At 64.2% G+C, this 49,667-nt stretch carries 41 protein-coding genes, 3 tRNA genes and 1 pseudogene; 21 read left to right on the top strand and 24 right to left on the bottom strand.

Translation table 11 applies throughout. The features are described 5' to 3' along the window. The 4 genes from VIM95_RS13290 to VIM95_RS13275 form a co-directional block, all read right to left on the bottom strand. Positions 1-287: phage tail protein (locus VIM95_RS13290; protein ID WP_331986397.1), on the bottom strand; the 287-nt coding region annotated here is incomplete at its 3' end. An 80-nt stretch (positions 288-367) separates the two neighbouring features. Further along, a complete protein-coding gene (locus VIM95_RS13285) occupies positions 368-1,927 on the bottom strand; it encodes a phage tail sheath family protein (protein ID WP_331986395.1) in 1,560 nt (519 codons plus the stop codon). 21 nt (positions 1,928-1,948) lie between these two features. Further along, entirely contained in the window at positions 1,949-2,752 is an 804-nt protein-coding gene (locus VIM95_RS13280) for a hypothetical protein (protein ID WP_331986393.1), read from the bottom strand. 2 nt (positions 2,753-2,754) lie between these two features. Beyond that, entirely contained in the window at positions 2,755-3,330 is a 576-nt protein-coding gene (locus VIM95_RS13275; protein WP_331986391.1) for a DUF4255 domain-containing protein, read from the bottom strand. Positions 3,331-3,765: 435 nt separating this feature from the next. Between VIM95_RS13275 and VIM95_RS13270 the strand changes: the two genes are divergently transcribed. The 3 genes from VIM95_RS13270 (at position 3,766) to VIM95_RS13260 (ending at position 6,435) form a co-directional block, all read left to right on the top strand. Beyond that, positions 3,766-4,284, top strand: a complete 519-nt coding sequence (locus VIM95_RS13270) for a hypothetical protein (RefSeq protein WP_331986389.1) — start codon at positions 3,766-3,768, stop codon at positions 4,282-4,284. A gap of 92 nt (positions 4,285-4,376) precedes the next feature. After that, on the top strand, positions 4,377-5,051 hold the full coding sequence (locus VIM95_RS13265; RefSeq protein ID WP_331986387.1) for a response regulator: 675 nt from the start codon (positions 4,377-4,379) through the stop codon (positions 5,049-5,051). Further along, positions 5,041-6,435: a sensor histidine kinase gene (locus VIM95_RS13260; RefSeq protein ID WP_331986385.1), complete on the top strand. Its 1,395-nt coding sequence runs from the start codon at positions 5,041-5,043 to the stop codon at positions 6,433-6,435. The genes VIM95_RS13265 and VIM95_RS13260 overlap by 11 nt, the downstream gene beginning before the upstream one ends. 149 nt (positions 6,436-6,584) lie before the next feature. On the opposite strand, the gene VIM95_RS13255 is transcribed toward VIM95_RS13260, so the two are convergent. The 3 genes from VIM95_RS13255 to VIM95_RS13245 are packed head-to-tail and all read right to left on the bottom strand — an operon-like array spanning position 6,585 to position 9,301. After that, positions 6,585-7,448: an ABC transporter permease gene (locus tag VIM95_RS13255; protein ID WP_331986383.1), complete on the bottom strand. Its 864-nt coding sequence runs from the start codon at positions 7,446-7,448 to the stop codon at positions 6,585-6,587. 28 nt (positions 7,449-7,476) lie between these two features. After that, positions 7,477-8,277 (bottom strand): ABC transporter ATP-binding protein, encoded by an 801-nt coding sequence (locus VIM95_RS13250; RefSeq protein ID WP_331986381.1) that lies wholly within the window; start codon positions 8,275-8,277, stop codon positions 7,477-7,479. A gap of 25 nt (positions 8,278-8,302) precedes the next feature. Then, the gene (locus VIM95_RS13245; protein ID WP_331986379.1) at positions 8,303-9,301 is read right to left on the bottom strand and encodes an ABC transporter substrate-binding protein; all 999 of its coding nucleotides are present in this window, start codon (positions 9,299-9,301) and stop codon (positions 8,303-8,305) included. Between the two features lie 245 nt (positions 9,302-9,546). Here VIM95_RS13245 and VIM95_RS13240 point away from each other — a divergent pair, with 245 nt between their 5' ends. The 3 genes from VIM95_RS13240 (at position 9,547) to VIM95_RS13230 (ending at position 14,276) form a co-directional block, all read left to right on the top strand. Further along, positions 9,547-11,451 (top strand): ATP-dependent helicase, encoded by a 1,905-nt coding sequence (locus VIM95_RS13240; RefSeq protein ID WP_331986377.1) that lies wholly within the window; start codon positions 9,547-9,549, stop codon positions 11,449-11,451. 99 nt (positions 11,452-11,550) lie between these two features. After that, the gene (locus tag VIM95_RS13235) at positions 11,551-13,734 is read left to right on the top strand and encodes a protein kinase domain-containing protein (RefSeq protein ID WP_331986375.1); all 2,184 of its coding nucleotides are present in this window, start codon (positions 11,551-11,553) and stop codon (positions 13,732-13,734) included. After that, positions 13,731-14,276 carry a hypothetical protein gene (locus VIM95_RS13230; RefSeq protein WP_331986373.1) on the top strand — a complete coding sequence of 182 codons (546 nt, stop codon included), beginning with the start codon at positions 13,731-13,733 and terminating at the stop codon, positions 14,274-14,276. Before VIM95_RS13235 ends, VIM95_RS13230 begins: the two co-directional genes overlap by 4 nt. A gap of 265 nt (positions 14,277-14,541) precedes the next feature. On the opposite strand, the gene VIM95_RS13225 is transcribed toward VIM95_RS13230, so the two are convergent. Further along, entirely contained in the window at positions 14,542-16,065 is a 1,524-nt protein-coding gene (locus VIM95_RS13225) for a sigma 54-interacting transcriptional regulator (protein WP_331986371.1), read from the bottom strand. Between the two features lie 258 nt (positions 16,066-16,323). On the opposite strand from VIM95_RS13225, the gene VIM95_RS13220 reads away from it, so the two are divergent. The 8 genes from VIM95_RS13220 (at position 16,324) to VIM95_RS13185 (ending at position 24,975) form a co-directional block, all read left to right on the top strand. Next, on the top strand, positions 16,324-17,817 hold the full coding sequence (locus VIM95_RS13220; protein WP_331986369.1) for a hypothetical protein: 1,494 nt from the start codon (positions 16,324-16,326) through the stop codon (positions 17,815-17,817). Between the two features lie 8 nt (positions 17,818-17,825). After that, positions 17,826-18,806 carry a hypothetical protein gene (locus tag VIM95_RS13215; RefSeq protein ID WP_331986367.1) on the top strand — a complete coding sequence of 327 codons (981 nt, stop codon included), beginning with the start codon at positions 17,826-17,828 and terminating at the stop codon, positions 18,804-18,806. Positions 18,807-18,885: 79 nt separating this feature from the next. Next, positions 18,886-20,262, top strand: a complete 1,377-nt coding sequence (gene hemN, locus VIM95_RS13210) for an oxygen-independent coproporphyrinogen III oxidase (RefSeq protein ID WP_331986365.1) — start codon at positions 18,886-18,888, stop codon at positions 20,260-20,262. Between the two features lie 84 nt (positions 20,263-20,346). Next, complete coding sequence (adhP, locus tag VIM95_RS13205) at positions 20,347-21,369, top strand: alcohol dehydrogenase AdhP (RefSeq protein ID WP_331986363.1); 1,023 nt, start codon at positions 20,347-20,349, stop codon at positions 21,367-21,369. Positions 21,370-21,447: 78 nt separating this feature from the next. Beyond that, positions 21,448-22,737, top strand: coding sequence for a PAS domain-containing sensor histidine kinase (locus VIM95_RS13200; RefSeq protein ID WP_331986361.1), 1,290 nt, complete (start codon positions 21,448-21,450; stop codon positions 22,735-22,737). Then, the gene (locus VIM95_RS13195; protein ID WP_331986359.1) at positions 22,734-23,366 is read left to right on the top strand and encodes a response regulator transcription factor; all 633 of its coding nucleotides are present in this window, start codon (positions 22,734-22,736) and stop codon (positions 23,364-23,366) included. Before VIM95_RS13200 ends, VIM95_RS13195 begins: the two co-directional genes overlap by 4 nt. 383 nt (positions 23,367-23,749) lie before the next feature. Further along, positions 23,750-24,145: a response regulator transcription factor gene (locus tag VIM95_RS13190; RefSeq protein ID WP_331986357.1), complete on the top strand. Its 396-nt coding sequence runs from the start codon at positions 23,750-23,752 to the stop codon at positions 24,143-24,145. Positions 24,146-24,174: 29 nt separating this feature from the next. Then, complete coding sequence (locus VIM95_RS13185; protein WP_331986355.1) at positions 24,175-24,975, top strand: helix-turn-helix domain-containing protein; 801 nt, start codon at positions 24,175-24,177, stop codon at positions 24,973-24,975. A gap of 60 nt (positions 24,976-25,035) precedes the next feature. Here the strand turns inward: VIM95_RS13185 and VIM95_RS13180 are convergent, their stop codons facing one another. Next, positions 25,036-25,443 (bottom strand): cupin domain-containing protein, encoded by a 408-nt coding sequence (locus VIM95_RS13180; protein WP_331986353.1) that lies wholly within the window; start codon positions 25,441-25,443, stop codon positions 25,036-25,038. Between the two features lie 16 nt (positions 25,444-25,459). Then, on the bottom strand, positions 25,460-25,900 hold the full coding sequence (locus tag VIM95_RS13175; protein ID WP_331986351.1) for a carboxymuconolactone decarboxylase family protein: 441 nt from the start codon (positions 25,898-25,900) through the stop codon (positions 25,460-25,462). A gap of 139 nt (positions 25,901-26,039) precedes the next feature. On the opposite strand from VIM95_RS13175, the gene VIM95_RS13170 reads away from it, so the two are divergent. Then, positions 26,040-27,473, top strand: a complete 1,434-nt coding sequence (locus tag VIM95_RS13170; RefSeq protein ID WP_331986349.1) for a PLP-dependent aminotransferase family protein — start codon at positions 26,040-26,042, stop codon at positions 27,471-27,473. A gap of 31 nt (positions 27,474-27,504) precedes the next feature. On the opposite strand, the gene VIM95_RS13165 is transcribed toward VIM95_RS13170, so the two are convergent. Beyond that, positions 27,505-29,244 carry an ABC-F family ATP-binding cassette domain-containing protein gene (locus VIM95_RS13165; protein ID WP_331986347.1) on the bottom strand — a complete coding sequence of 580 codons (1,740 nt, stop codon included), beginning with the start codon at positions 29,242-29,244 and terminating at the stop codon, positions 27,505-27,507. Between the two features lie 464 nt (positions 29,245-29,708). On the opposite strand from VIM95_RS13165, the gene VIM95_RS13160 reads away from it, so the two are divergent. Next, complete coding sequence (locus tag VIM95_RS13160) at positions 29,709-30,104, top strand: hypothetical protein (RefSeq protein ID WP_331986345.1); 396 nt, start codon at positions 29,709-29,711, stop codon at positions 30,102-30,104. An 8-nt stretch (positions 30,105-30,112) separates the two neighbouring features. Here the strand turns inward: VIM95_RS13160 and fliD are convergent, their stop codons facing one another. Further along, positions 30,113-31,111, bottom strand: coding sequence for a flagellar filament capping protein FliD (fliD, locus tag VIM95_RS13155; protein WP_331986343.1), 999 nt, complete (start codon positions 31,109-31,111; stop codon positions 30,113-30,115). A gap of 264 nt (positions 31,112-31,375) precedes the next feature. Here fliD and VIM95_RS13150 point away from each other — a divergent pair, with 264 nt between their 5' ends. After that, positions 31,376-32,257, top strand: coding sequence for a CheR family methyltransferase (locus tag VIM95_RS13150; protein WP_331986341.1), 882 nt, complete (start codon positions 31,376-31,378; stop codon positions 32,255-32,257). A gap of 63 nt (positions 32,258-32,320) precedes the next feature. Here the strand turns inward: VIM95_RS13150 and VIM95_RS13145 are convergent, their stop codons facing one another. The 9 genes from VIM95_RS13145 to VIM95_RS13105 all read right to left on the bottom strand — a co-directional run bounded on the left by VIM95_RS13145 (position 32,321) and on the right by VIM95_RS13105 (position 41,478). Continuing rightward, positions 32,321-34,120 carry a peptidylprolyl isomerase gene (locus tag VIM95_RS13145; RefSeq protein WP_331986339.1) on the bottom strand — a complete coding sequence of 600 codons (1,800 nt, stop codon included), beginning with the start codon at positions 34,118-34,120 and terminating at the stop codon, positions 32,321-32,323. A gap of 94 nt (positions 34,121-34,214) precedes the next feature. Further along, a tRNA-Asp gene (locus tag VIM95_RS13140) sits at positions 34,215-34,291 on the bottom strand. A gap of 55 nt (positions 34,292-34,346) precedes the next feature. Next, a tRNA-Val gene (locus tag VIM95_RS13135) sits at positions 34,347-34,422 on the bottom strand. Positions 34,423-34,482: 60 nt separating this feature from the next. Then, positions 34,483-34,755: an HU family DNA-binding protein gene (locus VIM95_RS13130; RefSeq protein ID WP_331986337.1), complete on the bottom strand. Its 273-nt coding sequence runs from the start codon at positions 34,753-34,755 to the stop codon at positions 34,483-34,485. Between the two features lie 312 nt (positions 34,756-35,067). Beyond that, positions 35,068-37,491, bottom strand: a complete 2,424-nt coding sequence (lon, locus tag VIM95_RS13125; protein ID WP_331986335.1) for an endopeptidase La — start codon at positions 37,489-37,491, stop codon at positions 35,068-35,070. Between the two features lie 373 nt (positions 37,492-37,864). Then, positions 37,865-39,136: an ATP-dependent Clp protease ATP-binding subunit ClpX gene (clpX, locus tag VIM95_RS13120; protein ID WP_331986333.1), complete on the bottom strand. Its 1,272-nt coding sequence runs from the start codon at positions 39,134-39,136 to the stop codon at positions 37,865-37,867. A gap of 103 nt (positions 39,137-39,239) precedes the next feature. Continuing rightward, positions 39,240-39,884, bottom strand: coding sequence for an ATP-dependent Clp endopeptidase proteolytic subunit ClpP (clpP, locus tag VIM95_RS13115; protein WP_331986331.1), 645 nt, complete (start codon positions 39,882-39,884; stop codon positions 39,240-39,242). 131 nt (positions 39,885-40,015) lie between these two features. Further along, positions 40,016-41,317: a trigger factor gene (tig, locus tag VIM95_RS13110; protein WP_331986329.1), complete on the bottom strand. Its 1,302-nt coding sequence runs from the start codon at positions 41,315-41,317 to the stop codon at positions 40,016-40,018. A gap of 76 nt (positions 41,318-41,393) precedes the next feature. Next, positions 41,394-41,478: transfer RNA gene (locus VIM95_RS13105), tRNA-Leu, on the bottom strand. A 278-nt stretch (positions 41,479-41,756) separates the two neighbouring features. Between VIM95_RS13105 and gspL the strand changes: the two genes are divergently transcribed. From gspL to gltX, 4 genes are all read left to right on the top strand, one after another. After that, complete coding sequence (gene gspL / locus VIM95_RS13100; protein WP_331986327.1) at positions 41,757-42,929, top strand: type II secretion system protein GspL; 1,173 nt, start codon at positions 41,757-41,759, stop codon at positions 42,927-42,929. Next, on the top strand, positions 42,926-43,390 hold the full coding sequence (gspM, locus tag VIM95_RS13095) for a type II secretion system protein GspM (protein ID WP_331986325.1): 465 nt from the start codon (positions 42,926-42,928) through the stop codon (positions 43,388-43,390). The genes gspL and gspM overlap by 4 nt, the downstream gene beginning before the upstream one ends. Then, a complete protein-coding gene (locus VIM95_RS13090; RefSeq protein WP_331986324.1) occupies positions 43,387-44,127 on the top strand; it encodes a type II secretion system protein N in 741 nt (246 codons plus the stop codon). Before gspM ends, VIM95_RS13090 begins: the two co-directional genes overlap by 4 nt. A gap of 227 nt (positions 44,128-44,354) precedes the next feature. After that, on the top strand, positions 44,355-45,746 hold the full coding sequence (gene gltX / locus VIM95_RS13085; protein WP_331986322.1) for a glutamate--tRNA ligase: 1,392 nt from the start codon (positions 44,355-44,357) through the stop codon (positions 45,744-45,746). Between the two features lie 63 nt (positions 45,747-45,809). Here the strand turns inward: gltX and VIM95_RS13080 are convergent, their stop codons facing one another. The 3 genes and pseudogenes from VIM95_RS13080 to VIM95_RS13070 all read right to left on the bottom strand — a co-directional run. Further along, positions 45,810-47,537 carry a diguanylate cyclase gene (locus VIM95_RS13080; protein ID WP_331986320.1) on the bottom strand — a complete coding sequence of 576 codons (1,728 nt, stop codon included), beginning with the start codon at positions 47,535-47,537 and terminating at the stop codon, positions 45,810-45,812. A gap of 68 nt (positions 47,538-47,605) precedes the next feature. Then, positions 47,606-49,291, bottom strand: coding sequence for a sensor histidine kinase (locus VIM95_RS13075; protein WP_331986318.1), 1,686 nt, complete (start codon positions 49,289-49,291; stop codon positions 47,606-47,608). A 67-nt stretch (positions 49,292-49,358) separates the two neighbouring features. Next, a pseudogene (locus VIM95_RS13070) lies at positions 49,359-49,667 on the bottom strand (hypothetical protein); the annotation flags it as partial.

Raw genomic sequence — 49,667 nt, 5'->3', positions numbered from 1 at the left:
ACACGCTTGATGGTGTTCATCTTGATCTGGTTGAACCAGTCCCAGAACTTGTTATCCGCCTTGAAGACACCCTTCTTCATGGTCACGTTGCCGAACTTCTTCAGCCCCGGCATCTTGACCGTGGAGAACTGCGGGCTATCGCCCTGCCGGTATTCGATCAGCTGCGCTTCCACATCCAGACCGGATACCTCCTCAAAGGACATCACCGTACTATCCCACTTCACCTGGAAGTGGAACTTGGGCAAGGGCCATACATTTGAGGATTGCGCCGAACCATCGTCTGCCATGAGATTTCTCCATCTATGCTTGTGCTAACCAATGGCACCGGTCCGTGACTGCCTGACCGGCACCCGCCAGTTTTTCTGCCTCAGGACTTCTGCATCTGCTGCTGGAAGGTGATCTCGATAAATTCGGCCGGCCTGACCATGGCCACCAGCACGGTGACGCGCAATATCCCTTCGAGTATGTCCTCGGGCGTCATCGTTTCCCCAAGGCCCACATGGACGCTGAAGGCATCCTCCGGCACTGCGCCGGCAAGACCGCCGCGCTTCCAGATATTGGTCAGGAAGTTCTGGATCATGCTGCGGATGGTGACCCAGGTATTGGCGACATTGGGCTCAAACACCAGCGTCTTGGCAGCCAGACGGCAGGACTCCTCCAGCATGATCATGGTCCGCCGCACATTGATGTAGCGCCAATCCAGGCTGTTGCCATCCAGCGTGCGCGCCCCCCATACCAGCACCCCCTCACCAATGAAGCTGCGGATGGCATTGATGGACTTGCCCTGCGCCGTAACGTTGAGGTCCTCCTGGTCCACCGCCGAGATACTGACGGTTGGCGACACCACGCCCGCCAGGCTGACATTGGCCGGCGCCTTCCAGACGCCGCGGCTGTTGTCGACCATGGTGTAGATACCCGCCATGGCAGCGCCGGGTGGCAGCAGGTTCAGTTGCTGGCGAGCTTCGCCGAGTATGGTGTTGAAGAGGCCGCTGACCGAGGTCAGGGTCTTGTTGAGCAGCGCCTTGTTGTTCTCCACATCCAGGTCGCTCAGCGTCGAATCGGCCGCCTTCCAATCCTTGGTGATATCGTCGATCGCCGTCAGATAGCTCTTCTCCTTGGGCGTGGCCGTGGCGGCATCCGCGGGCAGTTGCAGATCCTGTCGCAGCAGCTGCTTGAGCAGCTCGGCCGAATCGGTCGCGATATTCTCGTAGGTCAGGTCCTTCTCGCCGATGACGGTACTGTTGAGCCAGGGGTAGTAGGCTGCGGCGAAGTCGAGATAGTTGATACCCAGCTTGTCGCGGAAGTTGGCCACCGGGTCACCGCTGGGGTCGTTACGCGGCTTGTAGCCTTCCCAGATATCCAGGATCGCGATCCGGTTGCGCATGGTGCCGCCGCAGTGTGCCAACATGGCTTTCTGCAGATCGATGCAACCATCGAGCGACAGCCGTACAGCCTCGGGGATCAACAGCATGGTCGGCTCTTGCTCCTTGAGCAGCTCCGCGATGCCGGCCTCGAATTTTTCGCGATCCAGGTCCTGGGTGTAATCACCGACCGAAACGATGTAGCAGGGTCCGCCACCGTTCTGGAAGAAATGCCGTAGCGCGTAGTAGAGCCCGTAGCTGCCACCATCCTTGCCGGCGGGCTGCTCCAGCACATAGCCCTTGTCACCCACGCTGAAGGCCGGCAAACGGCTTGCGTCGGTATTCTCGGCGATGTTGAAACGCGGATTGGGACCGAAGCCGAAGTACTGGTGATACTCGGTCATGGAGCTGATCCGCCAGGGCTTCAGCGTCAGCGGCTTGTTACGGTTGTCGGCCTTCTGGGTGTGCCCGATAAAGGCGGGCACGGCCGTTGCCACTTCCACCACGGAGTTGGGGAAGGCATTCTTTTCGACGATATAGACGCCAGGCGTCTTCATAGCACCCATCTCAAACTCCTGTAGCGAAAATCAACGGTTGATGAAAATCTCCGACACGGCGGTCGGTACGTCGCGGACGGATTCGTAACGCAGCCCCGAAGGGGCCGCCACCGGCAGGCGCTGTACCAGCACCCGCTCAGCCAGCTCGCTGCCGGTACGCAGCTGAAAGCGCTGCCGGCCTTGCTCCTGCAGACGTATGGCGGAGAGTGAGCGTATCGCCCAGGCTGCGGCGCCATCGGGCAGCAACTCCTGTTCCGGCTCGCCAAACTGCACCTCGCCCTGCAGGTCTACCAGGCGTATGGCCGGCGCCGGCCAGTCACCAAGCAGCAGGTACTTCCATACCGTACGGCGTGCCGGCAGACTCACCCGATAGGTACGCTCAGGTACCTGTGCCCACTGCGCTGGATCGGCGATATCCGCCGTGACCAGTGGCAGATCGATCTCCACCAACAGACCCGGATCGCGCCGCAAGGAAACCACGGCCGCAAGGCTGGCCACCGGCACCAGACTGCCTGCACTTGCACCATCTGGCGCCAACCGCTGGGGCAGCGCCGCGGTATCGGTACACAACAGCAGCTCGGGCAAGGCGGCCCGCAGCCGAAAGCGCAGCTGGCGCGGGTGCGTCCCTTGCAGGCGCTCCTGCCACAAACCCGCCAGGGCGCCCTCCTCGATCACCAGCGCCAAACGGTCGCCAAGCGGCTTTACGATCACGCCATGCCGGTCCAGAAAAGCGGCAGTCTCGTCACTGGGCATAAGTTGCAGGCCACGCGGCCTGCCGGCCTCGTAATATTCATGGCTCAGCTCGATCGAGAGCAGCAGGCGGTAGCGCCGCATACTCAGCTCCCCACCTTTTCGTCGGTCGCCTGGATGTACGGCTCACGGCGCAGCACGCCATCTCCATCAAGGCTGACCATGCGTACCCGGTACAGGACCGATGGCATATAACGGCCACCGTGTATGGTCCACAGGCTGTGCATCTCGCTGCTGCTCAGGTTCTCGATATTCAAGAGCAGGCGTTCCAGCCGCCCATCCAGCTCAGGAGTGTTCTGGTGGTCGAATACCGACTTGCTCTGGAAGAAGGCAATGGCACTGGAGAGGAACTTCAAGGCTTCGGGGTAGCTGTTGCCGCTGAAGTTGGCGGCAACCATCAGCAGCAGATTGACGAATACCGGCTCCGACCCGACCAGGCTACCCAGCCTGGACAAGCTGCCTCCACCTTGTCCTCGGTGTGCTGCCGTCTCCCGCTCCAGGCCGTTGAGGAAGAGCACCAATTTATTGCTCGCCAGGTGCACCGGCGTACCATCCGGCTCCTGCAGATTGGAGACGGCAACAATGTCCTCGGTCAGCACAAAGCATCGCCGCAGGTGCTGGTTGAGCTGACTGGCAAGCAGGCCAATGGCGGCGTCTATCACACTACGATCCCGACTATGGACGATGGGCAAAGTCGCAGCGGTTCCGGGCCCGCCACGACGGTTGCTTGCCATCATTGGCCTAGGCTTGGAATAGGGATATCGGCACAAAACTGATTTTGGCTTCGGCCAAGCTGACGCTCTGCTGAGCTCACCTAGGCAAAATGTGGGCAGGGCGACAGCCCCCAATTCACCCCCTGGGTGCTGGGCACGAGGCGACAACCCCGGATTCCGGACAGGATGGCCCGCAGGGCCACTACTCAGCATTTTCCCTACCTCGCCCGAGGGAGGCCCTCCCCAACCCACCGTCCGGCGGCCACCGGCCTAAGGTGATGAACCCGTCGCCCACAATGCGGGTCAGAGCGGCAAACAGGTAAAGATCGCACATAGTGGCGAAACGGCGATGCCCTCCGGGCCAGCCGACCAGGAGGTCACTCCATGCAACTTCCACTCTCCCCACCGGGCAGGCTGTTCCGAGCCTCGAATCTCACCACAGGCCGACGTGCCAGCGGTCGATATCCCCTTGCCCTGGCCTGTGCATTGGCGGGTCTCTTGCTGGCGCTGCTTATCGGCCCACTGCCGGGCCAGGCCGGCGCCGGCTGGTCTTACGGCCTGGCAGCGGCAGGTCTGTTGCTTGGCGCCGCTTTGGGTCGTAGGCTGGAGCAAGCCACACCCCCCAGGTTGGGCGATGAAGACGCCCATTGGCGACGCCACCATACGCAGCAGGCCTTTGCCAGCGAGGGCGACTATGCCAGCTTCGCCACGGCCTACCAGGTCGGTCACCTGGGCCGACTGGTCTACCCCCACCTCGACTTCGCCGCTGCCGAGCCACGCCTCGAGGCGGAGTATCGTCGCCGACATGGCAGTCTGCCGTGGCCACTGGCACGCCAAGCGGCACAGGCCGCCTGGGAGCAGGCCTGGCACCCAGGCAAGACCGGCGCTGCACCGCCGGACTGAAGCTCAACGGAGCTTGCCGGTACCCAGCAGGCTGCCGTCGGCGCGCATCCAGGCGCATAATCGGCGGGTATTCGTTCCCCCTATTCCTGACCATGCGCCTGCTCCTCGTTGAAGACAATCCCGGCCTGGCCGAATGGCTATCCAAGGCATTGCGCGACGAGGGTTATACGGTGGATTGCCTGCACGATGGCGAGCACGCCGATCAGGTGCTGCACACCGAGCCCTACGACCTTGTCATCCTCGACCTGGGCCTGCCCCGGCTCGACGGCCACGGCGTGCTGCGGCGCCTACGCAGCCGCGGCAGCAAGGTGCCCGTGTTGGTACTGACCGCCAATACCCAGCTGCAAGCCCGGGTGGGCAGCCTGGACCTGGGGGCAGACGACTATCTGGCCAAGCCTTTCGAGCTGGCCGAGCTGGAAGCGCGGGTACGTGCCCTGCTGCGCCGTGCGCAGGGCCATGCCATGCCGGTGATCTATTGCGGCGACCTGGCTTATGACACCGTGGGCCGCCGCTTCAGCGTAGCGGGCGACGATCTGGTACTGACCCCGCGCGAGCACACCCTGCTCGAAGCCCTCATGCTCAAGCAGGGCCGTACCCTCAGCAAGGAGAGCCTGGCCGCCTCCTTGTTCGCACTGGAGATGGATGTTTCCAGCGACGCCATCGAGGTCTATGTGCACCGGGTCCGCAAGAAGCTGGAGGCCAGCAGCGCCGCCATCGTCACCTTGCGTGGCCTGGGCTACCTCCTGAAGCCGCGCGATGCCATTTAACAGCCTGCGTACCAAGCTCCTGGCCTGGACCATGCTGCCGCTGAGCCTGTTGGCGGTACTGGACGTGGCGGTGGGCTATCTGCGCGCCGACCATATCGCCCGCCTGGTGCAGGAGAACCAGCTGCTGGGCTCTGCCCGGGTAATCGCCGAGCAGGTGCGCTTTGTCGACGGCAACTACAGCCTCAGCCTGCCGCCGGCAGCGCTGGAGCTGTTCGATTCCGCCGCCGACGGCAGCCGGCCCGACCAGGTCTACTACCGGGTGACCACGCCCGAGGGCAACCTGCTCTCCGGCTACTACGAGATGGCCCAATCGACCGTCGCGCTGAAGTCCGAACAATATCTGTTCTTCCCTAGCGTGATGCGTGATGAACCGGTGCACGTGGTGGCTTTTGCCCAGCCGGTCTTCGCCGCGGGTGGCGAGGCCCTGGTCAGGGTCGAAGTCGGCCAGACCCTGCACTCGCGCAAGGCCCTGGCCAGTGATCTCTGGCGCCGCTCTGCCGGTGACCACCTCATGATCCTGGGTGCGACGGCCGTCTTGATCCTGCTGGCGCTGCAGTTTGCCCTGGCGCCGCTATTGACCTTGCGGCGGCGGATGGCCGAGCGCCAGCCCGGCGTGCTGACCCCGCTCGATGCCGGCCCCATGCCCAGTGAGCTACAACCCTTGGTCGCCGCCATGAATGACTATATCGCACGGCTGGGCGAGCAGATGGCCGAACACGATCGTTTTATCGGCGAAGCCTCGCACCAGTTGCGCACCCCGCTGACTGTCTTCAACACCCAGGTCAGCTATGCCCTGCGCCAGCAAACCATCGAGGAAAAAGACGCCGCCCTGCGCGCCTTGCGACAGGGGCTGCGCAGCAATATCCGGCTGGTGGCGCAGCTTCTGGCCTATACCGAGGCCGACGCCAAACTCTTGCGCCCCGGAACCGTGAAGCAACTCGATTTGCTGCCGGTAATCCGCCAGGTACTGGAGGAGCTGGCACTGGTGGCACAGGAAAAACAGATCGACCTGGGCTACGAGGGTGAGGAAGGCAGCCTGCCGGTGCGCGGTACCCGCCATCAGCTCGCCGTACTGCTGAGCAATCTGGTGGACAACGCCATCCGCTATACGCCCAGTGGCGGCATCGTCACCGTGCGTACGTGCAAGGACGAAACAGGCGGCTTGATCGTGACGGTGGAGGACAACGGTCCTGGCATCCCCGAGGATCAGCGCGAACACGTATTCGAGCGCTTCTACCGCCTGCATGGCGAAGACTTGCCGGGTAGCGGCCTGGGCTTAGCCATCGTGCGCGAGATCGCGCGCAGCTTCGGCATCGCCCTTGAGCTATCGGCACCACCCGAGGGTAGCGGCACCGTGGTCAGACTGACTTTCCCACCGCCGTAGGTCCCGGCTGCAACGGCGGGAAAGCCACCCTTTCCCCTACGAGGAAAAGTGCAACAGCCACCCAAGGGTGGCTGTCTGCTTCAGCGCCCCCGCACAGGGGCACCGGGCGAAGATCTGCGCACACAGACCATCGCCACAGCTGCACTTTTCTAAGCAGACTGATCGCTGAATTGCGGCGGGCGCCACTTCAGCAATTTGTCTTCCAGCCGGGTCAGCAGGAACTCGGCCAGCAGGGCCACCACCGCCAACACGATCATGGCGGCGAACACGCCGGCGGCATTGAATGCCCCCTGTGCCGTGGCGATCAAGAGGCCAATGCCCTGGCGCGAACCAAGGAACTCGCCGACCACGGCACCGACCAGCGAGAAGCCGAAGCTCACGTGCAGGCTGGCAAGGATCCAGGTCATGGCCGAGGGCAGCACTACCGACATGGTCACCTGGCGGTGCGAAGCGCCCAGGATACGGGCATTGGCCAGCAGGTTACGGTCGGCTTCACGCACGCCCTGGAAGGCATTGGCGAACACCACGAAGAACACCATCACCACCGCCAGCGCCACCTTGGAAGCCATGCCCAGGCCCAGCGCGATGATGAACACCGAGCCCAGCACCACGCGCGGGATGGAGTTGGCCACCTTGATATAGACACTGAACACATCCGCCAGCAGACGGTTACGGCCCAGCGCCACGCCGCAGATCACACCCATCACCGAGCCGATCAAAAAGCCCAGCGTGGTCTCCTCCAGGGTCACCAGCACCTGCACCCACAGCGGGCCTTGCGAGGTTCCCTCGGTGCACCAGACCCAGATCTGCTTGGCGATGTCGGAGGGCATGGAATAGAAGAAGGGGTCGATCCACTTCATGCGCCCAGCCAGCTCCCAGCCACCCAGGGTGACCACCAGCACGGCGATGCGCAGGAAATAGACCCACTGCCAGCGACGGTGGATGGCGGCCTTGGCGGCCTGCTCCATGGTCGCGATCTCTTGTTGCAGACTGCTTGTTGCTTCGGCATTCATATTCGTCTTCCCTTTAGTCAGCGGGCGATCAGATCGTCACTTCGCTCTGCAGGTCGCGCCAGATGCTGCGCGAGAGCTCGATAAAGCGCGGTGAGTAACGTGCCTCGGACAGATCACGCGGGCGCGGCAGATCGATGTCGTAGACCGCCTTGACCGTGGCCGGGCCACGGGTCAGCACGAACACCCGGTCGGCCAAGGCGATGGCTTCCTCGATGTCGTGGGTCACGAACACCACCGAGGCCTTGTTACCGGCCCAGAGCTGCAGCAGCTCCTCCTGCATCAGCGCCCGGGTCTGTACATCCAGGGCCGAGAAGGGTTCGTCCATGAGCAGGACTTCCGGCTCATTGATAAAGGTCTGCGCCAGCGCCACCCGCTTGCGCATGCCACCGCTCAGTTGGTGCGGGTAGTGCGCCTCAAAGCCTGCCAGGCCCACCCGGCGCACCCAGTCGCGCGCCTTTTCCATTGCCACTTCCTTGGCCATGCCACGGAAGATGGGCCCAGCCGCCACGTTCTGCAGCACGCTATGCCAGGGGAAGACGGCGTCGGCCTGGAAGACGAAGCCGATGCGCGGGTCGATGTCCGCTACCGGCTGGCCATACAGCCGCACCGTGCCAGCGCTGGGCTTGGCCAGGCCGGTGATCAGGCCCAGGGTGGTGGACTTGCCACAGCCGGTGGGGCCGACCACCGCGACGAACTCGCCCCGGCGGACCTGCAAGGAAAAATTCTGCAGGGCCGGAATGACCTTACCCTCGGGGCTGACAAACCGGCGGGTGACGTTGTTCAGCTCGATGGCGACCTCGTCCTGCACCGTAGAAGCAGCATGCGTCATGTTCTCTCTCCTTCTCGGGCAGGGCTTAGCGGACAGCGGACACGAACTCGGCCGTGTAGGTCTTGGTCAGGTCTATGGTCTTGCCCTGCACTTCCTTGTCGAAGGCCTGCAACACCTTGAGCACGGTGGGCGGACCGCTGACCGGCATGCGGCCGTCGGCGGTGAACATGGTCTTGCTGCCGGCCAGTGCGGCGATATACCCGGCCTTGTCGCCGGCGTAGAAGTCGGCCGGCATCTTGGCGGCAACATCCGCTGCGCTATGGGTATTGATGAACTTCAGCGTCTTGACGAAGGCATTGGCCAGCTTCTGCACCTGGGTGCGGTGGGTATTGACCCAGGCGGTGGGCATATAGAGGCAGGCGGCCGGGTAGAGCCCACCCAGTGCCTTCTGCGTGCCCTCGGGCGTACGCAGGTCGACCAGGATCTTGGCTTCGCCTTCCTTCAAGAGGTGCGAGATGGTCGGCTCGGTGGTCATGCCGGCATCGATGCGGCCCTGCTTCATGGCGGCGATAAAGGTATTGCCGGCACCGACCGGGACAGGGGTGATTTCGCTGGGCTTCACACCGTGGGCGGCGGCCAGGTATTGGGTCAGGAAGTTGGTGGAGGAACCAAGCCCGGTGACCCCGAGACTGCGGCCCTTGAAGTCGGCCGGCGACTTGATCACGTTGGCCAGCTTGGCCGAGACCAGCTCCACCTCGCCGGGCGCCTGGCTGAACTGCACCACCGAGATGGCGGCCTTGCCCTTGGCCTGCAGGTCGATGGTGTGGTCATAGAAACCCACCACACCCTGCACCGCACCAGCCAGCATCTGGTTCTCGGCGTTCACGCCAGCGGGCTCGCTCTGCAGCTCCACATCCAGGCCCTGCTCCTTGAAGTAGCCAAGCTCCTCAGTCAGGCGGGCCGGCAGGTAGATCTGCTTTTCGATGCCACCGACCATGATGATGATCTTGTCGTCGGCAAAGGCGCTGCCGGCAGCGGTCAGCGCGCCCAGCAGGAAGGCGGTACGCAAGGCTAGGGTCTTCATGTCGTCTCTCTTGGTATGTAGTCTGGCCAGCATGCCGCCGGCCGTATCTGGCGATGGGCACCGCACCCGGGCAGGTGGCCCACTGTCTCCATGGTCCGATTGGAGTACGGACTCTATGTGGCAGCCAAAGTAGCAGCCCAAGCTTTCAGATCGCTTTCAATCGCCTTGCAGGAGACCTGCGTGGCTAGGCGGGCGCCTATCATGCACAATGGCCGCCCCCTGCCGTACCCCTGAAAGCTGCCCCCATGCCCGCGCCCGAGCTGATCCTGACTGACGAGCTGAACCAGATCCTGGCTTGGCCAGCTTCGGCCGTGCGTGGCGAGCATCTCTTGATCGAGGCCACCGCCGGCACCGGCAAGACCACCGCCCTGGCCCTGCTCTACGACCGGTTGCAACGGCAGGGCCAACAAGCCCTGGTGTTGACCTTCTCGACCCGTGGCGAGCAGCGCTTTCGCGAGCAGTACCAGGCCTGCTGCCGGCCCGAGCTCAGTGGCGCGGCGCTCAAGTCGGTTGCCGCCACCTTCGACGCCTTCGCCCTGCGCTGCCTGCGCGACCATTCCACGCTCAAATACTGGCGGTCCGGCGCTACCGGGCACGCCTTGCAAGGCGACGATCGTGCCTACGCCGCCATGCTGGACGCCATCCACCTGCTCAATGCCCAGCGGGATGACGACGATGAAGCCACCATAGGCAGCAGCCACGACGACGTGGCCTACTGCCTGGACCTGGTCGACAACCTCAAGATCAGCCGCACCTTCTTCCAGTCGCCGTTCTGCAATATCGACCTGGACGAGGCCGACAGCTTCGATCAGGAGACCATCGCCTACGCCCTGCAGGGCCTGGGACTACCACCCTGGGCGCACCGGCTGTACCGCGAATACGAAAAGCAGCGCGAGCGACTGGACTTCCTGCGTCATGGCGATGCCGCCCATGACCTCGCCGCAGAGCCCGAAGCCATCACCGCCTTTTTGCGCGCCAAGCCGGTCAGCCACGTGCTGGTGGACGAGTTCCACGACACCAAGGCGGTTCACTTCGAGATCCTGCTGGCCTTGGCCCGCGCCGGCTGCCGGCTCGTGGTGGTGGGTGATCGGGGCCAGGACATCTTCGAATGGCGGGGCCTTGCGCCCTTCTCGGCCTTCGAGCAGTTCACCGACCATCTGCCCCTCAACCAAACGCTGCCACTCTCGATCACCTACCGCTTTGGCACGCCGCTCGCCAAATCCGCCGGCAATCTGCTCAAGCGCATCCATGCCGACACAGCCGGTATCAAGGCCCGTCCCAAGGCCAGCACCCCGGTCAAGACCCTGTCGGCGGGCGAGGACTGGACGGCCGCCACGGCCAAGTTGATCAACCGCCTGCGCGAGGACGGTGTGGCCGGCCAGGACATTGCCGTCATCGTGCCGCAGCCACAGCTGGCCTACCCGCTCTGCAGCACCCTGCACGCACAGAACCTGCCCTACCGCTGCGAGGGTATTGCTCCCTACCACCTCGCCCGCGAGGCGCTGATCTTGCGGGCCGGCCTGCTGCTGGCCGGCTGGTACCAGCCCAAGGACTACGGCTACCTCGATTGCCGGGCGCTGACCCTGCTGGCCAGCATACCGCGCATGCCGGCCGACAAGGCCGCCACCCTGCAGGACATGCTGCGCCATTACAACTATGAATCCGGTCAGTTCGACTACCGCACCGACCAATGCAGCGACGCCCTGGCGCTACTGCGACTACAGCTGGGCCAACCTACCGGCGCCTGTACCGGTGCAACCCTGACCGGCTGGCTGGACCAGATGGGCGTGTGGAAGTGGTTCTACGCCCTCGCCCCCACCCCGGCTGCGCTGAAGGCCACCCGCAGCGCCCTCAACCAGCAGGCCGGTCGCATCGTACGGCAAGGCGCCACCGCCTACGCTCAGGAACTGGATACCCTGGCCGAGCGTTACTTCCACAACCGCCAGCGCCTGGCGGACAAGGTGGTACTGACCTCGGTACTGCAGTGCAAGGGCAATGAGTGGCCTTACGTGATCCTGCCGGCAGCAGGCGAACAGGACTGGGCCCCCCACTTCGAAGTGGGCGCCAGCCTGCAGCAGTCACGTGAACTTTACGTTGCCACGACCCGCGCCATGGATGGACTGTTCCTGATCCGCAGCCAGGGCAGCTAGCCGGCTTGCTGCGTAATGCCCCACAGGCGCCCCCTTGCGCTTTGATGGCGCCGCGGATTCCATGCACAATCGCTCATCCGCAGCACCAGAACGCCCTGCATGGACGCCAATACCGCCAACCCGCCCGACAATACCGAGCCGGCCGACGAGACACTGGGTCACTACGCCCTCAGGCGGCGCTTGGGTGAGGGCGGCTTCGGCGAAGTATTCGAAGCCTGGGACACCCGGCTGCGCCGTAGCGTGGCGGTCAAGCGGCTCAAGCTGGTGACCGAGGGGCTGCGCCCCGACCAGTTGTTGACCGAAGCCCGCCTCGCCGCCTCGCTCAACCACGATGCCTTTGTCGATATCTTCGCCATCGACGGCCAGGACGACAGCCAGTTCATCGTCATGGAAATGGTGCCAGGCAGCACCTTGCAGTCGTTTATTCGCGAGCAGCAACCCGACGAGCACCGGGCACTCGAGATCATCGAGCAGATTGCCGCTGCCATGGCCCAGGCACACGGTTCGCAACTGGTGCACGGCGACCTGAAGCCTTCCAACCTGATGGTCGAGCCCACCGGCCGCATCCGCATCCTCGACTTTGGCCTGGCCCGCCAGATCGACCCGCTGGCCACCGGCTCGGGTTCACAGACCGGCCAGGAGGGCACCATCGCCTATATGGCGCCGGAACGGCTATTGGGCCGCCAACCCGATACCGCCAGCGATATCTACGCCCTGGGTGTCATCCTCTACGAACTCCTGGCGGGCGAACGCCCCTTCGCCGGCCTGCACGGCTTGGCGCTGGCCGCTGCCCATATGCAGTCACGCCCCGAGGCGTGGCCCTTGCCCGAGGGCGTCAGCCCCGCTTGCGCCGCGCTGGTCCGGCAGATGACCGCGCGTGAGCCGGCTTTGCGCCCCACCTCCATGCAGGCGGTATGCGAAGCGGCCCGGCAAGTACGCGAAGGCCGTGCGCCTGCCTTGCGCCGGCAGGGCCGGGTACTCGACGGCACCCTGGTGCCACGTTTTGGCCGCAAGGCCCTGCTGCTGAGCCTCTTGGGCGTGGCCCTGCTGGTGGGTGGCGCCATCGCCTACCGCCAGCTGGATGTGCAGCACGCCTTCGCCCCCCGCCCCTCCGAGGCCAGCCTGATGAATGCCGGCATGGCGGCGCTGCATAACTTCGATCGCGACGACGAGCTGCAGGCAGCAACCGATCGCTTCAAGGAGATCCTGCAGTACAACCCCCAACATGCCGCCGCCGCCGCCGGCCTCGCCATCGCCTACAGCCTGCGCTACGCCGGCGACGGCAAGGACGAGACCTGGCTGCAGCGGGCCGACGCCAGCGCCAAGCTGGCGCTGCAGCTGGACGACCAACTGGCCTTGGCCCATGCCGCCATGGGCTGGGTACAGGAGCACCAGGGCAAGCTGGAGGAGGCCCTGGCCAGCGAGACGCGGGCGCTGGCGCTGGACCCGCGCAACTTCTACGCCCTCAATGGCAAGGCGCAGCTGATGTTGCGGCAGGGCAAGCGGGCCGAGGCAGAGGAGGTGATCCGGCTGGCCATGGGCCACTATCCGCGCGAGCGCCTGTTCACCGACCTGCTGGGTACCCTGCGCTACCAGCAGGGCGACTACCGGGCCGCCGAGGCCGCTTTCCGCGACAGCATCGCACTGCAGCCGGATGCCGTTTACGCCTATGCCAACCTCAACGCCGCGCTGGTGCGGCAGAACCGCTTGGACGAAGCACTGCAGGTACTGCAGCAAGGCCTGCAGATCCGCCCCAGCGGACCGCTCTACAGCAATCTCGGTACCGCCCTGTACGCCCGCGGCGACTACCTGGGCGCCGCCCAGGCCTTCGAGCGGGCCGCCTCGGGTGCCAAGGGCAGTCCCAATGACTACCTCAAGTGGGCCAACCTGGGTGATGCCCTGCGCTGGGTGCCGGGCCGCGAACAGGAGGCCGGCCAGGCCTACAAGCGAGCGGTCCAGCTGCTCGAACCCCTGCTGTCACGACGCCCAGGCGACGCCACCTTGTTGACACGCGGCGCGCTCTACCATGCCCGCGTCGGCAACGGCGCGGTCACACGTGAATGGCTGCAGCGCGGCCTTGCCAGCGCGCCGGACAACCCCGATGCCCACTTCCGCGCCGTGCTGGCCTACGAGTTGCTTGGGGATCGGGCCCAGGCGCTGAGCGAAACCGAAACTGCCATATCGCTCGGCTACCCTGTCTCGCTGTTCGAGTCTGAACCGGACTTGATCAAACTAAGGCGTGAACCCCGCTACCAACAACTACTGCTAGGGAGAAATACATGACGACATCGCTCATCAAACCCCGCATCGACGTCAGCTTCGATATCGCCCAGGTCAGCAACCAGCTCGTCTGGTCGGTTGACGACACCAACGCCCATCCCAAGAGCGGCCGTTACGCCGGCGGTGTCCGCTTCTTCAAGGGCGAGACGCTGGATTTCAACCTGACGGCCACCGGCAACGCCCTGCTCTACCCGGAATTCCAGGTACAGATCCTCGAGTGCACCATCCTGACCCGGCCTCAGATCATCGCCATGGACGAGCTGCTGGACGTGGCGACCTACGCCCGCCCCTCGCTGTTCGTCGGTCCGGACCTCGCCGCACGTCTGATCACCGATATCAACCCCAAGGGCCATCCGCATGTGATCGATGGCTTCCGCCACCTGCACTTCCAGCGCCAGAACGCCCTCACCGTGGGCCAGCACAACGGTCGCTGGGAGCTGTCGCTGTACGTGACCGTGCTGATCACCAACGGCCCGGGTGGCCAGCCCTTCCTGCGGGTCTATACCTTTGATCCGGAGAGTGAAGTGGGCAACGGTACCCGCTAGGGCCTATTGCTTATTGACCACTTCCAGACGATAGGTTGCATTTGAGGCGCCCGGGAAACCCGGGCGTTTTTCGTTTGCGAGGACTGAGATGGCCTGGCCCTACCTCTTTATCTAGCCCCCACACACCCCGCCCGCCAGCGGGGAACCTCGCTGACGCTCGTCGGCACCTCCGATTTGCCACAGCGATCGCTGACACCGACGGCCTAAATTTGCGCGCCTTGAACCCGAAGTATTCGTAGAGACCTCGAAGAAAGTTGTTGGTCGCTTAGGCTACGCAACCCAGCGCGCGCAGGCGGCGGCGGAGGGCTTCGCTGGGGGTGCGCAGGCGAGAAGCGCAGGCAGTCAGCTCGCCGCCCGAGGCATCCCAGGCGGCCAGGAGTTCGGCTTCGTCGATGGCGTCGGCGCTGCGGATGTCAGGGTGGGCTTCCAGCAGTTTGTAGAGCGAGGGCCGGGAGATGCCCAGCACGGCGGCGGCACCCTTGATCTGCCAGGCCTGCTGTTCCAAAGCATCGATCAGCTGCGCCGAACTCAACTCGGCGAGCCGGATCCGCCGCACCGGCGTAACCTCGTTAGCGTCGTTGCCGGCGACTTCCAGACCGGCCGAAAGCGGCGCCACCCCAACCACCACACCCAAGAGCTCGCTCAGGCTGGGGCTATCGTCGACCTGGCGGGCCAGGGCCGCGCGGCGGACCACATTGGCCAACTGGCGTACATTGCCCGGCCAGTCGTAGCAGCACAGCTCGCGCACGAAGCCAGGTTCAAAACTCACCGCCACGCCAGTTTGTGCCTGCCATTGCGCGAGCAGGTGCACGATCAGGAGACCGATATCCTCGCGCCGTTCGCGCAAGGCTGGCAGCCGGATCACAAAGGCTTCGAGCCGCCGCAGCAGGGGCTGGTTGAACTCGCCGGCATCCAGCCGTTGGTCGGTGGCGGCCACCAACCGAGCTTGCGACAGCTCGTTGCGCGGTGCACCCAGCGGCCGGTATTCACCCGTCTCCAGCACCCTCAGCAACATGGGCTGCACCGCCTCAGGGGTATTGCCGATCTCATCCAGGAACAGCGTGCCACCGCCCGCCTCGGCAAAATAACCCTGCCGCGCACCTTGGGAACCGGTATAGGCCCCCTTGCTGGCGCCGAACAGATCCGCCGCAGCCAACGATTCGCTGAGCGTCGCCATATTGACGCTGACCCAGGGCAGCGCCTTGCGCCGGCTGGCGGCATGGATGGCACGAGCCGCCAGCTCCTTGCCGGTGCCGGTCTCGCCCAGCAGCAATACGGCCAGATCGGTATCGGCCACCTGGCGGATCTGTTCCCGCACCCGCACCATGGCACTGCTGACGCCGATCAGGCCGGCCGTATCGCCCAGCCGCGGCAGGGTCTGTACCCAATGCAGGCACAGCAGCACCGCACCGCCCAACCCCAGCACCGCACCTTGGGCCAGCTGAGCCCGGCTCAGCAAATGCTCGCCCTCCAACAGCTGGCCGTTCAGGTCCACCTGCATGCGGCCAGGGGGTATGCGTAGCAGCACGTCCTCGCCCTGCCGCTCGAGCACGATGGGTTCACGACCTATGCAGCGCTCCCCCAGCGGCAGCCCCTCGGCCGCACCGGGTGCACGGAACAAGGGCAGAAAGCGGTTGAGCTGCCAGGAGAGCCCTTGATCAGAAAGGACCGCCTGCTCACCCACCCGTTCAGGGTGTGGATGCCAAAGCACGGTCAGGCCCAGCAGGGCTTGGCTGGTGGGCGCCAGCTGGGTACCGGGGCTGGGCAGGGTCAGGTCACTATCGATCATGGGCGGGTAGGTATTGTTTTGCGCTCAGTGTAGCGGCCTCTGCCGCCACCTGTGCCCTAGTGTAAATCAGCGCGCCCTCCGGGCGTGTCAACTGCAGCGGGTTTACACGTCAATTGACACGCCAATCCCACCAACCGGTGGCCAATAGCGCCTGTAAAGCCCTATTCAGGCATGGCATGGAACTTGAGTAGTGCTCTTCAAAACGCAGCACGCGTCAGAAGAACAACCCGGGCCCAGCCCGGGAATGGGAGCACGACCATGCACAGCAACCACCCGGAACACCACCTCGCGCCCAGCCAGCAGGTACTGGCGCAGTTGCATCAAGGGCACGGCAACGCCACCAGCCTGCGCCTGCAGCTCAAGCCGCTACTGGCCCAGGCCGCCGGCCGGCATGAGCTGCTGCTGGCCCTCGCCCCCCACCTATACCTGCCCATGTGGCGCCTGCTGGCGCCGCAGCAGGCGCATTGGCTATGCCGCCTCTTGCTGGCGCTGCAAAAGGCGGTCGAACTGGCCCGGCTGCGCGGCGCCATCGGCAGCGAGCTCGGTCAATTACTGCATGACGCCGCGCTGGCCCGTTGGGCCGAACTACCACAGGATGCCCAGCTCGACGAGGCCAGCCTGCTGCGCATTGCCCTGCAGCACCTGGCGATCTACGCCAACCTGCCCGAGCGTGCCCTGCTGCAGCGGCTCTATCTGGCGCTGTCCCCCAGGCAGCGCCAGCACTCTCGCTTGGCCGCCTGCCTGCTGGCACAGGCCGAGGAAGCCATCGCCGCCCTGCCCTACGCCCCACAGGCTCGCCCAAGTACTGGACCGTCTGAGCAGGATCTGCTGGCACAACTGGCCGGCTGGCTCAGCCAGGCCCCCGCCAGCCCCCAGGTCGAGAGTGCCTTGCGCCGCCGCTGGGTCGCCATCCTGTTGCAGACCGCGCCGGATGCCCTGGTCGGCATGCTGCGTGACCTGGCCGGCGTGCACTGGCAGGCGGCCCTGGTCGCCTGCCTGGACGAAGCACAGCTGATCCGCCTGCTGACCCTGCTGCTGCCGCCTACCGGTCGAGCCTACCTGCATCCACCGGCAGCTCAGTTGCCGCAAATTGAGCGGCAACTGAGTTGGTGCCGGTTGCTCAGACGCGCCCTGCAGGCCGATGGCGAACAGATGCTGCCGCGCGACCGCTCGGCCAGCTTCCAATTGCGCATGCTACTGCGCTACGGCGCCTGGCCGGCCTGCTTGTCCCGTGGTGCCGGGCTCAACCTGTCCGCCTGGCTTGCCGGCCTGCCGGATAGCCTGGTGCTCCACGAGCTGGCCTTGCTGGGGCCCACCGCCGCCCGCCAGCTGGCGCGCCTGCCCGACGCGGCTTTCCAGCATCGTGTAACGGCACTGCTATTGGGTAGCCAGCACGCTAGCTATCAGCGGGTACTGGACATGCTGCCGGGCATGCTTATGCAAGCTGGTCTGGCTGGCGAGGCACTGCAACGTGCCGAGCGGCAGGCCACAACCCTCTGGCTGGCCGGCCTTTTGGTCCGGGGCCAGGCAAGACCCAGCCCCATTGCGCTGGAGCAAGCCTTGCTCACCGCCTTGATCCTGCGCTACAGCCTGCCCGGCAGCGTGCTGTGGCCTTTGCCGAAGCACCAGGACCCGATCGTGGTCCCACACGCCAGTCCCGAACGTCCCGATCCGGCAGTGCTGGCCGGCTGGCGCGGCCATCTTCCAGGCGAGGCATTGACCCGCCACCACAACCTGCGTATCCATTGCTGAGGTTCGCCATGTCCGCGCCCGATCACAGCTTGCAGCTATTCGGCATACAGTGCCGGCATGGCTACTTCGCCCACGGCATCTGCATGCCCCTGGCGTTGCACCCCACCCATGGTTGCCAGCAACTGCTGTCCCGGCACCAACTGGTGTTTCGTAGCGAGCCTGGCGGAGGCAGCGTGTATGCCCTGGCCGGCAGGCATGGCGACTGGACCGCACTCGCGGCTGAGCCCGACCCGCTGACCTTCGTGCTCCAGTGTCACGATCCAGCCCTGGACAACTACACCCACCTCCCCTTGCCGACGGATGGTGAGACCAGCGAGCAGCTGTTCTATTTCGACAACCTCAGCGCGCCACCCGGCTCGACACAAACCATTCCGCTGCTGGCCGCAGATGGCTGCCTGTCGCAGCACCGCCTGCCCTACCCAGCTGCCGACGCCGGCGCAAACACCTCCTGGCTGCCCCCCGACCATGTGGTCCACCCGATCGAACGCAGCGAGATCGCCCGCGCGGTGGCAGCACAACGCGATGCCAGGCTGCGGCCCTGGCTCCCCAAGGAAGGTAGCCGTGGACTATGGGGCGTGATCAGCCTGCACCCGGCCCAATTACGCCTGCCAAGCAACTCGGCGCCATTTCAGGCACCGTGCTATCGCCTCGATTTGAACGCCCGTCAGACCCGCTGGCGCTATTACATCGTCCAGCCACCCCGGCAGCACAAACCGTTACCGCTGGAGATCGTCGCCCAATGGCAGGATCAGGACGGTGAACCGCTGGTCTTCCAGCGTCAACCCGGCCAGGCACTGCTGGGTGGACGCACCGCACAGATCTTTGTCGCCCCCCAACCCCTGCCGCTGCAGCAGGCCCCCGGTGACAACATAAGGGTGGAGCTGCGCACCTCGACCGGCCGACCGCAAGCCTTGCCCCATCCCCAGGCCCATAGACTGAACCGGGGTATGGACGGCATGGTCTACTCCGAGGTGTTCGTGCAGCTTTGAGTCGTGCTTGATCCGGATCAAGATAGCGTGAACGCGGCCGGGCTAGGCTGCGGCAGTATCCTTAGCCCGAGCCCTCGCCATGTCTGCCATCCCCACCGCCCGCTTCGACGCCGCCCTGGTCCAGCGCTACGACCGGCCGGGGCCGCGCTATACCTCCTACCCCACGGCGGACCGCTTCGATGCCAGCTACGATGGCAATGGTTACCGCCAGGCACTGGCCCGCGCCGAGCGGCCGCTTTCGCTCTATGTGCACGTCCCCTTCTGCGACACGGTCTGCTACTACTGCGCCTGCAACAAGGTCACCACCAAGGACCGCGGCCTGGCCGACCGCTACCTGGACTACCTGGAACGCGAGGTCGCATTGCGCCGCACCCAGCTACCCGCGGGCACCACGCTCCGCCAGTTGCACCTGGGTGGTGGCACCCCCACATTCCTGACAGACGCCCAGCTCGACCGGCTGATGGACATGCTCAAGGCCAGCTTCCCGCTTGAGGCGGACGCCGAATGCGCCATCGAGATCGACCCCCGTCGGCTGGGCGAGCAGACGCTGGAACGGCTGGCCGGCCATGGCTTCAACCGCATGAGCCTGGGTGTGCAGGACGTGGACCTGGACGTACAGGTGGCCATCAACCGCGTCCAGCCGCAAGCCTGGGTCAGCTCGGCCATGCAACGCGGGCGAGCGTTGGGCTTTCGCTCCATCAATCTCGACCTGATCTACGGCCTGCCACGGCAAAACAGCCGTAGCATGGCGCGCACCCTCGAAACAGTAATCGGCTGGCGGCCAGAGCGCATTGCGCTCTATAGCTATGCCCACCTGCCCGAACGCTTTATGCCGCAGCGGCGTATCGCCAATGCCGATCTGCCCACGCCCGAGGGCAAGCTGGCGCTCCTTGAGCAGGCGGTGAACGGTCTGATGGACGCAGGTTATGTCTATATCGGCATGGACCACTTCGCCCTGCCGCACGACAGCCTGGCAGTGGCCCTCAAGGAGGGTCGCCTGCAGCGTAATTTTCAGGGCTATGCCAGCGACGCCGACTGCAATCTGATCGGCCTGGGTGTATCGGCCATCGGCAAGGCGGGCGAGCACTATGTGCAGAACCACCGCGAGCTGGCCGACTACTACGCCGCGCTCGATCACGGCTATCTGCCCGAGGCACGCGGCTACGTGCTGGAGCAGGACGACGCCCTGCGCCGCGAGGTGATCCAGGCCTTGCTGTGCCAGTCCGAACTGGACTTCGCTGCCTTTGACGCACGCTGGGGCATAGACTTCCAGCGCTATTTTGCGCTGGAACTGGCCGAGCTCAAGACACTGGAAATGGATGGCCTCTTGGAAGTCCGTCCGCAAGGCCTCCATATCACCCCGCGCGGCCGCTTCCTGGCCCGCGCCAGCGCCATGGTGTTCGACCGCTATCTGCGCGAGGGCCGCAAGGCGGGAACCTACTCCAAGGTTATCTGAGCGGCAGCGAGTTTGATGTAGATCAGCATCGCCCATACCGGACAGTGGCAAGGTAAGCCTATCCAACCGCCACCGGAGCCCGCCATGAGCACCTTGATGAAAGCCGCCGTCGTCCATGCCTTTGACCAGCCGCTGGTCATCGAGGAGGTGCCTATCCCCGAGGTACCGCCCGGCCAGGTACTGGTCAAGGTAGAGGCCTCCGGGGTCTGCCATACTGACCTGCACGCCGCGCGCGGTGACTGGCCGGTCAAGCCCTCCCTGCCCTTCATCCCCGGCCACGAGGGCGTGGGTTATGTCGCCAAGGTGGGAGCCGGTGTGCGTGGCATCCGCGAAGGCGACCGGGTGGGCGTACCCTGGCTGCACACTGCCTGCGGCTGCTGTGAGCACTGCCTGACCGGTTGGGAGACACTCTGCGATAGCCAGCAGATGACTGGCTACACCGTGAACGGTGGCTATGCCGAATACGTGCTGGCAGATCCTGCCTATGTGGGCCACCTGCCGGACAATCTGGCCTTCGACGCCGCTGCGCCGGTACTCTGTGCCGGGGTGACGGTCTACAAGGGGCTCAAGATGCTGGAGTGCAAACCCGGCGACTGGGTGGCCATCTCGGGCATAGGTGGGCTCGGCCATATGGCGGTGCAGTACGCCCGAGCCATGGGCTTTCATGTGGTGGCGGTCGATGTCAGTGCCGACAAGCTGGCCCTCGCACGCAAGCTGGGTGCAGACCTGACCCTCAATGCCGCCGAACTCGACCCGGCGGTGGAGTTGCAAAAGCAACTGCGCGGGGTACACGGTGCCTTGATCACTGCCGTTTCGCGCAGCGCCTTCGCCCAGGGCCTGGGCATGCTGCACAAGCGCGGCACCATGTCCCTGGTCGGTCTGCCACCGGGTGACTTCGGCCTGCCCATCTTCGATGTGGTGCTCAATGCCAAGACCGTGCGCGGCTCCATCGTCGGTTCGCGGCAGGATCTCAACGAGGCCATCGCCTTTGCCGGTGAAGGCAAAGTGCAAGCGCACTTCAGTACCGACAAGCTCGACAATATCAACCAGATCTTCGGCCGTATGCAGGACGGGAAGATAGACGGCCGCGTCGTGCTCCGGTTTTGATGCTTATGCCTGACCCTCAAGCGTGTTTGGTGGCAAACTGGCGGCATTCACGCCATATCGCCATTGTAAAGGGTCAGGGTGCAGCAGACTTCCACCGCGCCATCCGCGCAGGCCACCTTGCGCCGCTTTGCCACTGACAAGCTCGGTTGGCTGGCGGCGCTCTTGCTGCTGGCTGCCATATTGGGGCTGTGTGGCTGGCAGCCACGGGCCATGTTGCTGGTCGCCGCGTTCTGCGGCGCTGGCATCGCCATCCTGGCTGGTCTGCGCCTGCACCGCCAGCAGGCCACCCGCGCCGAGCTGCACGATATCCAGGTACGCCTGGGCGGTATCGTCGAATCGGCCATGGACGCCATCATCATCGTCGACCAGCGCCAGCGCATCGTGCTGTTCAACGCCGCGGCCGAGCACATGTTCCGCTGCTCACGCGAGCAGGCGCTGGGCTCACCGCTCGACTGGTTTATCCCCGACCGCTACCGCGGCGCGCATGGCGCGCACGTGCGCCAATTTGGCCAGACCGGCGCCAGCTCGCGCCGCATGGGGGCGGACCGCATCATCACCGGCCTGCGCCGCAATGGCGAAGAGTTCCCTATCGATGCCTCCATCTCGCATGTGGACGAGCATGGTGCACGTTATTACACCGTGATCCTGCGCGACGTCACCCAGCGGGTGGCCACCGAACTCGCACTGCGCGAATCGCGCGAGGAGCTGCGCACCTTCGCCACCGCCGCGCATTCGGTACGCGAACAGGAAAAGAGCCGCATCGCCCGCGAGCTGCACGATGAGCTGGGCCAGGCGCTCACGGCCCTGAAAATGGATGTGAACTGGCTGCAGTCGCAACTGCCCGGCACCGATGAAGCGACCCGCAACAAACTCACCAAGATGCAGACCCTGCTCGACAATACCGTGGCTTCCACGCGCCGCATTTCCACCGAGCTGCGCCCCCTGATCCTGGACGACCTCGGCGTGGTCGCGGCGGTGGAATGGCTGGTCGAGAACTTCAGCCAGCGCAGCGGCGTGCCTTGCCACCTGAACATGGACGACCCCGACGCCTGCTGGCCCGACCCGATCGCCACCGCCATCTTCCGCATCGTGCAGGAGTCGCTGACCAATATCGCCCGCCATGCCCGCGCCACCGAGGTACGCATCAGCCTGCGCCAGGATGGTGGACAGGTACTGATCGACATCCAGGACGATGGCCGTGGCTTCTCTACCGACGAAGCCCGCAAACCCAATTCCTATGGCCTCCTGGGCCTGCGTGAGCGGGCCTATCTGTTGGGTGGCCTGGCGCAGATCGACAGCACCGCCGGCAAGGGCACCCATATCGCCGTGACCCTGCCGCTGCCCACCGAGCGCGAGGCCACCGCATGATCCGCATCTGGCTGGCCGACGACCACACCATCGTCCGCGAAGGGCTCAAGCAACTCCTGCAGGCCACGCCCGACCTGCAGGTGGCGGGCGAGGCCTGCAATGGCGACGAGGTATTGGAGGCCATCCGCCGGGGTGGCTTCGAGTTGCTGCTGCTCGACATGTCCATGCCCGGCAAGAGTGGCATCGAGCTGATCAAGCAGGTCCGCCGCGAGGCGCCGGCGCTACGCATACTGGTGCTGACCATGCACGAGGAGCACCAGTACGCCATCCGCGCCATTCGCGCCGGTGCGGCCGGTTACCTGACCAAGGAAAGCGCCTCGGCCCAGCTGGTATCGGCCATCCGCCGGGTAGCCGGTGGCGGTGCCTATATCAGTGCCGAGGTTGCCCAGATGCTGGCCCTGCAGGCCATGCCGCAGGCCGAGACCCCGCTGCACACCACCCTCTCAGACCGCGAATACCAGGTTTTCCAGCGCCTGGTGGCCGGCCAGCTGGTCACCGACATCGCCGAACAGCTGCACCTCTCGGTTAAAACGGTCAGCACCCACAAGGCGCGCCTCTTGCAGAAGATGAATATGCAGAGCCAGGCCGAGCTGGTCCGCTACGCGGTCGAGCACAGGCTGTTCGAGTAAGTAGTCCACGAGATGCGTGCCCTGTCTCGCGCCAGCGAGGCTCCCCCCTCGTAAAGAGGACGCCAGAGTTCTTGGCGCTTTAGCGTCTAGAACCTGTGCGTGCAGCGCTCGGGGGCCATGGGGGCCCGGAACAAATCAGCGCGGGGAATCGTTGATATCTTGTAGCGCTAAAGCGCCCGACTGAGCGAAGTCGTTGCCACCTTCAGGTGGCTTACTACTTCGGCCTCCTCCCTGCGGGGATCGCCGGGCGGCGCGCTGCGGCATCTATTGCCTTAGGCTTCCTCCCTTAGGAATCCGCCTACCCCGATTTGCAGAGCCCGCCTACCCCCAGCGCAGGTAGGCCGCTGATACCTGCGCCCGGGCCAAGTACCGATACTGACGCCATGTCAGCCCAGGCCCCCTCCACCCGCATCTATCTCGTCGACGATTCGCCCGCCATACGCGAGCGGCTGGTCGAGATGATCGCCGCCATTCCCGCCACCGAAGTGGTCGGCATGGCAGAGACTGCCGAGCAGGCGGTCAGCGACATCCTGCGCCAGCAGCCGGACTGCGTGGTGCTGGACCTGCGCCTCCTGGAAGGCAGCGGCCTGGATGTGCTGCGCCGCGTGCACCCGGATGCGCCGGACATCATCTTCGCCGTGCTGACCAACCACGCCGACAGCCAGTACCGCCGCCTCTGCCTGGCCGCGGGTGCCAGCTACTTCTACGACAAGAGCACCGATGTTGCCCAGGTGAGGGATCTGCTCGCCTGGCTCGCGCTCAAGCCGCGTACCCATTGAGAACGAATCGCCCAGAAAGGATGTGCGCCATGGAAAGCTACTTCACCGATCTCTCCTCCAACAGTGCAGAAACCGCCGCCCTGTCTGCCGTGAACTGGCAGCCCATGGTCGCAGCCGAACCACTGTGCACCAGCTGCCGTATGCACGGCCTGTGCCTTGCCACCGGGCGGACCGAGAAGCAGGCCAAGCAGGCCGGCACCGCCAGCAAGATCATGGTGAAGCGCGGTGAGGCTCTATACCGCGCCGGAGAAGCCTTCCACGCCATCCACGTGGTCAAGAGCGGTTGCTTCAAGACCTGTGCCCTCGACGACGCCGGGCGCGAGCAGGTCACCGGTTTCAGCATGAGTGGCGAATTGCTCGGCCTCGACGGCATCGACACTCAGGAACACCAGCTGTTCGCCATTGCCCAGGAAGACAGCCAAGTCTGCAGCATCCCGTACGCCGACCTCAACCGTCGCTGCGCCGAAGTGCCGGCCTTGCTGGGCAAGCTATTGCAGCTGATGAGCCGCGAGATCAGCCGCAGCCAGTACATGGCCATGCAACTCGGTACCGGCCGGGCCGAGGCACGGGTCGGCCAATTCCTGCTGGACCTGTCGCGGCGCTTTGCGGCACGCGGCTATTCGGCCCATGAATTCCACCTGCGCATGACGCGCGAAGAGATAGGCAGCTACCTCGGCCTCAAGCTCGAGACGGTCAGCCGTACCCTGTCGCGGCTGGATGAGCTGGGCTTGATCGCGGTGCACCAGCGCCATGTCCGCATTCCCGACCTCGCCCGTCTGGCCGAGATCACCCAGGCAGAGCGCGCCCTCGCCAGCGGCGTTGTTCACTAGTCCAGCCCATATGCAACGGCCCCAAATCATTGGGGCCTTTTTTGTACCTGTTGCGGGTCCTCACTGCGGTAAGGGCTCCTTGATCGGCTTACCTTCGCCGATCAGCGCCCAGACCAGCAGTTTCGCCGGTTTGCTGGTGCTGGCGTTACGGGCCACCGGATGGCCCAGGCGCGGTATCTCGTACCAGCTATCGCCCTGCCGGTAGGTCACCGCTTCCTCGCCAGCCATCTGCGAGACCACCTCGCCTTCCAGCACATAGGCAAACAGCGAGCCGTCGTGCAGGTGCGGTGTAGCGGCCTGCCCCGGCTCGAAGCTGACCAAGGCCACCACCCCAAACTTGCCTGGTGCATCTGGCAGTGCCTTGGCCTGCAGTACCGAGGCCGTCTCCTGGCCGGCCTCGTGGGCCTCGGCGAGGCCACCATACAGGCTGGCCAGCCCGAGTGCGGCGATGGAGATCCAGCTGCGCATCCTCATCATGGCCGCCTTACGCCGCCGGCATCTTGCGGAAGCTGATCGCCATACGGTTCCAGCTGTTGATGGTGGTGATTGCCAGGGTCAGGTCAACAATCTCCTTCTCGCTGAACTCACCCAGCATGGCGGTGTAGTCTTCGTCCGGCGCATGGGTCTGCGAGATCAGGGTCACGGCTTCTGTCCAGGCCAGGGCGGCACGTTCGCGCGGGGTGTAAAAGGGCGTCTCGCGCCACACCGTGAGCCCGCTCAGACGGCGCTCGCCCACGCCCTTCTTGCGGGCATCGGTGGTGTGCATGTCCACACAGAAGGCACAGCCGTTGATCTGCGAGGCGCGCAGCTTGATCAGGTCCAAGAGTTCGGGCTCCAGCCCCAGCTTGTTGACCGAGCCTTCCAGTGCGATCAGGGCCTTCAGGGCTTCGGGAGAGGCGGTGTAGAAGTCGATGCGGCTTTGCATGGTCTTGCTCCTTGTTTGCAGTGAGTTGGTGAGACGTATGCTAGGCGCCTCTGGCTCCCTTATCCGTGACCAATATTCAGCAATTTGAGGAGACCAATTCCATCACTAGAATGGGAATATCCCTCCTCTTCGGCCACCCATGGAATTGCATCTTGTTATCGAAGGCGGCCGCGACCTCGCCGGCCAGCTCTTTCGCCAGCTCAGGGCCGCCATCCGCGAAGGCCGCCTGGCCGCGGGCGAGCGGCTGCCTCCCAGCCGGTTGCTGGCAGAGCAGTTGGGGCTCTCGCGCAAGACGGTGACCGAGGCCTACGCCCGGCTCAGCGACGAAGGGCTGACCGAGGGCCAGGTCGGCCAGGGCACTTTTGTGCGTGCCGAGCACAGCAAGCCCTCTACACCTCGGCGCAGCGAGGAGTTGGCGGGTGCCGCGGTGGTCGAGCAGTGGCGCAGCATGGTTACGCCGCTGCGTCATCTGGGCCCGGATGGCTCGGCTCGCTTTGAATACATAGGTGGAGCTACCCAACGCAGCCTCTTTCCGCACGAAGATTGGCGCCGCTGCATGCTCTATGCCCTGCGCCAGCAGCAGGGCGGCCGGGCGCTCTATGGCCAGGCGGAGGGCCTGCCAGTATTGCGCCAGGCCATCGTCCGTCATATTGCCTACCGTCGCGGCATCGGCTGTGAGGTGGATGGTTTGATCGTCACCAATGGCGCACAACAGGCGCTGGACCTGATCGCCCGGGTACTGGTGGCCCCGGGCAGTACCGTGGCGGTGGAGGAACCGGGCTACCCGCCAGCCCGCCTCCTGTTCCAGGCCCAAGGGGCTAGGGTGGTCGGCATACCGGTGGACGACGAGGGCATGCGGGTTGAGGCGATACCCGACGGCACCCGGCTGATCTACCTCACTCCGGCCCACCAGTTTCCGCTCGGCATGCCTATGAGCCACGCCCGCCGGCTGGCCCTGCTGGCGCGCGCCTTCGAGCTCGGTGCCATCGTGATCGAGGACGACTACGACAGCGAATTCCGCTACGAAGGCCGCCCCACTGACACGCTCTACAAACTCGATACACATGGCCTCGTGGCCTATGTGGGCACCTTCTCCAAGTCACTGAGCCCGGAGCTGCGGCTGGGCTATCTGATCGCGCCACCGGCCATCCTGGCAGCGGTCGGTGCCGCCAAGCACCTGAGCGACTGGCACAGCCCGACCCTGAACCAGCTGGCGCTGGCCAAGTTCATCGACGACGGCTACCTGGCCAAGCATATCCGTCGCTGCCACGCGGCCTATGCCAGCCGCCGCCAGAGGCTGGTACAGCGCTTGGCAGGCGACCTCTCGCCCTGGTTCACGCACATCCCCATCCAGGCCGGCTTTCACCTGGCGGCCTACACCCGGACCGAGGTCGACATCCCGCAGCTCTTGACCCTGGCTAGACGGCTCGAGGTCGGCCTCTACGCCTTGAGCGGCTTCTACGGCTGCAGCACACCGCGGCCGGGCCTGTTCTTCGGCTTTGGTGCCATCGATACCCTGGATATCGACCCTTCACTCGACAGGGTGCGCGACATCCTGAAACAGATGGACTGAGGGGGCCAGCGGCCCCCTAGGATTGCGCACGTTAGTCGCTGGCCATCAAGCCCAGGCTACGTTCCAACCTGGCCATCTCCTCCCGCCAGGCGGCCTGCAACCGCAGTGTCTGCTGCCGCGGCTTGCGTGCCAAATCGGCAGCAAGCAGCGCCTCCAGCGCATAGAGCCGGGCCAGGCCCTGTTCCGTGTCCAGGGACGGAGTTCCCATCTCCACCGTTTCCACAGCGGTGACCGACTGCGCAAACCCCACCGGTGCAGCGCCGCCCAATAGCTGCCGGTAAGCCGATTCCGCGTCCTGCCAGGCAGTGATGCGACCATCCTGCACCACCCAGAACTGATCACAACACTGCTCGATCAGCTCCCGGTCGTGCGATACCAGCACAAAGCTGCCTGCAAAGCCCCGCAAGGCCTCTGCCAGCTGGGCCTTGCCTTGCAGATCGAGGTGGTTGGTGGGCTCGTCCAGCAGCAAGAGGTGGTAGCTCGCCAAGGACAGCGCCAGGAACAGGAGCCGGGCCCGCTCGCCGCCGCTGAGCAGGCCCACTGTTTGACCGTGGCGCAGGTAAGGAAACCCGGCGGCAATCAGCGCCCGCCGCCGCGCCATCTCATCCAGGCCGCAGTAGCGTGTCAGCGCCGTATCCAGGGTATCGGTATCGGGCAGCTGCCGTAGCGACTGATCGTAGTAACCGATGGCGATGCCCGGGTGCCAGGCCAGGCCAGGCTGCTCGGTCGCGGTGGAGATCGCCTGCCAGCACTGCCGCAGCAAGGAGCTCTTGCCCTGGCCATTGGCCCCCAGCACAGCGATGCGCTCGCCCGGCCGCACCCACAGCGCCTCGACCTCAAACAAGGCGGGCAGGCCCGGTGCCGGCCGCACCGGCATGGCTTGCAGCGCCAGCAACTGTCTGGCGGGGCTGGCCTGCCCCCGCAAGCTCAGTTGCCAGGGCGAGCCTTCGGTAACGAAGGACTGCGCCTCACGCAACTTGTCCACGCGCTTTTGCATGGACTTGGCCTTGCGGGCCATGCCTTCGTTGTCATAGACCTTGCCCCAGACCGCCAGCCTGTGGCTGCTGGCGGCCAGCCGGTCTATCTCCTTCTGCTCGGCAGCATGACGCTCGCCAGCGGCCACATCGGCCTGCTCCAAGGCCAACAGGGCCGCGCTGCAGGGCAAGGCAAAGTCGTAGATGCGCTGGTCACGCAATATCCAGCTATGGGAGGTGGCGTTGTCCAGCAGGCGGCGGTCGTGAGAGACCAGCACATAGGCCCCCTGCCAACGTGCCAGGAACGCTTCCAGCCACAACATGGCCGGCAGGTCGAGGTGGTTGCTGGGCTCGTCCAGCAACAGCACATTGGGCTCCTGCAACACCGCCCGGCCCAGCAGCAGCCGGGTGTGCTGGCCGCCACTCAGGGCCGCCACCGGCGTGGCATGGTCGGCGGGGCTGAAGCCCAGCTCATCGAGCAGGCTGTCCACCCGCCATAGGTACTCGGGCTGGTTGACCACCGACTCGGCCAGGGCCGCGTGCAGGCTGAGCCCGGCCAGGCGCTCGGGCAACTGCTGCTCCACCAGTTGCAAACGGCATTGCCGCGACTGGTGCAAGGCGCCGCCGGAAGACGCCAGTTGCCCGGCCAAGAGGCGCAACAGCGTGCTCTTGCCACAACCGTTGTGGCCAACGAGGCCGATACGATCGCCCTGGCGCAAGGTAAAGGAAAGATCCTGGAACAGCAGACCGTGGTTTGCTTCCAGTTGCAGGGATACAGCGGAAATAAGAGTAGTCATGGCGCTTACCGGTTCTTAGGGATGCAAGCATCCGCATCAACAGGCGCGCTGACGAAAACGAGGTAGCGAGAAAACGCTAGGGGAAGAAGGGCTTTGCTCTGGCCTGGTTATCGCAGCGCGATGGAACGTGGGCAAGAGCTGCTGGCTATACCAAACAGGCGTGCAATCCATACGGTGCACTGGGGCGTACTCATTTTTCCTCCTTTCTTGGTCTGGAGATGGGATGACCCACAAGACTAGCGCGGGTAACTGTGCCGGGCAAGCCTGGAACTGCAGGCGGCAAAGCTTACCCTGCTGCACGCAAGTCTTACCGTCATGCGCCGATGAATTAGCAACAACCCGCTTACAAAGCAATGACTTGCGTCAATACCGACAGGCACGATACGTGCGATAAACAATGCACGCCGGCCGCGTCGCCACACGCTGCGGCCCGACGGCATTCTCAACCCGTCAGGAGGAAAATCATGCGTACCTTGCTACTTGGCCTGCTGGCCACCACTGCCCTGGCACTGCACGCCCAGGATCAGGAATGGCAGACACTTGGGGACGCCCAATATCTTTGCGGCGGCGTGGGGGAAGAGAGCATGGCGACCCTACAGTCGCAACGCGGCAATGCCACCCACTCGCTCTTGTTCGTGGCCGGCGCGCGCGGTGCCTATGTGGCCGACGTGGACGTCAGCATCAGCGGCAAGGCCCTGGCCCAACCGCTGCAATTCAAGGCCGACGGCCCCATCTGCCTGCTCAAGCTCCCTAAAGGCAGCTACACCCTGGAGGCCAGCCACGGAGGCCTGCAAAAGACCCAGAAACTCGGCAACAGCAAGCAGACGGTGCTGAAATGGCCCGATGAGCCGGCCGCCTGAGCGAATACTCAGGCAAACAGCTGCTTGTAGGCCGCCAGCGCCTGGGCTACCTGGCCGCTGGCGGTATAGGCATCGCCCTGGCCAAACTCGGTCTGCCAGGCGCTCTTGTTGTCGGCGATAAAGTGGATGGCCCGCCCCAGGTTGTCGAGCTGGCGCGGTATGAAGTTGTCCGGCTCGTTGAGCAGCTTGGCCGCCTCGGTAAAGTTGCCACTGAAGTCCTTCACCGCTCCCAGCACGCCTTGCCGGTTCTGCGCCAAGGTGGCGTCGAGCTTGGCGGCATCCAAGCTGGCAAGGCCGGTGCCCGGGTCCACGCTCAAGCCCAGTGCCGACATGCCCTGCACGCCACCCACCGCACCATGGAAGATGCTGCCTATGCTCTGCGCCAGCTCGTAGCGGGCCACCTTGGCCGCCTGGGTGTCAGCCAGCACCCCGCCGGACTGCATATCGGTATTGAAATCCTTGACCCACTGGTTGTACTGCTGGGCAAAGTCCTGCAGCTTGGCCTTGATGTCTGCATTGCTGCTATCGGGGCCGATACCCGCCAGCTGCTCGCCGGCCTTCTGCATGGTCTTGAGCGCATCGCCCATCTTGTTCAGCTCGGCATACTGGGCCTGGTAGAGCACATCCTTCTTGTTGATCAGGCTCATCATGTCGTAGCCGGCCTGCGGGTCAAAGAGGCTCATATTGAGCCCGCTGACCGACTTGCTGGCTGCGAGCTGGCGGCTGCTGGTGAGGGCAGACAGAAAGTCGCCACTCCCGCTGCTCTGCTGCGTACCGAACAAGCCGCCAACTGCGCTGCCATTGTCCACGCTGGCGAGGCCGGAATCGGTCGGCGCGTCAAAAGCCGCGGTCAGCAGGGTATTGAAGTTCTGGCTTTTGAACGCCGCCAGCTGGGCAGCGAAGCCCCCGCTGTCTGTACCTGCCGGCGTGGCCTTGTCGGCCGCAGCCTTGGGCTGGTTGAGGGCAGTGAAGTCGTAACGCTTGCTGTTGATGTCGAAGTTGGCCATGGTGCCTCCTACGTGGTCCGGTGTGCCCCCTGGCAAGCAGGGCCGGCAACACATTGATTATGCGAGCTTTGAAGCAAGGAGTGGACCGCCAGAGTCACCGTCGGTCGGTTCCATTGCAGGCCGCCTGTAGCCTGGCTTTCACAGCCTGGCGCAGAATCGCGCCAGGGCTGTTGCGAGCCCCAAAGCGGCAAACCGGACCGGCAACGGACAATGCTGCCGCTCGCTGCGGTGCTTCTTGCCTTGGGCTGCTAAGATAAGTGGACCATGAAAGATTCCACCCCGCCCCGCGCCTCCCTGATCCCGCCCATCGTGCCGCCCGCGCCGCTGGCCAGCCGCGAGTTCAAATTCACCCAGCAGGACTTCGACCGGGTCAAAAAGCTGATCTACGACTATGCCGGTATTGCGCTTAACGACAGCAAGCACGACATGGTCTACGGCCGTTTGGCCAAGCGCCTCAGGGCACACAATATGTCCAGCTTCCAGGACTACCTGGTGCTGCTGGAAAAGGGCAATGAGGCCGAGTGGGAAGCCTTTATCAACTCGCTGACCACCAACCTCACCTCCTTCTTCCGCGAGGCGCACCACTTCCCGGTACTGCTGGAACACCTGCGCGCCAACCGCAGCCTGGGTACGCTCAATATCTGGTGCTCGGCCGCCTCGACCGGCGAGGAACCCTGGTCGCTGGCCATCACCGCCGCCGAGGCTTTCGACAGCCTGCGCCCGCCGGTCAAGATCATCGCCACCGATCTCGATACCAGCGTACTCAAGATCGCCCAGGCCGGTGTCTACAGCGCCGACAAGGTAGACAAGCTTACGCCCCAGCAGCTGAGCCGCTTCTTCAGCCGCCGCGCCGATGGCCAGTACGAGATCAAGCCGGAACTGCGCGAGATGATGACCTTCCGCCGACAGAACCTGATCGACCCGGTCTGGTCGGTACGCGGCCCGTTTGATGCCATGTTCTGCCGCAATGTGATGATCTACTTCGACCGCGCCACCCAACTCAAGATACTGGAACGCTTTGCGCCGCTGCTCCGCAGCAATGGCCTGCTGTTCGTCGGCCATTCCGAGAACCTCTACCACGCTGCCCACCTCTTCAAGCTGCGCGGCAAGACGGTATACGAGCTGGAAGCGGCTAAAAAGCCTTGAGCGTATCCAGGGCAAAAAAAAGCGCCTCACGAAGAGGCGCTTTTTTTACGACCGGCGACAAGCTTACTTGCTCTCCACCTTCTGGCTCTTGCGCAGCTGCGCCATATAGCCATTCAGGTCCTGCTGGCCGGCGACCTGCTCCAGGGAACCGGCCAGGTTGGCGCGCATGGCAGGTTCCAGCGGCTGGGCAGTTGCGGCAGCAACGCGGAACAGGCTATAGCCAGTGGCGTTCTGCGCACCGGCATAGCCCGGCAGCTTGGCGGCCGGCACGGTGAATACCGCATCCAACTCCGGCTTTCCCAGGCCTTGCGGCTGCAGACGGCTGACCGGCTTGGCAGCTGACCACTCCACGGCAGGAGTCTTGCCAGCCTGCAGATCAGCCAGGGCCTGCTTGCCGGCTTCCTGCGCCAGCTTCACCGCACGCTCGCGCTTGAGGGTATCGCTGATCTTGGCCGTCACGTCCGCCAGCGGCTGCAGCTTCGCCGCCTCGTGCGCGCTCACGCGGGCCGCCACCAGGGTGCCCGGGGCCACTTCCACGGCCTCGGCGTTATGCTTCTTGACCAGCACGTCGTCGCCAAAGACCGCTTCACGCAGCTTGGCATTGTTCAGCAGCGGGTCGGCACTGCCGTCACGGCTCACCCAGTCGCTTTGCTTGATGGTCAGCTTGTAGGCCTCGGCTGCCGGCTGCAGGCTCTCGGCCTTCTGGTAGACCAGATCGCTGAACTTCTCGGTCTCGGCCTGGAAGCGCTTCTGGCCTTCCTCAAGCTTGATACGCTGTTCGATCACCGGGGTGAGCTCGGCCAGGGTCTTGGCGCGCACATCGGTCAGTTGCAGGATGTGGTAGCCATACTGCGTCTCAACCAGACCGGAGAGCTCGCCCTTCTTGAGCTTGAAAGCGGTGTCTTCGAATGGTTTGACCATGGCACCACGGCCAAAGAAGCCCAGATCACCACCCTGCGCAGCCGAACCCGGATCGTCCGAGTTGGCCTTGGCCAGTTCGGCAAAGCGGTTGCCGTTCTGCTTGAGTTCGCTCAGGAGCTTCTCAGCCTTCTGCTTGGCGGCATCCTTGGCGGCCTTGTCGGCGTTCGCGTCGACCTTGACCAGGATATGCCGCACCTGGCGCTCTTCCGGCGCCAGCTCGGCCTTGTGGGCCTCGAAATAGGCCTGCACCTTGGCCGCATCGACGGCGATGCCCTGGGCGAGCTCCTCGCGCGACAACACCACGTACTCGAGCTTCACCCGCTCGGGCAGACGATAGTCGTTCAGATGGGTGTCGTAATACTGTTTGATGTCGGCGTCGGTGAGCTTGACCTGATCCAGGAAGCGCTCGGGGCCGTAGTGGTACATCGCCACATCACGGGGTGTAGCCAGCGCGGTGATCAGACGATCGCCGGCTGCCTTGGAGCTGATGGAACTGCCCATAAGCGAGCCAACCAGCTGCTGCAGGCGCAGGTCTTCGGCCAGCTTGGCTTCGAATTGCGGGATGGACATCTGGCGGGCAGCCAAGAGTTCCTTGTAGCGCTCGGCGCTGAACTGGCCCTTCTCGTCCTTGAAGGCCGGAATCTTGAGGATCTGTTCACGCAACTGGGCGTCGCTGGCGCGGACATAGCGCTTGTTGGCCTCGTTCAGCAACATCTGGCGCTGAATCAGCTCCTGCAGCAGCTGCGGCTTCTGGGCATCCGCCACCGGCTGGCCGTTGTTGGCCGCTGCAAGGTCGCGCTCACCGATCTTGACCCCGTCTACCTTGGCCAGGTAGTCCGAGCCGAAACCGGAGGCGCTATAACCCGCCACACCGCCGCCTACCAACAGGCCCAGACCAACCAGCCCCAGTGCGACCGAGGCAAATTGGCGATTCTTATCCACGAAATCAAACATCGGAACACATCTCCACATCCGGCAAGGATGGTTTGTTACGGGCAATAAAAAAGGGTGAACTTTACAGTTCACCCTTTTTGTCTGGCGGAGCGGACGGGACTCGAACCCGCGACCCCCGGCGTGACAGGCCGGTATTCTAACCAACTGAACTACCGCTCCAGATCCGTTCAGCCTAATCACTCAAGCATGAAAGGGTGATCGACTACGGCATAACTGGTGGGTGGTGACGGGATCGAACCGCCGACATTCTGCGTGTAAGGCAGACGCTCTACCAACTGAGCTAACCACCCTGATCCTAACTGACCGAATCGGCTAAACCGCTGATTCGGTATTCGGTCCAGGAAAGCCAGCTATTGTACGGCATCCTTCAGGGATTTGCCAGCACGAAATTTGGGTTGCTTTGCAGCCTTGATCTTGATGGTTGCACCGGTACGCGGATTGCGACCGCTGCGGGCACTACGTTCACCGACATAAAAGGTACCGAAGCCCACCAGCGTCACCAAGTCACCACCCTTGAGGGCCTTGGTCACGGAGGCGATGGTAGCGTCAAGCGCTTTACCTGCAGCGGCCTTGGAAATCTCAGCTTCGGCGGCGATGGCGTCAATCAGTTCCGACTTATTCACTTATGTCCCCTTTCGGTTGATAGGATGAGCAACGAAGGTCAAACGCACGAGCTTTATAGCAAGCGGATTTTTCGCGTGTCAAGCGCAAAGCCGCGTCACTGCTGGATTTCCGGGCATACGCCCGGAATTTGTTTTAAATCCCACTAATGAACCCCTGGAAAAGTCCGCTTACTCGCGTCGGCGAGGGCCCGAGGGCCGTGGGGGCCTGGTATCAATCGGCGAGAAATAGCCGATTTTCGAACGCGCTGCCCCACCCGGGCAGCCCCGGGAGGAACAGCGTTACTTAACGCAATAGCCGCTTGCTGAGCCTTCCTAATGCTTGGTCGGCGTAGTGCTGGCCGGCGCCGTCGTGCCAGCCGCCGGAGCAGCCTCTGCGGCGGCTTCCGGCTCGGCCGGACGGGGCAGCGGTTGCCGCTCCAAAGCCAGTGCCAGCACCTGATCTATCCACTTCACCGGGTGGATTTCCAGCTTTTGCTTGATGTTGTCCGGAATCTCCACCAGGTCCTTGGTGTTGCCGTCAGGGATCAGCACATGCTTGATGCCACCGCGATGCGCGGCCAGCAGCTTCTCTTTCAGGCCACCGATCGGCAATACCTCGCCACGCAGCGTGATCTCGCCGGTCATGGCCACGTCCGCCCGTACCGGAATGCCGGTCAGGATGGACACCATGGCGGTGGTGATCGCGATACCGGCCGAAGGACCATCCTTCGGGGTTGCGCCTTCGGGCAAGTGGATATGGATATCGTGCTTCTGGTAGAAGTCCGGATCGATCCCCAGGCTTACCGCACGGCTGCGCACTACGGAGAGCGCGGCCTGTATGGATTCCTGCATCACCTCACCCAGCGTACCGGTGGTGATCATCTTGCCCTTGCCCTGCAAGGACACGGCCTCAATGGTCAGCAGCTCGCCGCCCACCTCGGTCCAGGCAAGGCCGGTCACCTGGCCGACCTGGTTGTTCTCTTCGGCCAGGCCATAGGTGAACTTGCGCACGCCCAGGTACTTGTCGAGGTTCTTGGCGTTGACGATCACCTTCTTGCTGGAAGGCTTGAGCAACAGGGCCTTGACCACCTTGCGGCAGATGCGGGCCACTTCGCGGTCCAGGCTACGCACACCGGCTTCGCGGGTGTAGTAGCGGACAATGTCGCGTAGCGCCGACTCCTGAATCACCAGCTCGTCCTCCTTGAGGCCGTTGGCGGTCATCTGCTTGGGCACCAGGTACTTCTCGGCGATATTGACCTTCTCGTCCTCGGTATAGCCGGCCAGTCGGATGATCTCCATCCGATCCAGAAGCGGCGCCGGGATATTGAGCGAGTTGGCGGTGGCCACGAACATCACGTCCGAGAGGTCGTAGTCGACTTCCAGATAGTGATCGCTGAAGGCATGGTTCTGCGCCGGGTCCAGCACCTCCAAGAGGGCAGAGGACGGGTCGCCACGGAAGTCAGCACCCATCTTGTCCACTTCGTCCAAGAGGAAGAGCGGGTTCTTTACCCCGGCCTTGCTCATGGACTGCAGGATCTTGCCGGGCATGGAGCCGATATAGGTACGACGGTGGCCGCGGATCTCGGCCTCGTCGCGCACGCCACCGAGCGCCATGCGCACGAACTTGCGGTTGGTGGCACGGGCGATGCTCTCACCCAGCGAGGTCTTACCCACGCCGGGAGGGCCTACCAGGCACAGAATGGGGGCCTTGAGCTTGTCTACGCGCTGTTGCACGGCGAGGTACTCGACGATACGTTCCTTGACCTTGTCGAGGCCGTAGTGGTCGCTGTCGAGCACCTTGTCGGCCTCGGCCAGGTCCTTGCTAATCTTGGTCTTCTTCTTCCAGGGCAGACCGATCAGGGTATCGATGTAGTTGCGCACCACGGTGGCCTCAGCCGACATGGGCGACATCATCTTCAGCTTCTTGAGCTCGGCATCGGCCTTGGCCTTGGCATCCTTGGGCAAGCCGGCGGTCTTGATGCGCTTCTCCAGCTCGTCGAGCTCGGCGCCTTCCTCGATCTCGCCCAGCTCCTTCTGGATTGCCTTGACCTGCTCGTTGAGGTAGTACTCGCGCTGGCTCTTCTCCATCTGCCGCTTCACGCGGCCACGGATGCGCTTTTCCACCTGCAGGATGTCGAGTTCGGCCTCCAGCTGCTTGAGCAGGTGCTCCAGCCGGTCGCCGACCTTGAACATCTCGAGGATTTCCTGCTTTTGCTCCAGCTTGAGCGGCAGGTGGGCGGCGATGGTGTCGGCCAGACGACCGGCACGCTCAATACCCGACAGCGAGGTCAGCACCTCCGGCGGAATCTTCTTGTTCAGTTTGACGAACTGGTCGAACTGGCCGAGCAGCGCACGGCGCATGGCCTCGGTCTCGGTATCTTCTACCGCGTCGAGCGGCACCGGACGGGCGGTGACGGTAAAGTGACCTTCATCTTCGGTGATCGTCTCCACCAGCGCACGCTGGCTGCCTTCCACCAGCACCTTCACGGTGCCGTCAGGCAGCTTGAGCATCTGCAGGATGGTGGCAACGGTGCCGACGTCGTACATATCGCTCGCGACCGGCTCATCCTTGGCGGCATTCTTCTGCGCCAGAAGGAGGATCTGCTTGCCGGCTTCCATGGCGGCCTCAAGGGCGCGGATGGACTTGGGGCGGCCAACGAACAGCGGAATCACCATATAGGGGAAGACCACCACGTCGCGCAGCGGCAACAGTGGCATCTCGATAGGCTTGGCGGGTAATTCAGCGTGCTGGGACATGGGCTATCCAGTGCGGGTGTCGATGGCTGGAAGATGGGGGGCATAACGTTAATTTCAATCACGCCTGAATCCATCTTGACTGATATACGGAGGGCTTCGCAACTGCCGCCGGCAAAAAAGAAACCGCCCCGAAGGGCGGTTTCTTTTGCTTTGAATCACTTAGCGCTGATTTGCGAGACAACACGCTAAGAGCCTGTCATGAACTTAAGCCACAGACAGGTAACGGAGGCTAGCGCAGGCGCCAGGGCACCCCTGGCGCTACGCGGCAAAGAGAGCTGAACCGGCAGGCTCTTCCCTGTTTTGATCCACCCCCTCCGCCCCGCCGCCGCGGGGAACCTCGCTGGCGCTCGTCAGCAGACTGCTGCCAGCAACCTTAAGCGGCTTGCGACTGCGGCTTATCCTCGTGCACCAGGATGGGCTGGCCGGCGTGCTCGATCACGTTCTCGTCGATCACCACCTTCTTCACGTCGTGCTGCGAGGGCAGCTCGTACATGGTGTCCAGCAGCGCACCTTCGAGGATGGAGCGCAGACCACGCGCACCGGTCTTGCGGATCAGGGCACGGCGGGCAATCGCCGACAGCGCCTCAGGCCGCACTTCCAGCTCGGCGCCCTCCAGCTCGAACAGCTTCTGGTACTGCTTGATCAGCGCGTTCTTGGGCTCGGTCAGGATGGTGATCAGGGCGGCCTCATCCAGTTCGTCCAGAGTCGCCACCACCGGCAGACGGCCGACGAACTCGGGGATCAGGCCGAACTTGATCAGGTCCTCAGGCTCGGTCTCGCGCAGGGTCTTGCCCACATCCTTGCTCTCGTCCTTGGAGTGCACCGAGGCACCAAAGCCGATGCCGCCCTTTTGCGAACGCTGGCGGATCACTTGGGCCAGTCCGTCAAAGGCGCCGCCGCAGATGAACAGGATGTTGGTGGTATCAACCTGCAGGAACTCCTGGTTCGGGTGCTTACGGCCCCCCGAAGGCGGGATCGAAGCCACGGTACCTTCGATCAGTTTGAGCAGGGCCTGCTGTACGCCCTCGCCCGACACATCGCGGGTGATCGAGGGGTTGTCGGACTTGCGCGAGATCTTGTCGATTTCATCGACATAGATAATGCCGCGCTGGGCCTTTTCGATATCCCAATCGCACTTTTGCAAGAGCTTGGCGATGATGTTCTCGACATCCTCACCTACGTAGCCCGCCTCGGTCAGCGTGGTGGCATCGGCCATCACGAAGGGCACGTCCAGAAGGCGCGCCAGAGTCTGGGCCAACAGGGTCTTGCCCGAACCGGTCGGTCCGATCAGGAGGATGTTGGACTTGGCGAGTTCGACGTCGCCGGCCTTGGCAGCCGGGTTGGCCAAACGCTTGTAGTGGTTGTACACCGCCACGGCCAGCGTCTTCTTGGCCTTGTCCTGGCCAATCACGTACTGGTCCAGCGAGGCACGGATCTCGGCCGGCGAAGGCAGCTTGGCACCGCCCGACTTGCCGCCTGCCGGCGCTACACCGGTGCCAGACTGCAGTTCCTCTCGGACGATGTCATTGCAAAGCTCGATGCACTCGTCGCAGATAAAGACCTGCGGACCGGCGATCAGCTTGCGTACCTCATGCTGGCTCTTGCCGCAGAAGGAGCAATACAGGAGTTTTTCTTTTTCAGTCATGGCAACCTCGCCACTGCTACGCGGCCGCCCGGGGCGACCGCAGTCTGTAAAACCGACAGGCCGGCTGGCAGCCGGCCCGATGGCGAACGGGTTATGGTAACGCTTAACCCAGCGCCTGACGCGAGGTGATCACCTGGTCGACCAGGCCGTATTCCTTCGCTTCAGCAGCGGTCATGAAGTTATCGCGATCGCTGTCGCGGGTAATATCTTCCAGCGAACGGCCGGTGTGTTCGGCCATCAGCTTGTTCAGCCGCTCGCGCAGGCTGAGGATGTACTTGGCATGGATCTCGATATCGGTCGCCTGGCCCTGGAAGCCACCCAGCGGCTGGTGGATCATGACGGTCGAATTCGGCAGCGCAAAGCGCTTGCCCTTGGCGCCGGCCTGCAGCAGGAAGGCGCCCATGCTGGCGGCCATACCCACGCACAGGGTGGACACATCCGGCTTGATGAACTGCATGGTGTCGTAGATCGACATGCCGGCCGAGATCGAACCGCCAGGGCTGTTGATGTACAGCGAGATGTCCTTGTCCGGGTTTTCCGATTCCAGGAACAGCATCTGCGCCACCACCAGGTTGGCGGTAGCGTCGTTGACCGGGCCCACCAGGAAGATCACGCGCTCCTTCAGGAGGCGCGAGTAGATATCGTAAGCACGCTCGCCGCGGCCGCTCTGCTCGATCACCATGGGCACATAGCCCAGAGCTTGCGGGTCGGTCTTGGTTTGCCAGTCAGCGGGATTCCAGTTGCTCATGATGTCCTTCATCACCTTGGTCTAAGGTTGGGCAAGTCGTAGATAGTAGCCGGGATAAAAAAGGGCCCGGCCGGCACTTACCCTAAAGGTAAGGCGGACGAGCCCTTTTTCAAGCTAGACGCGTCAGAACATTAAGCCTGCTGGCCCATCAGTTCATCAAACGCCAGTTGCTTGTCTACCGTCTTGGCCTGGGTGTAGACGAACTCGACCACATTGTCTTCCAGAGCCAGCGCCTCGGGGCCTTCCAGGCGCTCAGGGCTGGAATAGTACCACTTGACCACTTCTTCCGGATGCTCGTAGCTCTCGGCGAACTCGTCGACGATGGTACGGATCTGCTCCGGCTTGGCTTCCAGCTTATTGGCGCGAACCACTTCAGCCAGCACGAGGCCCAGGCTGACGCGGCGCTTGGCCTGCTCTTCGAAGACTTCCGGCGGGAAGGGCATGTTCTTCGGATCGAAGCCACGCTGTTGCATTTCCTGACGGGCGTTCTCGATCAGACGGCCGATTTCCTGGTTCAGGAGGGCCTTCGGGGTCTCGACCGGGGTCACGTCCAGCAGGGCTTGCATAACCGCTTCCTTGGCACGGGCGGTCAGGCGGCGCTTCACTTCACGCTCAACGTTCTTGCGGATCTCGGCGCGCAGGGCATCCAGGTCACCGCTCTCAATACCCAAGAGCTTGGCGAAGTCGGCATTCAGTTCCGGCAGTTGCGGTGCAGCGACGTTCTTGACGGTCACTTCGAACTGAGCGGTCTTGCCGGCCACTTCCTGGCCTTGATAGTCAGCCGGGAAGGCCAGGTCGAAGGTCTTGCTCTCGCCTTCCTTCATGCCCAGCACGGCATTGTCGAATTCCGGCAGCATCTGGCCTTCACCAGCCAGGAAGGCGTAGTTCTCGCTGGAACCGCCCGAGAAGGCGACGCCGTCGATGGTGCCCTTGAAGTCGACGATCACGCGATCGCCCTTCTCGGCAGCACGCTCAACGCGGTCAAAACGGGTGCGCTGCTTGCGCAGGATGTCGATGGTCTTGTCGACTTCAGCATCGGACACGACCAGCACCGGACGCTCAACTTCCTTGCTGCTCAGGTCGCCAACGGTGATTTCCGGGTAGACCTCGAAGGTGGCGCTGAACGTGAAAGCATCGCCTTCCGAAGGCTTGCCTTCAAACTGCGGGAAGCCGGCGACGCGCAGCTTCTGTTCTTGCACTGCCTTGGCAAAGGCGGTCTGCACTTGCTCGTTCAGCACTTCTTCACGGGCTTGCAGGCCGTAGTTGGCGGCCACGATCTTCATGGGGGCCTTGCCGGGACGGAAGCCCTGGATGCGGGCAGTACGGGCCACACGCTTCAGACGGGCGTCCACGGCGGACTCGATGTCGGCGGACGGGATCGCGAAGTCAAGACGACGCTCCAGTTGGCCCAGCGTTTCCAGTTGTGCTTGCATGGTCAATCTATCCTGTATTGCTGTGTGCAAAGTTACTTACAAAACCGCCGGCAAATGCCGGCGTCAGCGGAAACCGTGGTGCGAGCGGAGAGACTCGAACTCTCACACCTTGCGGCGCTGGAACCTAAATCCAGTGCGTCTACCAATTCCGCCACGCTCGCTTTAATTCACGCCCCTTAAGCAGGGTTGGCCGACCCGTTTACCGGACCCGGCGCGTAAAGAATCGCGAATTATAGGCGAGAGCGGCCGGAAAAAACAAACCCGCCCGGCAGCTTGTAGTATGCCGGCCTTCCTGGACGGCAAAATCGGCACTGTATCCATGCCGCCGCAACGGCCATGCACGGCCGTCTTGTCGTCATCAAGCCTGTGTCATACTAGCGCCCGCCTTACGACGCCCGGTCAAACCGGGCTCCATAACCACGCGAGAGCCTTACGCCCCGTGACTACGCTGCGCCTGTTCATCACCGAATCCAGCCTGCCGGCCACCGCCGCCACCGAGGTCGAGTGGCGCCTGCTCGACGGCCAGCAGGTCAGCCAGGGTCGCTCCACCCTGCAGTCCTTACCTGCCGCCGGTCGGCTGGAGCTCTTTCTGCCGCCCGCCCGGGTATTGCGCGCCACCGTCAGCCTGCCGCCCGGCGCCCGCCGGCAGGCTGGCAAGCTCCTCCCCTATGCGCTGGACCAGGTTCTCTTGACCGAACCGAGCGAACAGCACCTCGCCCACCGCATCGAGGACGAACGCTGCCTGGTGGCCGCGGTGCAGAAGGAAGCCTTCGCCGAGCTGCTCAATACCCTGGGCCAGCTCGGTCGCCGGCCGCGCAGCGTCTGGTCGGCCGACATGCTGATCCCGGCCGACGGCCAGAGCCTGATGTGGTATGGCAATGGCTGGGCACGCCGCACCGCCGACACTGCACAATGGTTCGACGCCACCGACCCGCAGCAGCCCCCCGAGCTACTGGCCCTGGCCCTGCCAGAGGCCGAACCGCTGACACTGGCGCTGCCGGCACGGCAGACCTCGGCACCCGAGCTGGGCGCCTGGCAAAGCACGCTGGCCCGGCCGGTCAGCCTGGCCGCCGGTGACGTGCTGGCCCGACCCATCGCCCCCGACGCCATCGATCTCTTGCAAGGCGAATTCGCCGCCGGCCCCCAGCTCGACCTCGACTGGTCGCGCCTGCGCGCCAGCGCCGTACTGGCCGGCGCCATGCTGGCCATTGGCGGCCTGCTCTGGCTGGGCCAGTGGTGGAGCTGGCGTAGCGAAGAGGCCGCCCTCAAGCAGCAGATCCGTACCGCGTATAGCCGCGCCTTCCCCAAGGAGCCCATGGTCGACCCGGTCCTGCAGCTGCAGGCCAAGTTACGCAGCCAGTCACCGGGCACCCCGGCCGGCAACGGCAGCGACAGCCTGGGCAAGCTGATGGACCTCGCCCCGCGCCTTGCCACCGGCGGTGGCATCAAATTACTGAGCCTGGACTACCTCAATGGCCGTATCGAGGCCGAGTACCAGGCCAAGCCGGAACAACTGGCCGGGCTCGCCCAGGCACTGAGCCAACTCGGCAAGGTGGACAGCCGTCCCAGCGCCGCCGACCGTACCCGTATTACGCTGACCCCGAATTCATGAACGCCGCCCTGCTCCCGCTCCAGGCCTACTGGAAACAACGCAACCGCCGTGAACGCGCCATCCTCAAGGTTGGCGGGGCCGTCTTGCTGATCGCCCTGGTCTACGGCCTCTTGATCGACCCGGTCAATAGCCAGTGCGAACGGTTGCAACGCAGCCTGCCCGCCCTGCGGGCCGATGTCGCCCGCTTCGAGCGCGACATCCTGGCGGCCCGCGGCCAGAGCACAGTTCAGAACAACGATCTGGCCATGCTCGCTACGGCAGCCGGTCTGGGGCCACAACAGGCCAAGCTCAACCGTATCAATGACAAGCAACAGGCCCTGCACGCTAGCGGCGCCCCCTGGTCGGCCCTCACCACCCTGCTCGGCAGCGCCCGCAGCCAGGGCTGGCAGCTGGCCAAGCTGTCGGTACGCGCCGGTGCCGAGCCCGGCATGGTCGATGCTGATCTGGAGTGGACCCGATGAGGCGGCTAGGCACACTGTGGTGGGTCGTCCTGGCGATCTTGATCCTGATCTTCCTGCTCTTGCGCCTGCCGGCCAGCCTGCTAGGCAGCGTGCTGGAGGGCCAGAGCGGCGGCAAGCTGCAATTGGTGGCGGCCGAAGGCACCATCTGGCAGGGCTCGGCCCAGCCGGTGCTGCAAGGCGCTGCCCTGGCGGAGCGGCTGAGCTGGAACTGGCAGCCCAAGGCACTGCTACAAGGCAAGCTGGGCTACCAGATCAAACTCGACCAGGGCAGCGCCCTTCTGAACGTGGGCCTGCGTAGTCTGGAACTGCGCGATGCCAACCTGGGCCTGCCCGCCGCTCCCTTGCTGCAGCTCGACAACCGCAGCAAGGCTTACGGTCTCGCGGGCCAGTTGCAGCTCAGCACCGGCCGCTTTGTCTGGCAGGCCGGCAAGCCGGAAGGCCAGCTGCTGCTGGACTGGCGCAATGCCGCTTCCAGCCTCGTACCCGCCGTACAGCCGCTGGGCGACTACCGCGCCACGCTGAGCCCCGCCGGCGAGCGCTGGCAATTGCAGCTCACCACCCTGGGCGGGCCCTTGCAGCTCAGCGGCCAAGGTAGCTGGGACGCCAAGCAGGGCCTGCAGGCCGAGGTCGGACTCAAGGCTGCCAACGGTTCGGAAGGCCTGCTGGCCCCCTTCCTGAGCCAGGTCGGCGCCGGCGCGCCCGACAGCGAACGCCGCCTACGTTTTAACTTCCGGTGAGCCTAGTAGCGCTGCCAAATTGAGCCGGAACATATAAACGTGCGCGTACAGGCACCCGGGAAACCGGGGAGCCACAGGGCACGCAGGCCCGACGTACGGCTCCCCCTCGCTTGATCGAATCCCCCCCTCGTCCCCGCCGCCGCGGGGAAGCCTCGCTTCGCTCGTAAGCTCACGGATTAGGCAGCAGCGGGTAGAATGCGGCTTTTACCGCACTGATCCGGCCCATCATGACCGTCCGTACCCGTTTTGCCCCCTCCCCTACTGGCCTCTTGCACATTGGCGGCGTGCGTACCGCCCTGTTCAGTTGGGCCCATGCCCGCAAGCAGCAAGGCGTGTTCGTGCTGCGTATCGAGGACACCGACCTGGAACGCTCGACCCCCGAGTCCGTCCAGGCCATTCTCGACGGCATGCACTGGGTGGGCCTGGACTACGACGAAGGTCCCTACTATCAGATGCAGCGCATGGACCGCTACAAGGCCGTACTGCAGGACATGCTGCAAAACGGCAGCGCCTACCGTTGCTATACCAGCAAGGAAGAACTGGACCAGATGCGCGCCGAGGCCGAGGCCCGTGGCGAGAAGCCGCGCTACGACCGCCGCTGGCGTCCTGAGCGCGACAAGGTGCTGCCGGCCATCCCGGACGGCATCCAGCCGGTGATCCGCTTCCGCAACCCGATCAATGGCGTGGTGGCCTGGGATGACGCGGTCAAGGGCCGTATCGAGATCGCCAACGGCGAGCTGGACGACCTGATCATCGCCCGACCGGACGGCACCCCGACCTATAACTTCTGCGTGGTGGTGGACGACTGGGACATGGGCATCACCCATGTCATCCGCGGCGACGACCATGTCAACAACACCCCGCGCCAGATCAATATCCTGGCTGCACTGGGCGCACCACTGCCGGTCTATGGCCACCTGCCCATGATCCTCAACGCCGACGGCCAGAAGATGAGCAAACGGCGCGACGCAGTCAGCGTCGTGGACTACAGCGAGCAGGGCATCCTGCCCGAGGCCCTGCTCAACTACCTGGCCCGCCTGGGTTGGGGTCATGGTGACGACGAGTTCTTCACCCTGGACCAGTTCGTCGAGTGGTTCGACCTCAAGAACGTCAGCCCCAGCCCCTCGCGCTTCGACCGCGACAAGATGCTGTGGATCAACCAGCAGCACATGAAGGCTGCCGACAACGGCCGCCTCGCCACCCTGACCGAGCCCTTCCTGGCCAAGCTGGGTTGCAATGTGCAACAGGGTCCGGCGCTCGCGGATGTGATCACCCTCCTCAAGGAGCGCGTGACCAACCTGGTCGACCTCGCCGCCCAGGCCACCTATTTCTACCGCCACGATGCCGCCCCGGCCGAGCTGGCTGCCCAGCACCTGACCGAGGAAAGCCGCGCCCGCCTGGGTCGCTTCGCCACCGTACTGGCCGATACCAGCTGGGATGCCGCCAGCATCAGCGCCGCCATCAAGGCCTTCGTGGCCGCCGAAGGCATCAAGATGCCGCTCTTGGGCATGCCGGTGCGTGCCGCCGTCTGCGGCACGACCCAGACCCCTTCGGTTGATCTGGTGCTGGCCCTCTTGGGCAAGGAAGAAGTGCTGAAGCGGCTCGCCAACGCCGCGTAACCGCCTCAACTTCCAGACAAGCCCTGCCGATCCTGACCGGCAGGGCTTTTTTGTTGGCCTGCTTCAGCCCAACAACCAGGCTTCGCTACGGTTGCGACCACTGTTCTTGGCTCGGTACAAGGCTTGGTCGGCACGCGAGATCAGTTTTTCCAGGCTCAACCCGTCCACCCATTCGGCCACGCCAAAGCTGCTGCTAAAGCGCACCGGCCCATCCTCATGCGGCAGCGTAAGCGCGGCGATGGCAAGGCGTAGCCGTTCAGCCACCTGTAGCGCCGCCATCAGCGCGGTATCCGGCAGCAGTACCACGAACTCCTCACCGCCAAAGCGGGCCGCCACATCCACATCGCGCAACGCATCCCGCGTCAAACGGGCGATCTCGACGATCACCTGGTCGCCCGTCTCATGCCCATAGCTGTCGTTGATGCGCTTGAAATGATCGATATCGAAGATAAACACCGACAGCGCCGTCCCCTGCCGCGAGGATCGCGCCAGCTCTATGGCGGCACGCTCATGAAAGGCCCGGCGATTGAGTAATTCGCTCAGGCTATCGGTGCTGGCCAATGTTTCCAGCTTGCTCACCAGCTGCTGGCGCTCTTCCAGAGAGTTCAAAAGGTGTTCGTTCGCCAGATTGAGCAGTTCGGTCCTTTCATGCACCTGGTCTTCCAGCGAGGCATTGAGCGCGCTGAGCTTGTCTTGCTCGGTCTTGAGCGCCGCCACCATATGGCGCAGCGAATTGGCCAGCTGGCGCATCTCGGTGAAGCGCAATTCGCTAGGGATCTGTACCGCCAGCTCGCCCGCACGCAAACGGTCAGCCGCATCGCCCAATGCAGCCAGCGGACGCGCCACCCGGCCAGCCAGCCACAGACCGAACAGGCTGAACAACACCGCCAATCCCACCCCGATCGCCAGCACCAGATATTGCAGCCGCAGCACCGGCGCATAGGCGATCGCCAGAGGCTGCCGTACCAAGACCCACCAACCCAGCCCACTGTAGTCTTCCAGGCCGCGGGTGCGCACCAAGGTGGTCAGGTAGTCCTTGCCGTCCGGCCAGCGCAATAGATGCCCCGTTTCCTGTTCGGATTGCGCCAAACCAGGCGGCAACACCACGCCGGCCAGGCCTTCGGGCGCCAGCAGCACCTTGCCCTCGGCATTGAGCACAAATACTTCCACGCCTTGCGAGCGGCGAGCGGCAGAGAACACGGTGCGCTCCACCGAGCGCGCCCACTCCCAGGAAAGATGCGCGCCGATCACCCCGCGTAGCTTGCCATCCAAGCCATAGACCGGGGCGGCGACATCGACAAAACGCAAGGGCTCGCCACTGGCGAGGGCCGGCAACATCTTGGCCAATAGCTTGGCCTCATGCACATCTCCGACAAAAGCTCCCCGCAGGGCGCCGGCAAACCAGGGGCGGGCCGATACGTCAGCGCCCTCCAGCACACCATCGGCCGAATAGATCACCTTGCCCCTGGGGTCGGCAAAGCCGATCCAGGCTACCTCGCCGGCACTGTGCCGCAACTTCTCCAGCACCGCCCGGTTGTCGCTTGGTGCAGCGGCTGGGTCGCGCACCTGGCGCAAGCTGGTGATCAACTCGACCGCACGCAGCTTTTCATACATGCCCAGGTCCAGCCGGTCTGCCATCTGGCCAGCCAGCTCGCGCAAGGCGGTACCGATATCGCGCCGCGCCACGTCGCTGGCCAGTTGCCCCAGTGAATAGGAGAGCAGGATTGCCATCAGCACCGAAACGATGGAGAAGGCAAGTACCAGCGCGGTGCGTAGCGAGAGTCGGCTCATAACGATTGCGCCACTGGGCGCCGCAGTTCAGATGGCTCCAATCTAGCGCAGTTGCACGCGGCTGGCATTCAGCGCTCATCCTCGCCGCAAAGCAGGGAAGCCAGCTCCACCGGTGATGGCAGCCAGAACACAAAGGCCGAGCCCTCGCCATGCCGGCTCTCGGACTGGATGCCGCCGTGGTGCCGGTGCATCACCCGCTGGGCAATGGCCAGCCCGGTACCGGTACCCGCCAGCCGGCCCGTGCTCTGCATGTCCTGAAAAGGCGCGAACAGCCTCTCGGCCGTAGCGGCATCGAAGCCAGTGCCATTGTCCAGCACGACAAACTCGCGCCGATTGCGCCCCTCCCGTTCGAACAGGCGGATGCGCGGCGCGGCCAGCGGCGCGGTGAAATGCCAGGCATTGCGCAGCAGACAGTCGAGCAGGATGCGCATCAGTCCTGCATCGGCATGTACCTGCAGATGTGGCGCAATCTCCACCTCCATGCCCACCCGTGGATATTGATCCTGCAGGTCGGAGACGATCTCCTCGGCCAGCAGGCTCAGGTCCACCTTACCCAGGTTGAGCGGCCGGAGCGAAATGCGCGACAGGCTGACCAGGTCGTCCAGCAGCCGGCCCATGCGGTCGGCGGCATTGAGGGTGCGCTCCAGATAATCGAGCCCGACGGCATCGAGCTTGCCGCCGTAGTCTTCGCGCAGGATGGAGCCAAAGCCGTGCACCGCCCGCAAGGGTGCGTTCAGATCGTGCGAGACGGTATAGGTAAAGGCCTCCAGCTCGCGCATGGTACGTTTGACGTGCTCGGTCCTGGCGACCACCCGCGCCTCCAGCTCACCATTGAGGCGCTGGATATCGGCCTCGCGCCGCAGCCGCTCCAGCTCGGCGGCACAACGACCGGCAAACAGGTTGAGCAGCTTGCCAAACAGCTCCTCCTGCCAGAGCGGCTTGGTATCCAGGATGGCCAGCACCCCCATGACCGCGCCATCCGAGGCGCGTAGCGGCACACCCATATAGCTGCGGGCGGCGATATCGGCCAACGGCGTGCAGCTGGGATAGTGCTGTTGCAGATCATCGGCGTGGAAGACCATGCGCCCCTTGGCAACCTCGGCACTGGGCGCCCCCTCCAAGGGGAAGGTCAGCGGTGCGCGCGGCTCCCCGGCTTCGCTGATCGCCACCGTCATGGCATGACGCGGCGCATTGAGCGGGCTGTACTCGGCCACCAGGGCGCAGCGCACACCCAGCACTCTGGAGAGGCTGTCCATCAGCGCACCCAGGTAGCCCACACCCACCTCGCTGACCGTATCGGCCTGAATGCGCTCGACCAGCAGATTGAAACGCTGCCCCTCCGGGATATCCTGATTGAACCCAGCCATGCACAGAGGGTGGCCATCGGCATCGAGTTCCACCCAGCCGCTGGCCTTGATATAGCGCCAGCCGCCATCAGGCGCACGGACACGGAAAGTGGTGTCATAAGGCCGTATACCGGTCAGCGCGGCGATCACCTCGTCGCGGACCAGGGGCAAGTCCTCGGGATGGAGCATGGCCAGCCAGGCGTTGCCGTCCAGCGGCGCATTCACTGGCAGGCCATAGACCTGGAACATGGCCTCGTTCCAGATCAGCCGCTGGCGGTGGATCTCCCACACAAAAATGCCCAGCCGGGCCGAGCGGGCAGCCTCCAGCAGCGAGCGGGCGATCTCTCCCGGATCGTCGAGCAGCTCAGCCGGGCAGATGGTCAGCTGGGAGAAGTCGGGCAGTTGCATGGTGGGCGGGTCACCAGATGGACCCTACCACTCTAGTGCATGGCAACTGCCGCCGCTTCAGCCACCCTCAGTCGCCGTGTCCCAGCCGCATCGTGGCATGGTGGCTCGCGCCCGGTGCCAGCTTGATGGCCGAAACGCCAATATTGCCGCGTTCCACACAGACATACTCGGGCCAATGCCGGCCGATATCGGCCACCGCCTCGGCAGCCTGACCGGGGTTCCATACCACGGCGCTGCGCATGCCTTCTGCGCCTATCCGCACCGTACGGCCGCCGTCGTGCAGTTGCAGCGGCCCGGGCGCGACCTCGAACACGGCATCGATGGCCTGCTGCAGCCGCACCGTGCCATCCTGCGGGCTGGTGACATGCCCCACCTC

The organism is Chitinimonas sp., assembly GCF_036568685.1.
In the GTDB taxonomy this organism is placed as follows: Bacteria; Pseudomonadota; Gammaproteobacteria; order Burkholderiales; family Chitinimonadaceae; genus Chitinimonas.
The sequence above is the reverse complement of the archived record's forward strand: the minus strand, read 5'-3'. Positions and strand labels throughout refer to the sequence as shown.

Bases quoted from the DNA above. Each gene is read 5' to 3' on its own strand.
- VIM95_RS13285 (WP_331986395.1), bottom strand. From the start codon at position 1,927: ATGGGTGCTATGAAGACGCCTGGCGTCTATATCGTCGAAAAGAATGCC.
- VIM95_RS13280 (WP_331986393.1), bottom strand. From the start codon at position 2,752: ATGCGGCGCTACCGCCTGCTGCTCTCGATCGAGCTGAGCCATGAATAT.
- VIM95_RS13270 (WP_331986389.1), top strand. From the start codon at position 3,766: ATGCAACTTCCACTCTCCCCACCGGGCAGGCTGTTCCGAGCCTCGAAT.
- VIM95_RS13265 (WP_331986387.1), top strand. From the start codon at position 4,377: ATGCGCCTGCTCCTCGTTGAAGACAATCCCGGCCTGGCCGAATGGCTA.
- VIM95_RS13260 (WP_331986385.1), top strand. From the start codon at position 5,041: ATGCCATTTAACAGCCTGCGTACCAAGCTCCTGGCCTGGACCATGCTG.
- VIM95_RS13255 (WP_331986383.1), bottom strand. From the start codon at position 7,448: ATGAATGCCGAAGCAACAAGCAGTCTGCAACAAGAGATCGCGACCATG.
- VIM95_RS13250 (WP_331986381.1), bottom strand. From the start codon at position 8,277: ATGACGCATGCTGCTTCTACGGTGCAGGACGAGGTCGCCATCGAGCTG.
- VIM95_RS13245 (WP_331986379.1), bottom strand. From the start codon at position 9,301: ATGAAGACCCTAGCCTTGCGTACCGCCTTCCTGCTGGGCGCGCTGACC.
- VIM95_RS13240 (WP_331986377.1), top strand. From the start codon at position 9,547: ATGCCCGCGCCCGAGCTGATCCTGACTGACGAGCTGAACCAGATCCTG.
- VIM95_RS13235 (WP_331986375.1), top strand. From the start codon at position 11,551: ATGGACGCCAATACCGCCAACCCGCCCGACAATACCGAGCCGGCCGAC.
- VIM95_RS13230 (WP_331986373.1), top strand. From the start codon at position 13,731: ATGACGACATCGCTCATCAAACCCCGCATCGACGTCAGCTTCGATATC.
- VIM95_RS13225 (WP_331986371.1), bottom strand. From the start codon at position 16,065: ATGATCGATAGTGACCTGACCCTGCCCAGCCCCGGTACCCAGCTGGCG.
- VIM95_RS13220 (WP_331986369.1), top strand. From the start codon at position 16,324: ATGCACAGCAACCACCCGGAACACCACCTCGCGCCCAGCCAGCAGGTA.
- VIM95_RS13215 (WP_331986367.1), top strand. From the start codon at position 17,826: ATGTCCGCGCCCGATCACAGCTTGCAGCTATTCGGCATACAGTGCCGG.
- hemN (WP_331986365.1), top strand. From the start codon at position 18,886: ATGTCTGCCATCCCCACCGCCCGCTTCGACGCCGCCCTGGTCCAGCGC.
- adhP (WP_331986363.1), top strand. From the start codon at position 20,347: ATGAGCACCTTGATGAAAGCCGCCGTCGTCCATGCCTTTGACCAGCCG.
- VIM95_RS13195 (WP_331986359.1), top strand. From the start codon at position 22,734: ATGATCCGCATCTGGCTGGCCGACGACCACACCATCGTCCGCGAAGGG.
- VIM95_RS13190 (WP_331986357.1), top strand. From the start codon at position 23,750: ATGTCAGCCCAGGCCCCCTCCACCCGCATCTATCTCGTCGACGATTCG.
- VIM95_RS13185 (WP_331986355.1), top strand. From the start codon at position 24,175: ATGGAAAGCTACTTCACCGATCTCTCCTCCAACAGTGCAGAAACCGCC.
- VIM95_RS13180 (WP_331986353.1), bottom strand. From the start codon at position 25,443: ATGCGCAGCTGGATCTCCATCGCCGCACTCGGGCTGGCCAGCCTGTAT.
- VIM95_RS13175 (WP_331986351.1), bottom strand. From the start codon at position 25,900: ATGCAAAGCCGCATCGACTTCTACACCGCCTCTCCCGAAGCCCTGAAG.
- VIM95_RS13170 (WP_331986349.1), top strand. From the start codon at position 26,040: ATGGAATTGCATCTTGTTATCGAAGGCGGCCGCGACCTCGCCGGCCAG.
- VIM95_RS13165 (WP_331986347.1), bottom strand. From the start codon at position 29,244: ATGACTACTCTTATTTCCGCTGTATCCCTGCAACTGGAAGCAAACCAC.
- VIM95_RS13160 (WP_331986345.1), top strand. From the start codon at position 29,709: ATGCGTACCTTGCTACTTGGCCTGCTGGCCACCACTGCCCTGGCACTG.
- fliD (WP_331986343.1), bottom strand. From the start codon at position 31,111: ATGGCCAACTTCGACATCAACAGCAAGCGTTACGACTTCACTGCCCTC.
- VIM95_RS13150 (WP_331986341.1), top strand. From the start codon at position 31,376: ATGAAAGATTCCACCCCGCCCCGCGCCTCCCTGATCCCGCCCATCGTG.
- lon (WP_331986335.1), bottom strand. From the start codon at position 37,491: ATGTCCCAGCACGCTGAATTACCCGCCAAGCCTATCGAGATGCCACTG.
- clpX (WP_331986333.1), bottom strand. From the start codon at position 39,136: ATGACTGAAAAAGAAAAACTCCTGTATTGCTCCTTCTGCGGCAAGAGC.
- clpP (WP_331986331.1), bottom strand. From the start codon at position 39,884: ATGAGCAACTGGAATCCCGCTGACTGGCAAACCAAGACCGACCCGCAA.
- tig (WP_331986329.1), bottom strand. From the start codon at position 41,317: ATGCAAGCACAACTGGAAACGCTGGGCCAACTGGAGCGTCGTCTTGAC.
- gspM (WP_331986325.1), top strand. From the start codon at position 42,926: ATGAACGCCGCCCTGCTCCCGCTCCAGGCCTACTGGAAACAACGCAAC.
- VIM95_RS13090 (WP_331986324.1), top strand. From the start codon at position 43,387: ATGAGGCGGCTAGGCACACTGTGGTGGGTCGTCCTGGCGATCTTGATC.
- gltX (WP_331986322.1), top strand. From the start codon at position 44,355: ATGACCGTCCGTACCCGTTTTGCCCCCTCCCCTACTGGCCTCTTGCAC.
- VIM95_RS13080 (WP_331986320.1), bottom strand. From the start codon at position 47,537: ATGAGCCGACTCTCGCTACGCACCGCGCTGGTACTTGCCTTCTCCATC.
- VIM95_RS13075 (WP_331986318.1), bottom strand. From the start codon at position 49,291: ATGCAACTGCCCGACTTCTCCCAGCTGACCATCTGCCCGGCTGAGCTG.